Source organism: Shewanella sp. MEBiC00475 (assembly GCF_005234075.1).
Taxonomy (GTDB): Bacteria; Pseudomonadota; Gammaproteobacteria; order Enterobacterales; family Shewanellaceae; genus Shewanella; species Shewanella polaris.
Genome location: NZ_CP039928.1, coordinates 3,171,927 through 3,229,597, shown reverse-complemented (window position 1 = coordinate 3,229,597; position 57,671 = coordinate 3,171,927). Strand labels below are relative to the sequence as shown.

50 protein-coding genes, 1 pseudogene and 1 riboswitch (2 of these 52 cut by a window edge) are annotated in these 57,671 nt (G+C 40.5%); of the genes and pseudogenes, 23 read left to right on the top strand and 28 right to left on the bottom strand.

Going from position 1 to position 57,671, the window contains the following annotated elements; genetic code table 11:
• From FCN25_RS14460 to FCN25_RS14450, 3 genes are all read right to left on the bottom strand, one after another.
• On the bottom strand, positions 1-450 hold the 5' portion of the coding sequence (locus tag FCN25_RS14460) for an HDOD domain-containing protein (protein WP_137227419.1). 291 nt of this gene lie to the left of the window's left edge; only the first 450 of its 741 coding nucleotides appear in the window; the start codon lies at positions 448-450; the stop codon falls past the left edge of the window.
• A gap of 115 nt (positions 451-565) precedes the next feature.
• Entirely contained in the window at positions 566-2,545 is a 1,980-nt protein-coding gene (locus FCN25_RS14455; RefSeq protein ID WP_137225944.1) for a TonB-dependent receptor, read from the bottom strand.
• A 141-nt stretch (positions 2,546-2,686) separates the two neighbouring features.
• Positions 2,687-2,901: riboswitch (cobalamin riboswitch) on the bottom strand.
• A gap of 657 nt (positions 2,902-3,558) precedes the next feature.
• Positions 3,559-3,876, bottom strand: coding sequence for a DUF3622 domain-containing protein (locus FCN25_RS14450; protein ID WP_137225942.1), 318 nt, complete (start codon positions 3,874-3,876; stop codon positions 3,559-3,561).
• 41 nt (positions 3,877-3,917) lie between these two features.
• On the opposite strand from FCN25_RS14450, the gene FCN25_RS21280 reads away from it, so the two are divergent.
• Positions 3,918-4,052: a hypothetical protein gene (locus FCN25_RS21280; protein ID WP_276611783.1), complete on the top strand. Its 135-nt coding sequence runs from the start codon at positions 3,918-3,920 to the stop codon at positions 4,050-4,052.
• A gap of 18 nt (positions 4,053-4,070) precedes the next feature.
• Here FCN25_RS21280 and FCN25_RS14445 read toward each other — a convergent pair whose 3' ends face one another.
• Together FCN25_RS14445 and FCN25_RS14440 are read right to left on the bottom strand one after the other, a co-directional pair.
• Positions 4,071-5,984: a U32 family peptidase gene (locus tag FCN25_RS14445; protein WP_137225940.1), complete on the bottom strand. Its 1,914-nt coding sequence runs from the start codon at positions 5,982-5,984 to the stop codon at positions 4,071-4,073.
• A 173-nt stretch (positions 5,985-6,157) separates the two neighbouring features.
• Entirely contained in the window at positions 6,158-6,724 is a 567-nt protein-coding gene (locus tag FCN25_RS14440) for a phosphoribosyltransferase (RefSeq protein ID WP_137225938.1), read from the bottom strand.
• Positions 6,725-7,119: 395 nt separating this feature from the next.
• Here FCN25_RS14440 and FCN25_RS14435 point away from each other — a divergent pair, with 395 nt between their 5' ends.
• Together FCN25_RS14435 and FCN25_RS14430 are read left to right on the top strand one after the other, a co-directional pair.
• Positions 7,120-7,779 carry a DNA-J related domain-containing protein gene (locus tag FCN25_RS14435; protein WP_137225936.1) on the top strand — a complete coding sequence of 220 codons (660 nt, stop codon included), beginning with the start codon at positions 7,120-7,122 and terminating at the stop codon, positions 7,777-7,779.
• A 274-nt stretch (positions 7,780-8,053) separates the two neighbouring features.
• Positions 8,054-8,710: a thiol:disulfide interchange protein DsbA/DsbL gene (locus FCN25_RS14430; protein ID WP_137225934.1), complete on the top strand. Its 657-nt coding sequence runs from the start codon at positions 8,054-8,056 to the stop codon at positions 8,708-8,710.
• Positions 8,711-9,140: 430 nt separating this feature from the next.
• Here the strand turns inward: FCN25_RS14430 and FCN25_RS14425 are convergent, their stop codons facing one another.
• The 5 genes from FCN25_RS14425 to FCN25_RS14405 all read right to left on the bottom strand — a co-directional run bounded on the left by FCN25_RS14425 (position 9,141) and on the right by FCN25_RS14405 (position 14,724).
• Positions 9,141-9,650 carry a cytochrome b/b6 domain-containing protein gene (locus FCN25_RS14425; protein WP_137225932.1) on the bottom strand — a complete coding sequence of 170 codons (510 nt, stop codon included), beginning with the start codon at positions 9,648-9,650 and terminating at the stop codon, positions 9,141-9,143.
• A gap of 4 nt (positions 9,651-9,654) precedes the next feature.
• A complete protein-coding gene (gene hemG / locus FCN25_RS14420) occupies positions 9,655-10,176 on the bottom strand; it encodes a menaquinone-dependent protoporphyrinogen IX dehydrogenase (protein WP_137225930.1) in 522 nt (173 codons plus the stop codon).
• 171 nt (positions 10,177-10,347) lie between these two features.
• Positions 10,348-11,973: a di-heme oxidoredictase family protein gene (locus FCN25_RS14415; protein ID WP_137225928.1), complete on the bottom strand. Its 1,626-nt coding sequence runs from the start codon at positions 11,971-11,973 to the stop codon at positions 10,348-10,350.
• Between the two features lie 137 nt (positions 11,974-12,110).
• Entirely contained in the window at positions 12,111-13,274 is a 1,164-nt protein-coding gene (locus tag FCN25_RS14410) for an imelysin family protein (RefSeq protein WP_137225926.1), read from the bottom strand.
• Positions 13,275-13,314: 40 nt separating this feature from the next.
• Positions 13,315-14,724: a hypothetical protein gene (locus FCN25_RS14405; RefSeq protein WP_137227418.1), complete on the bottom strand. Its 1,410-nt coding sequence runs from the start codon at positions 14,722-14,724 to the stop codon at positions 13,315-13,317.
• A gap of 181 nt (positions 14,725-14,905) precedes the next feature.
• On the opposite strand from FCN25_RS14405, the gene FCN25_RS14400 reads away from it, so the two are divergent.
• Positions 14,906-16,120, top strand: a complete 1,215-nt coding sequence (locus FCN25_RS14400; protein WP_137225923.1) for an MFS transporter — start codon at positions 14,906-14,908, stop codon at positions 16,118-16,120.
• A 66-nt stretch (positions 16,121-16,186) separates the two neighbouring features.
• Entirely contained in the window at positions 16,187-17,020 is an 834-nt protein-coding gene (locus FCN25_RS14395; protein ID WP_137225921.1) for a TIGR03899 family protein, read from the top strand.
• Here FCN25_RS14395 and FCN25_RS14390 read toward each other — a convergent pair.
• The 4 genes from FCN25_RS14390 to FCN25_RS14375 all read right to left on the bottom strand — a co-directional run bounded on the left by FCN25_RS14390 (position 17,010) and on the right by FCN25_RS14375 (position 20,327).
• On the bottom strand, positions 17,010-17,609 hold the full coding sequence (locus FCN25_RS14390) for a hypothetical protein (protein ID WP_137225919.1): 600 nt from the start codon (positions 17,607-17,609) through the stop codon (positions 17,010-17,012). The two genes, FCN25_RS14395 and FCN25_RS14390, sit on opposite strands and share 11 nt — an antisense overlap.
• A 207-nt stretch (positions 17,610-17,816) precedes the next feature.
• Positions 17,817-18,431: a glutathione S-transferase family protein gene (locus FCN25_RS14385; RefSeq protein ID WP_137225917.1), complete on the bottom strand. Its 615-nt coding sequence runs from the start codon at positions 18,429-18,431 to the stop codon at positions 17,817-17,819.
• 147 nt (positions 18,432-18,578) lie between these two features.
• Positions 18,579-19,256 (bottom strand): type 1 glutamine amidotransferase domain-containing protein, encoded by a 678-nt coding sequence (locus tag FCN25_RS14380; protein WP_175405882.1) that lies wholly within the window; start codon positions 19,254-19,256, stop codon positions 18,579-18,581.
• Positions 19,257-19,298: 42 nt separating this feature from the next.
• On the bottom strand, positions 19,299-20,327 hold the full coding sequence (locus FCN25_RS14375) for an NADP-dependent oxidoreductase (RefSeq protein WP_137225913.1): 1,029 nt from the start codon (positions 20,325-20,327) through the stop codon (positions 19,299-19,301).
• Positions 20,328-20,549: 222 nt separating this feature from the next.
• Here FCN25_RS14375 and FCN25_RS14370 point away from each other — a divergent pair, with 222 nt between their 5' ends.
• A complete protein-coding gene (locus FCN25_RS14370; protein ID WP_137225911.1) occupies positions 20,550-20,996 on the top strand; it encodes a MarR family winged helix-turn-helix transcriptional regulator in 447 nt (148 codons plus the stop codon).
• A 202-nt stretch (positions 20,997-21,198) separates the two neighbouring features.
• Here the strand turns inward: FCN25_RS14370 and FCN25_RS14365 are convergent, their stop codons facing one another.
• Together FCN25_RS14365 and FCN25_RS14360 are read right to left on the bottom strand one after the other, a co-directional pair.
• Positions 21,199-22,164, bottom strand: coding sequence for a GGDEF domain-containing protein (locus FCN25_RS14365; RefSeq protein WP_167496040.1), 966 nt, complete (start codon positions 22,162-22,164; stop codon positions 21,199-21,201).
• A 389-nt stretch (positions 22,165-22,553) separates the two neighbouring features.
• Positions 22,554-23,867 carry an amidohydrolase family protein gene (locus FCN25_RS14360; RefSeq protein ID WP_137225907.1) on the bottom strand — a complete coding sequence of 438 codons (1,314 nt, stop codon included), beginning with the start codon at positions 23,865-23,867 and terminating at the stop codon, positions 22,554-22,556.
• A gap of 142 nt (positions 23,868-24,009) precedes the next feature.
• Between FCN25_RS14360 and FCN25_RS14355 the strand changes: the two genes are divergently transcribed.
• The 4 genes and pseudogenes from FCN25_RS14355 to FCN25_RS14340 all read left to right on the top strand — a co-directional run bounded on the left by FCN25_RS14355 (position 24,010) and on the right by FCN25_RS14340 (position 30,560).
• The gene (locus FCN25_RS14355) at positions 24,010-24,975 is read left to right on the top strand and encodes a 2-dehydropantoate 2-reductase (RefSeq protein WP_137225905.1); all 966 of its coding nucleotides are present in this window, start codon (positions 24,010-24,012) and stop codon (positions 24,973-24,975) included.
• 224 nt (positions 24,976-25,199) lie between these two features.
• Positions 25,200-28,508: pseudogene (locus FCN25_RS14350) on the top strand (winged helix-turn-helix domain-containing protein).
• A 20-nt stretch (positions 28,509-28,528) separates the two neighbouring features.
• Positions 28,529-28,906, top strand: a complete 378-nt coding sequence (locus tag FCN25_RS14345) for a DP-EP family protein (protein ID WP_175405881.1) — start codon at positions 28,529-28,531, stop codon at positions 28,904-28,906.
• A gap of 532 nt (positions 28,907-29,438) precedes the next feature.
• Complete coding sequence (locus tag FCN25_RS14340) at positions 29,439-30,560, top strand: sensor domain-containing diguanylate cyclase (protein ID WP_175405880.1); 1,122 nt, start codon at positions 29,439-29,441, stop codon at positions 30,558-30,560.
• Positions 30,561-30,589: 29 nt separating this feature from the next.
• Here the strand turns inward: FCN25_RS14340 and FCN25_RS14335 are convergent, their stop codons facing one another.
• Together FCN25_RS14335 and FCN25_RS14330 are read right to left on the bottom strand one after the other, a co-directional pair.
• A complete protein-coding gene (locus FCN25_RS14335) occupies positions 30,590-31,747 on the bottom strand; it encodes an alkane 1-monooxygenase (protein ID WP_175405879.1) in 1,158 nt (385 codons plus the stop codon).
• Between the two features lie 10 nt (positions 31,748-31,757).
• Positions 31,758-32,087 carry a 2Fe-2S iron-sulfur cluster-binding protein gene (locus FCN25_RS14330; protein ID WP_175405878.1) on the bottom strand — a complete coding sequence of 110 codons (330 nt, stop codon included), beginning with the start codon at positions 32,085-32,087 and terminating at the stop codon, positions 31,758-31,760.
• A 141-nt stretch (positions 32,088-32,228) separates the two neighbouring features.
• On the opposite strand from FCN25_RS14330, the gene FCN25_RS14325 reads away from it, so the two are divergent.
• Positions 32,229-33,233, top strand: coding sequence for an AraC family transcriptional regulator (locus FCN25_RS14325; RefSeq protein WP_137225897.1), 1,005 nt, complete (start codon positions 32,229-32,231; stop codon positions 33,231-33,233).
• 91 nt (positions 33,234-33,324) lie between these two features.
• Here FCN25_RS14325 and FCN25_RS14320 read toward each other — a convergent pair whose 3' ends face one another.
• Entirely contained in the window at positions 33,325-34,206 is an 882-nt protein-coding gene (locus FCN25_RS14320; protein WP_137225895.1) for a bile acid:sodium symporter family protein, read from the bottom strand.
• Positions 34,207-34,359: 153 nt separating this feature from the next.
• Positions 34,360-35,175, bottom strand: a complete 816-nt coding sequence (locus FCN25_RS14315; RefSeq protein ID WP_137225893.1) for a class II aldolase/adducin family protein — start codon at positions 35,173-35,175, stop codon at positions 34,360-34,362.
• A gap of 91 nt (positions 35,176-35,266) precedes the next feature.
• On the opposite strand from FCN25_RS14315, the gene FCN25_RS14310 reads away from it, so the two are divergent.
• The 3 genes from FCN25_RS14310 to fdhF all read left to right on the top strand — a co-directional run bounded on the left by FCN25_RS14310 (position 35,267) and on the right by fdhF (position 41,622).
• Positions 35,267-36,172, top strand: a complete 906-nt coding sequence (locus tag FCN25_RS14310; RefSeq protein WP_137225891.1) for a LysR family transcriptional regulator — start codon at positions 35,267-35,269, stop codon at positions 36,170-36,172.
• A gap of 157 nt (positions 36,173-36,329) precedes the next feature.
• The gene (locus tag FCN25_RS14305) at positions 36,330-37,046 is read left to right on the top strand and encodes an oxidative stress defense protein (RefSeq protein ID WP_137225889.1); all 717 of its coding nucleotides are present in this window, start codon (positions 36,330-36,332) and stop codon (positions 37,044-37,046) included.
• Positions 37,047-37,416: 370 nt separating this feature from the next.
• On the top strand, positions 37,417-41,622 hold the full coding sequence (gene fdhF, locus FCN25_RS14300; RefSeq protein ID WP_137225887.1) for a formate dehydrogenase subunit alpha: 4,206 nt from the start codon (positions 37,417-37,419) through the stop codon (positions 41,620-41,622).
• Between the two features lie 247 nt (positions 41,623-41,869).
• Here the strand turns inward: fdhF and FCN25_RS14295 are convergent, their stop codons facing one another.
• Together FCN25_RS14295 and FCN25_RS14290 are read right to left on the bottom strand one after the other, a co-directional pair.
• Entirely contained in the window at positions 41,870-42,268 is a 399-nt protein-coding gene (locus tag FCN25_RS14295; RefSeq protein WP_137225885.1) for a hypothetical protein, read from the bottom strand.
• 74 nt (positions 42,269-42,342) lie between these two features.
• Positions 42,343-42,564, bottom strand: coding sequence for a hypothetical protein (locus FCN25_RS14290; RefSeq protein WP_137225883.1), 222 nt, complete (start codon positions 42,562-42,564; stop codon positions 42,343-42,345).
• Between the two features lie 255 nt (positions 42,565-42,819).
• Between FCN25_RS14290 and FCN25_RS14285 the strand changes: the two genes are divergently transcribed.
• Complete coding sequence (locus FCN25_RS14285; protein ID WP_137225881.1) at positions 42,820-43,662, top strand: sulfotransferase domain-containing protein; 843 nt, start codon at positions 42,820-42,822, stop codon at positions 43,660-43,662.
• An 80-nt stretch (positions 43,663-43,742) separates the two neighbouring features.
• Here FCN25_RS14285 and lgt read toward each other — a convergent pair whose 3' ends face one another.
• Entirely contained in the window at positions 43,743-44,519 is a 777-nt protein-coding gene (gene lgt / locus FCN25_RS14280) for a prolipoprotein diacylglyceryl transferase (RefSeq protein ID WP_137225879.1), read from the bottom strand.
• Positions 44,520-44,699: 180 nt separating this feature from the next.
• Between lgt and FCN25_RS14275 the strand changes: the two genes are divergently transcribed.
• Positions 44,700-45,554 carry an RNA pseudouridine synthase gene (locus tag FCN25_RS14275; protein WP_137225877.1) on the top strand — a complete coding sequence of 285 codons (855 nt, stop codon included), beginning with the start codon at positions 44,700-44,702 and terminating at the stop codon, positions 45,552-45,554.
• Positions 45,555-45,568: 14 nt separating this feature from the next.
• The gene (locus FCN25_RS14270; protein WP_137225875.1) at positions 45,569-46,279 is read left to right on the top strand and encodes a DUF2057 domain-containing protein; all 711 of its coding nucleotides are present in this window, start codon (positions 45,569-45,571) and stop codon (positions 46,277-46,279) included.
• A 144-nt stretch (positions 46,280-46,423) separates the two neighbouring features.
• Here FCN25_RS14270 and ybaK read toward each other — a convergent pair whose 3' ends face one another.
• Positions 46,424-46,897 (bottom strand): Cys-tRNA(Pro) deacylase, encoded by a 474-nt coding sequence (gene ybaK, locus FCN25_RS14265; RefSeq protein ID WP_137225873.1) that lies wholly within the window; start codon positions 46,895-46,897, stop codon positions 46,424-46,426.
• A gap of 2 nt (positions 46,898-46,899) precedes the next feature.
• Positions 46,900-47,868: a TDT family transporter gene (locus tag FCN25_RS14260; protein WP_137225871.1), complete on the bottom strand. Its 969-nt coding sequence runs from the start codon at positions 47,866-47,868 to the stop codon at positions 46,900-46,902.
• A 147-nt stretch (positions 47,869-48,015) separates the two neighbouring features.
• On the opposite strand from FCN25_RS14260, the gene FCN25_RS14255 reads away from it, so the two are divergent.
• From FCN25_RS14255 to FCN25_RS14245, 3 genes are all read left to right on the top strand, one after another.
• The gene (locus tag FCN25_RS14255; protein ID WP_137225869.1) at positions 48,016-48,918 is read left to right on the top strand and encodes a LysR substrate-binding domain-containing protein; all 903 of its coding nucleotides are present in this window, start codon (positions 48,016-48,018) and stop codon (positions 48,916-48,918) included.
• A 508-nt stretch (positions 48,919-49,426) separates the two neighbouring features.
• Entirely contained in the window at positions 49,427-49,849 is a 423-nt protein-coding gene (locus FCN25_RS14250) for a hypothetical protein (RefSeq protein WP_137225867.1), read from the top strand.
• A 387-nt stretch (positions 49,850-50,236) separates the two neighbouring features.
• Complete coding sequence (locus FCN25_RS14245; protein WP_137225864.1) at positions 50,237-51,913, top strand: AMP-binding protein; 1,677 nt, start codon at positions 50,237-50,239, stop codon at positions 51,911-51,913.
• 72 nt (positions 51,914-51,985) lie between these two features.
• Here the strand turns inward: FCN25_RS14245 and FCN25_RS14240 are convergent, their stop codons facing one another.
• Entirely contained in the window at positions 51,986-52,177 is a 192-nt protein-coding gene (locus tag FCN25_RS14240; protein WP_137225862.1) for a hypothetical protein, read from the bottom strand.
• Between the two features lie 774 nt (positions 52,178-52,951).
• Between FCN25_RS14240 and FCN25_RS14230 the strand changes: the two genes are divergently transcribed.
• Both FCN25_RS14230 and FCN25_RS20960 read left to right on the top strand, forming a co-directional pair.
• Entirely contained in the window at positions 52,952-53,422 is a 471-nt protein-coding gene (locus tag FCN25_RS14230) for an energy transducer TonB (RefSeq protein WP_137225859.1), read from the top strand.
• A 197-nt stretch (positions 53,423-53,619) separates the two neighbouring features.
• Positions 53,620-53,778 (top strand): hypothetical protein, encoded by a 159-nt coding sequence (locus FCN25_RS20960; RefSeq protein WP_175405877.1) that lies wholly within the window; start codon positions 53,620-53,622, stop codon positions 53,776-53,778.
• Positions 53,779-54,306: 528 nt separating this feature from the next.
• Here FCN25_RS20960 and FCN25_RS14220 read toward each other — a convergent pair.
• Positions 54,307-55,524 carry a choice-of-anchor O protein gene (locus FCN25_RS14220; RefSeq protein WP_137225857.1) on the bottom strand — a complete coding sequence of 406 codons (1,218 nt, stop codon included), beginning with the start codon at positions 55,522-55,524 and terminating at the stop codon, positions 54,307-54,309.
• Positions 55,521-57,413: a choice-of-anchor O protein gene (locus tag FCN25_RS14215; RefSeq protein WP_137225855.1), complete on the bottom strand. Its 1,893-nt coding sequence runs from the start codon at positions 57,411-57,413 to the stop codon at positions 55,521-55,523. Before FCN25_RS14215 ends, FCN25_RS14220 begins: the two co-directional genes overlap by 4 nt.
• A gap of 247 nt (positions 57,414-57,660) precedes the next feature.
• Between FCN25_RS14215 and FCN25_RS14210 the strand changes: the two genes are divergently transcribed.
• Positions 57,661-57,671: the start of a sigma-54-dependent Fis family transcriptional regulator gene (locus FCN25_RS14210; RefSeq protein WP_217495314.1), read on the top strand. 1,285 nt of this gene lie beyond the right edge of the window; the window shows 11 of its 1,296 coding nt (coding positions 1-11); it begins with the start codon at positions 57,661-57,663; its stop codon lies off the right edge, out of view.

The following is a 57,671-nucleotide window of genomic DNA, read 5'->3' as shown; positions in this document are numbered from 1 at the left end:
CATTTCGTCTGCATCAATTTTACTACTCGTATTGGTTGCGCTTTCTTCACGTATTAATGCTATGCAATCCATCGCAATGTTTTCATTTAATTCCCAATAACCTTGAACAAGTTTTTTATAAGGCTCAGAAAGCTCATCAAGCCTTTCTTTAAGATAAAACGAAAATGCATAACGATAAATATTCACTTGGCCTAAACGGATTAAGGCATCTTTAACACTTCGGCTTTTTGTCAATACGATGCCTGCAGCATGCGCAGTATTACTGCGTAATAACAAATGGGCTGCTAAAGCAGGATCTGCAGATACCGTATCAATAACAACTCGAATATCAGCTTCATTAATAAGGGCTTTCTTTAACGGAATTAATATCCCCCGACGACCAATGACCTGTTCTTCATTGCCAATAATAGCGTGTACCTGAGTAAGAACTTGTTGCTCAAGCTTAGTCATGTTCATCGATTACCTTCTTTAAAATATACCGTTAAATTAATTTAACGGTAAATTAAAACGAAAGCCAGTAATAGTTTACTGGCTTTCGTAAGGTGAGATTGTTTACAGGGTAAAGTTAAAAACGATAACCAGCGGTCAGTCTAATTGAACGACCCGTACCAGAATAATATCCATTGCCATAAGCCGAGTAATAACCAGCACCGACATAATCTTCATCAAGTAAGTTATCAACACGTAAACTGCCGTTCCAACTGCCATGAGTATAGTTTAGTGCAAGGTTGGTTAGCACATAGCTGTCTAACTTATCATCCGTATTGCTGTTATCACCTTCCATGTAACGTTCGCCAGTGTAAACACCTTCAACAAAGGCTTGCCAATCTTCAGTAAAATCATAACTTACATAGGCTTTACCTGAATGCTTAGCCACCCAAGATAAGGCTTTACCATCGTTTTCGCCCTGAGTAAATTCAGCATCAATATAGTCGTATGAAGCACCTAGTAGCCAGTTACTAGCAAACTGCACATCATAAGCAGTGCTCACACCAAAACGGCGAGATTCATCTGCATTAACGTTAGCGCCACCACCATAGGGACCATCAGTGCGACCACCTTCGTAGACAATCTCATCTTCTAACTCAAGTTGGTAAGCATTAATTTTTAGTGTTTGAGTCGCTGTCGTGTAATCCCAACCAGCTTCATAAGAACGACCAGTTTGAGGATCTAAACCTATTGTCGTTAGCGGCGTATAAGCCTGTTCGTCGACTTTGGCAAAGCGGAAGTTATCATTTGCACGAACATAAAAGCGGTTTTTATTACTTGGGCGATAATTAAGTCCTAACTCAAATGCATGGGCGTCATTATCAATTTCAATACGGTTTGGATAAAGCAATTGATCATATAAATCGTCTGTCACTTCTGAATAACGACCACCAACAACGTAAGATAATGTTGGTGTTATCGGTACCGATGCTTGTACATAAGCACTTTTTTGTGTTTGTTTATTGTTACGTTGCATATAAGTAAAATCAAAATCTGCTTCACCTTTACTGACATCAATACCGGCAACAAAATTTAAATCACCTTGGTCTAAGTGGTAATTGGCCGTTGCTTTAGGTGAAAAACTCAATAAGTCACGCTCAATACGGCCTGCGCTACCAAATGATACACTGGTCGTTAATGTATCTGAATAGGTTAAATCTGCACCTAATGCCCAAATATTATTCAGCTGGTATTGATAACCACTGCGCAATGAGGTGGTCATTTCATGATTGAAATCGCCCGCAGAAAAAGACCCTGCTTGGCTAGGATCGGCTTCATACTGGGCTAACGATAATGCTCCTGGTGCTTGAAGATCATTATCAAAGTAATTTACTTCAACAAAAAAGTCTTCAATATCAGTTTGATACTGTAAACGCCCTAAAATAGAGTTGGTTTCATTGTCATTATTATCGCGGTAATTGTCGCTTTCGTTATAGCTGGCCGCTAAAAAGTATCGCCATGCATCGTTAATGGCACCTGAAACATCGCCTTTCACTTCATAGGTATCAAAACTGCCACCACTAACCTGTAAGCCACCACTGGTTTCTGTTGGCGCTTTAGTAATAATATTGATAACGCCGCCAACGGCTTGGTCACCATACAGTACCCCTGCACTACCCGATAAAATCTCAACCCGCTCAATTAAGTTAATTGGAATAGATTCAATGCTTGGCGCAGAAATATCAATATTATTGAGTCGGCGTCCATCGACCAAAATCAAGGTGTTATTAGCGGCTTGTGATGCAGAAAAACCACGCATAGAGAATACAGTACCCGAATTATTATCCGACACCTGAATCCCAGACTGTCCACGTAATAAATCGGTTAAATTGGTAGCGCCGCTCATTTGAATATCAGCTGCATCAATAACATTAACATTGGCTGCTATGTTTAATGGGTTAGCAACATTACGGCCAATGACCACAATGGTTTCATCCATACTGGCAGCCGAAGCCTCTGGGGATGTAGCAGTTGATTCAGCCGCAATTGCATTAACACTCGAAACACTGAAGACAGCACTTAATAGCAGTGCAATTTTTGTTGGTTTAGTACCCATTTACCTTTAACTCCTGAAAGGAAAAATGGGGCAATAACGCCGCAATATAGACCACCTATCTTGCCTGCAACTATAGAATAAACCCATAGCATAAACCGACAAGCGGTATCACATTACATTTCGAGATCTGCCCACCGAAATCATCGAAATCACCTTTATGGCCGGTCTCCGGACTAAGGTTGTGGTGTCATACCTATGATACAACACGCGCGAGCCTAGATGTTTAACGCAAGCTATTGCGCACCAGACTCTCACCAATCACCGTTGCGGGGGCAGTACCAGATTTACACTGGTTTCCCGATTATCCTGCTTAGATCTAACGATCCACGGCAAGCACCGTAAAGATTGACTATTCATTTAACGTGAGTTGAGATTCAACTCATCGTTGTTAATATAAATTTTGCTATATCGATGTCATGACAACAAAAATTTTCAGAATAATGAATATCTTGAAACTTCCAAGCTGATAATGACATCATAAAATGATAGCGCGATGATTATAACGGATCCACAGTTGAACTTGATACTAACAAAAGATTAACTCATAGATAATTCAACTTGCTGAGCCTCGTCACGACACTATGATAACCTCACGAAAACTCCGTCATGGCATGAATAAAGCACCATTGTAGCGTCATAAATTAACCATAATGCTCAACGGTCATTGGCGCTATTACTGTTAGAGATTGCCGCGTGAATAAGCTTATGGATTTACTAGACGTACCTATTATCACTGTAAATAGCATATCTCATTTTGCAGGCTGGTAATAAAAGCATAATGTATTATCAACGTTGCTCAATACCGGCTAATGATGGAGGAGTAGCAGATGCACCACTCGGGAATAACAATCGCCCGAGCAGCCAATAATTGCAGTATCTTGTACATCCAAATGAAACCTTATTTGGTCAAGACAGCGATAAGTTGATTAACAGTCATTCTAATCCAGTATGTTCTACCTTGAACATACGACAATTGACACTTATCGATAACATTTACATCAATAGGTAAAATGTTAGTTTAATTCTTCGTCATCTTCATCTTCTGCATCAAATAGCTCTTCTTCATCGACAGCAGATTCAGCAGCAATAGCAGCAGCTAAACTTTTAGCTTTAAGGTGCTTCTCGGTTTTACGTTTGTTACGATCAGCTTGCTTAGATAAAAAGCCTTGCAGTGCTTGTTCGCCCCACGCAGTTGCTTCAGCTTCTGATGCAAAACCATCTTGGCTTTTTGACACAACCGTTTTAGTCGCTGTCATACGACGAGTGATTTCAGTTTTCCAAGTATCTTCAACTTGAATTACACGTAAACCATATTTTTTGCTATCGCTCATAATCTATTCTTTCCTACTTAAGGTATCACAGGCTAAAACCCATGAAATTTCAGCCGCGCAGTGTACTCGAAATGCACAAGTTTGGGCAGCTATTTAATGGTTATTTTTGCAGCTTATTTGAAAAACTAACCCAGTGGCAAGCACAATGCTGCCACAGAGGGAAATATGAAGAATAAAATATCGCTGCTATTCGGTTATTGTTTCACTAATTGGTTAGAACCAACAATCATCATTTCGCATTTATGACAGTCAAACACCAATTTTAATTTATCTTTACCCACATCTAAAAACATTGGGTCAGCTTTAATGCCTTCCACTTCTTTAGGGCATAAGTTAAAACTGTAACGCAAACAATGTTTAGTCACCATTAATGGTGCATCATGCAAGACGGTATTTTTTTCATAGGTGTCTTCAATTTGAATCACCCCGTGTTGATGATAAAACGACTTGGCTTTTTCGTTGGCCACATTGGATAAAAAACTTAATCCTTTTTGCGGAAAACGAGCTTCTTTATCGTGTACCCAACGATCTGGTCGTTGATAACGAGCAACCCTTGCTGCCATTAGTGCACTAACAGCATCGCGACGTAGTTCATTCACCACTGAAGTAGGCAAAAACCACATTTGCTGAGTGAGTAAATTAATCTTATTCAACACAAAATCACTGTTGCCAAGTTTACTGAGTTGTTTTTTGAGTTGTTCAGCTGTCTTAGCTTGATCATTGGCCGGAGCTTTTTCACAAACAAGACTCACTGTGGAACTGATATTATGCACATCAGTCAGCGTTAAGCCCACGCCATCATCGGTATCAAAAAGCTGAATATCGACGCCAATTTTTCGCTTTGCAGAGTCTTTATTTAAGGTTGATTCAAATTTATGATCGAAGTTACGGAACATCATCACGCCAACGCTAAGATCTTTAGGTACCTCGGTTAAATACAAGGTATTTCCGTCTGCGCGGTTAATGCGAACACCGGAGAGCTTATCGTCAGACAACCGCTGTGTTTCATAATGTTCAACAAAGAAACATAAGCCATCACCATTATTAAAATGAATGTCTTTGCCACTTTCACTGGTATCTATTTTGATAAAATCTTTACCTACATGGGTAATACGGCCCACTTTTTCACCAATAAACTTAGGCGAACTAAAATGTTCAATTGCCTCAGTGCGTTCATTGACAAAATAATCTGTTTTACCGCGGTTAAAGCTTTTATCTGGATCGGGCGTGAAATTAAACTCGCAACGGCCATGAGAAATGGACTCAAGATCATCACGTTGAGCAATAATGGCATCTAATTGCAGACGATAATGTGCGGTAACATTTTTAAGGTAAGTAATGTCTTTTAAGCGTCCTTCAATTTTAAACGAGCTAATACCCGCATCAATTAAGGCTTCTAAATTATCGGTTTGGTTATTATCTTTAAGTGATAATAAATGCTGATTTTCGGCTAATACATCACCTTCGCGCGTGGTCAAATTGCACGGTAAACGACACATTTGTGAACATTCACCGCGATTAGCACTTCGATTAGAATACGCGTGGCTTAAATTGCATAAACCACTATAACTGACACATAGCGCACCATGAATGAAAAACTCTAACTTCATTTTTGTACTTGCAGCGATATCGCGAATTTGTGGAATATTCAACTCACGAGCTAACACCACTTGTGAAAAGCCGACTTGTTCTAAAAAAACGGTTTTTTCAGGGCTACGGTTATCAGTTTGGGTACTGACATGCAACGCGATAGGCGGTAAATCTAACTGTAAAATACCCATATCTTGAACAATCAAGGCATCAACACCGGCGTCATAAAGTTGCCAAATCAGCTTCAGTGCTTTATCCAGTTCGTCATCCATTAAAATGGTATTGAGCGCCACAAATACTTGGGCATGATAACGATGGGCAAATTCAGTCAAGCGGGCAATGTCTTCAACGCTATTACCAGCATTATGACGCGCACCAAAGGCAGGACCGCCAATATAAACAGCATCAGCACCATGACGAATCGCTTCAATGCCATAATCAGCGTTTTTAGCCGGCGCTAACAGTTCAAGTTGGCGCTTTACAGGCACCACTGGGGTGAACAATTCTACAGAAACCATAATGTTAATTACATTTCGCATTGATTCGGATAAAAAAGTGCGCCAACATACTGATATTGTCACATTGACATTAATATGTTGACGCACTCACATAGCGTTATACTTTAGCAAACTTTGAATAAAGTTCTAGCAAATTCGTATTAATAACCAGCTAAATAAAGACCAAGCAGAGCTTATAAAAACAGTTCTTGGATGTTTTTAAAGTCAGTTTTACCTTCTGCTATTTCTTGTGGATTGAGTCCAGACACTTCATGTGGGAATACTAACCAATCTTCAGATGCATGAATAAAATAATCTGGTTTCAGGTCGACTTTAGTATTTTTAGGTTTGTAGTAAGGGCAAGCAATACGGATATCGGTAGGCATGTTCAAACGCATAAACTTACCTAATTTAGCAATAAGCGCATCCACACTTCGTCCTGAATCAAATACATCATCAACAATCAATAAGCCATCATCAGCATTGGCATTTTCGATAATGTAGTGCAAACCGTGCACTTTAATATTTTTATCTTGTTTGTCAGTGCCGATACCGTAGTAAGACGAGGTTCTAACCGCGATATGATCTGTTTCAACCTTCTTAAAATCAAAATACTCTTGGACAGCAATACCGATAGGAGCTCCACCGCGCCAAATACCCACTATAAACTGTGGTCGAAAGCCACTGTCATAGACTTGTGCAGCGAGTCTAAATGAATCTTCCAGTAATTGTTGCGCACTAACATAGAGTTTATCTGTCATTGGTTAAGCCCTTGGTTATTTTATTGCGGCGAATTTTATACCAAATAACGTTTTCTTGCCTGTAAGAATAAGAATTAATTGATCAACCCCCCATAAAAAAATGAAAACGACTATTTAAATCACAACCTTATTCAAGGCCAATTATCGTATATATCAAACAACCCAAACCCAGTGTTGAGTTATCTGATAACCTTGATGTAAATCCGCACCGTCTACATGCAAACTCAGGCATATCATCAACTTTACGATTAGGTTTGTCCAAGTAAAACCACAAACTGAAACGCAATTTTGGCCTACCAGCAGTGATAAATCTACTTGTCATTGAAAACGACTATGGCATAGTGGGCTTTAATGATAAGTAGATTTTCTCGCCAATTCAGGATGAATACGCCACTATGCTGCTCAATAAAATCTCACACAATGCCTATGGTGCTGAACTGGAAAATACCAAAGACAGTAACGAACTCAATGTGCCTAAAGGTGACAACCCACTCATATGGCCAGTCCTGAGCTTATTACAATCAACAAACCAAAGTTGGAAAGTGCACCATTTGGCGAGTGAGCTACAAGCCAAAGGGTTAATGCATAACCTAGATCCCTTACCAGAAAAAGATTTGTTCAAACGTAACTTTTTACTGATGAATGCCTTATATGAATTACAAGATATATTAATGCCCAAGCAGTGGTTGCAAGTTCAGGCGATGGAAATCCAAATATTTAGAATAATTCCAGCCAGTGCTGATATACAACATACTCGCGATGGTGCATTACGCGATTACTATCTCGATTGGGTTAATTATGATGCCAGCGTAAACGTAGTTCGTGAAATGCTTGAGTCATTCTGGTCAAGTTATCAAGAATATATTGGCGTTAATGTACAATTAATGAATAAAGGTCATGCCTTAAAAGTGTTTGAACTTGATCAAACCGCCACCGACAGAGACATTCGCAAACAATGGCGCAAACTGGCGTTAAAATGGCATCCCGATCGAGATCAAGGTAATGCAGAGCGTTTTCGCGAAGTGTGTGAAGCATGGCAAACCCTAAGAGAGTAATCATTAATAACCATCAATTACTTAGCCGTCATATTGAACTCACTACAATGAACAACTCACTGTCACTAAATCATAATACTCCCCGGTTACCGTGGAACTCACTTCGATATATGTTTCTATTCAAGTATTAACCTCATAAAGCACGCACAGGTCACGTAATTAAGCGCTTTTTAATGGATGAATTAAGCCATAATTCAGTTTAGAAACTTACCCTAGTTAGCACACGCAGATTAAATTCAAAATTATATTTAATTAACATTGATTTGAGGTTTACATGATTAAAAAATTCGCCGTTGCACTGACGCTCATCACAGCCTCATTTAGCACACTTGCCACGCCATTTGTTGCAGGCAAGCATTACACTCAAATTTCCAATAATATGATTACCAGCACACCTAAAGTTACTGAGTTTTTCTCATTTTATTGCCATAACTGCTTCAACATGGAAACTCAATACCTTACTGAAATTAAAGCCGGATTAGATAAAGATATCAGCTTCGACACTAAGCATGTCGACTTTATGAACAGTGATTTAGGCACTGAAGTCATGCGCTCACTGGCAGTTATCCATGAAGTTGGCAAAGAAGAAAAACTTAACCACGCAATGTTTGCGGCGATTCAAGGCGATAATGGTGCAAATGGACATGATCACAATGCTGAAGGCGATCAGCATCAATCACAAATAAACAGCCGTGCTGATATTAAAAAGGTATTCAGTCAATTTGGTATTGATGCTGCAACCTATGACACATTAGCCGACAGCAGTGATACCAATAACAAACTGGCTTTGTGGCGCCAGCAACAAGACCTATATAGCGTCAGTAGCGTACCCACATTTATCGTAAATGATAAATATGCTATCAACATGAATGAAATGCATAGCTTAAATGAACTAATTGAATTAATGAATTATTTAGCTACTACAAAATAAAGACTTCAATAGGTTTATTGGGAACAATAAACCTCTGTGTTAAAAAAATGGCTATCAGTTGATAGCCATTTTTTTTAATTACAACATTGCAATAAGTGACTTTTTTACACCGTGGTAGACATATATTGAAAACGTAAGTACTAATGAGATGATGTATTATTTTAGGGTAACAACACCTTGTTGACACCGGTTGGGAAAAGGCAATATTACAAGCGGTATTGATCAACAGAACTAAGAGTACATCCGCAAATAATAAAGTAGTCCGCAAGCATAACCAGCTTGCTCAATTTATCCATAATATATGTCACCCAATATGCAAAATTAAGCCATTACTGAGTCAATTTACTCAAGTAAACCTCTATCGAGAATAATACCTTAATAGTAATTTAGTGGATAAATAGCTATTTGAAATATCGCAGAGGTAAATTAGTTAAAAAAGGTCTCTGATATGCACAATCGCCAATATAAAATGAATAACGATAAAGCCAATAAACACTTGGGCAAAGAGTATATGGTAACTACGCCACATTAAGGCATTACTTGGGTCTGCCACATACCAAATTGCGCCGCTCAAGGCCACCAGCAATAACACTATAACCCCAAGCCCTTCAATGACACTGATTAACCCATTACTACCAGAATGCGGTAATTTTCCACGCGTTAAGCCGCGGAGATCATTCAGTAATGGTTTAACATCAAGAGTAAGCCAAGGGAAAAACTGCCGCCATTGCCCTGCTGAACATATATGAAAAGTAAACAGGAGAGCTAACACCCCAGTAAACAACCCGCCATACACATGAAATACATCCCAAAAGCCAGCACGCGGACTTAATTGACGGCCGATAAAAATCCATGGGCTAGTGCAAATTAATAGCAGAGACATCAATATCACTAACTGATGCAATCTAACTTCAATACACTGCCATAACTGCTTTACCATGACATTATGCCTCTATGATCTGCTGTGCAAACTGATCAACTTTATGCCAATCAGTGTACTCAACTTGAGTATTTGGGTCGGTAGGGCCTTTAGTTAGCCACATAATAAAACGAATAATATTTCGGTCCATTGCACCATAACCTTGATAATCTAAATTACCACCAAACACTTGTAATAATTTAGGTTTCCATGTGCTTTGACTTAAAAACTGTTGCATATAAGTATTGGTTTGCGGTGTGTTTTTATGTGGTTTGCGCGCCACTAAACTCACTGAGAAAAAACCACTAGGCTTACTTTCCAGCTCAGCGCGATGTGCTTCAATAAATTGATATAACGCAGGGCGGTGTTTGCCGTGACGAATACTCGCGCCAATAAATACTTTATCAAACGGAGCCAAGTCTGGCACATCAGATAAAGATGTCACCGTGACATGCTGATCTTGTTCAGTTAATTGATTTTGTAAATATTCGCAAATTTTTTGAGTGTAACCATGGACACTTGAATGGATCAGTAATATCTGACTCATGCTGACCTCTAATGGAAATCATGTAATGTAATACAGCATCTTAGCCCAGTGAAAGCAAAATTTACATGAAACAGATCACGTCTCATGATCGGTAATTAATGCTATGTGAAGTCACACGCAAAAAAAAAGCCCTAGAAAAGAATCTAGGGCATTTTTATTTTGACAAAAAATTTATAGCGACTGTAAAAATGCGATAACTTGAACTCGCTCAGCTTGGGTTAATGCCATAAAGTCTTGCTTAGATGTTTTGGCTTCACCGTCATGCCATAAAATAGCTTCTTCCAAGGTTGCCGCACGTCCATCATGTAAAAAACCAGCTTGTGGGTTAACGGTTTGCGTAAGCCCTATTCCCCATAACGGTCGTGTGCGCCACTCATTGCCATCGGCTAAAAAGTCTGGACGACCGTCAGCTAAGCCCTCACCCATATCGTGTAATAACATGTCACTAAATGGATAAATAGTCTGGCCTTTTAAACTGTTGCTCATCGGAATTCCGCCAATATCACCCGACGTTTTGGTCACAAATGATGGGGTATGACAACCACTACAATTGAGCTGCTCAAATAATCGAGCGCCTTCACGAACATCGCTATCGTCTACATTACGTCTACCGGGTACAGCTAACGTTTCAGCATAAAAGACCACAGAGTCACTGAATTCTGCGCTAGCCTCTGGCGCACCATCAACATCTTCACCAGTATCGACAAATCCTGTGCGGGTTAAATATGAATCATGTAAACTCGTGCCGACAATGCTTTCATCGGGAAATAACGGGGTAGTAATACCAATATCGCCACGCAAAGCGCCTAACGATTGTACTCGGACACTTGGCGTGTTGGCTTTCCAACCAAAGCGACCTAAAGAAATAGGTGTACTATCGCCATTTTGTGCTTTTACGGCATCAAATACCCAGTTAGCTCGACCAGAAATCTCATCGCTATTACTGTCATCGGCATCAACGTTGGCCAAAATGCTTGCTTCAGGTATGGCTTCTAATAAACCTAAACCGAACACAGGCATGCCATTACGCCAACCCATCAACACATCATCTTGAAGTAAATTAGACGTCACATTCGCACTTTGCTTGGTTTCACCTGGCGCGTCATAAGGATTCTCCACTTCAAAAATAGGCTTTTTCAGGCTAACCGTTTCACCGTCCGAATAGACTTCATCATGACGTTCATAAGACAAATACACGTCCGCTTGACCAACAAACGAATTGTCTTGCCAATCTGCACGTGCTTTTAATACCCCGCGATGAAACAGTTGATCACCAAAATCAGGCACTTTAATTGGCGCACAATAATTATTATCTGCCGTACCTTCGGTACAAGGTTCTGCTGAAGCTTTGCTAATGCGCAAGAAAATACCATCAGCAGAGCCTAATTTAATGCGCGTTTCAGTTGCCGCGACAAATGGTGTTGAATTTCGGCCATCTCGTTGATGACAAGAATTACAGTCTGCGTTATTGAATACTGGGCCTAAACCATCCAATTCAGGATGTTGATCATTCGGTGCGGTAGTAAATGATACTTCAAAATTGGCATCACCTTCTAAATGTAACTCGAGTTCATCGTCAGTTAAATTGACTGATGGCGTCGAAAAACCATGGCCAGAACTATTGGCATCAAGCGTAGTGGTATCACCGCCTAAAGCAATAACAGAGGTGTAGCTAGGATAAGTTGTAACGGGTTCAACTGGCTTCGATGTGACTTCATCACCGCTGCCACCACAAGCACTTAAGCTCAGACCGAGTAATGCCACAAACCAGTATGGCTGTCGTAATAATTTATTCATCGTTTTCTCACACATTTTTAATAGAAATCAGGTTATTTAGCGGTAATGCACCCTGGTTATTATTATATTGTTATAGGGTTGCATTTCCCCTCCCAAAAAGGTCGATCCATGATCTTATGGGAGAGGCAATAACTAAATTAAGAGTTCCAATCTGATAATAATGGCAGCACGTCTGACTCCAGTGAAGTTTGCAATGTTGTAAGTGCATCTATTGCACTTTGCACTAGAACACGGCCATCTTCGTCTAAAATTGCTTGGCGGAAAGGCATATCAGTGCTGCCTGAAATGGCTTGAATTTTTAAAATAGCATCATCAATTTCACTGGTAATACGAGTTGATAACGTCGCATCAGCAGCGGCAACAAAGTCTACTAAACCAGTATTATCTGACGCACCAGTAAACTCACCTTGATATACATTGCGAACACCAATGATGTTATTAGCAAAGTCAGTGAGTGAGTTCCATGAATACTGTGACTCCACCTTTGAGGTATCAGCAGTACTGATTGATTCACCAAATGGATCTGCAATTTTACCGTTACCCACTTCATCGACAATACCAATCATGCCGTTGATTAATTCTTCAATAACCGCCAATTGTGATGAGTAAATAGTGTTAGTGGCATCACCAGGGGTTTTAAGTAAATCGGCATAAGGTATAGCAGTGGCACCTTCAGCGTTATAGCTCACTTGCCACGCATCATCTAACAGTGTTGTGTAATCTCTGAACACTTCAGCTAATGCAATTAAATATTCACGCTCACTGGTAGTAAGGTCAGCAATCAACTTGGTATTGCTGTCAACGCCATTGCCAAATAACAAATATTCCATGGTGTGAAAACCTTGAACATCATCGTTCCAAGCTTTAATCGTTTCGGCATCAAAACCGCTGTTATTATCTAACTGAGTCTGTAAATCGGTAGTGTTTAATGGCCAGCTGTCTAAATGCGGATCAATACTTAATGAATCTACTGGGCCAAAAATATGCGACTCACCTTGTTCCCAAGGTTCACGGGCTGATTTCCACGCATTCTGTGCTGTGACTAAATCGGCTTGAGTAGCAGAAGCACTTAGCAATGCTTGTGTTGCCAATAATAATGCATCACCTTTAGCTGCTAAATTTGCATAGCCAGCCACAATGACATCATCGGTTAAATTGGTGATCATTTCAGTAGCGACAAAACTAAAGCCCGTTGTTGGTACATCTGGGATCTCGGTGCTTGTATCGTCAGAACCTGAACCGCCACATGCTGATAGTGCAGTGATTAAAGCCAGTGTAATTGCAGTGTGTTTAACGCGCATAATAAAACTCCATGTAAAAAATGAATCAAAATAATTAAACTTATAGTGAGAATTGATATCCCACACCCAAAGCAAAAAAGTTAGTGTCAGGAATGCTGGCAACCGCTACCTGGTGAAGACCGCCTTCGGCTTTAATCACAATCTCAGGTATAGGGGAATAGTTAATGCCCACACTGCTCCAAGTGTTTTCATAACGCTGGGTTGCTGTGCCAGTTTCAACAGCCATTAATGGATTTGAATAATCAACATTGGCAAACACAGTCATAGGAAGGTCAAACCATTCATCGAGTTTTACACCCGCTTCAACAAAGAATGATTGTGACTCTGAACCCAGTTGTGCAAAGTTACCCGGTTGTAAACCTGGAGTGGTTTTGTTAGCTAGGGTGATAGCATCGGCATTGTCTAACGTGCCATATAAATATTGACCGCGAAGTATCCAAGGTCCTTCAACAAACGCACCTGCGACAGACACAATGCTTAATGCACCATCAACGTCTAACTTGTTACTTTTATGACGATTACCACTGGTATTACCGAAGTAATAAGCCACACCAACAGCACTGCCAGTTTTAAAGTTGCCGTAATCAAGACGACCTGCAAACGCTAGGTCATCTGTATTGACTTCCTCAAAGCGTTTTTGATGGCCAGATGCCACCCAATCATAGGTGCGAAAATACTCAGAATTTAAACCACTAACGACTTGAGCTTGATAATGAAAGTCTGAAATTTCGCCGTAAACACCAATACCGTTTTCGTTCCAAACGGTAGGCATCATTGCAGCCTCACTCTTATGGCGCTGCACGGTCAAATATTGACTAGGTTTATGTAAAATACTTGATAAACCAATTGGCAAATGAATATTACCGAACTTCACCCCAAACGCTTTGCTAGGGCGGTAGCGAATTTCCGCTTTTTCAACGACCACTTCACCACCGGCTTCAACTTCAGATTCGAACTCACCAAATTCATCAAAACCGTCATATTCTAATGCGGAGCCAGTGCCGCCATGTTCATATTCAATTTCAACTTCCATGCTCCAATCATCAGTAAACTGATAACCAAACTCGGTCACTATCCGCTCTAAATCAGTACGATTACGTCGCTCTGCAGAAGTATCTTGGACGTTATCGAAATATTCATCACTGGTGTAAACCGCGCTGCCATATGAGTTAAAACTGAAACGGCTAAATCGATCTTGTGCTTCAGCAGTTTGCTGTACCACGGTGTCAACTTGAGTCGCCACCTGCTTGCTTTGTTGCTGTTGTTGCTTTTGCTTTTGCTCAGAAGCCAATGTAGCAAGCTGTTGTTTTAGTAGTGCAATTTCAGCTTCTTGTTTAGCAATGGCTTTAGCTAATGTTTCGGTATTTGTTGCGGCGTGTGCATTCGACATAGCACTTAAGCCCAATACACTTGCGACAGATACTGCCAACAAAGTTAACTTGTTATTCATCATTTTCTCCGACATATCAGGTTAATGCTCCCTCAAAACGGGACAAGCATATAACAAGTGATAATCATTCGCATTATAATTTACACTATTATTGGTGATTTTATTTACAATAAATTACATTCACCTAACAAATGGTTTTATGTCACTATGGTTTGATAAGCTTAAAATAAGAGTTTCAACCATGTCAGACACTTCCCTTACAAGTGGTAATTCCATTGCTCGCCAACAAACAAATCCACAACAGTTACTGCTGTGGATGACCTTTGTGATGTCAATGGTATTTGCTGTTTGGCAAGCATTATTAAATAACTTTGTCATTGAACGCGCTGCGTTTACCGGAGCCGAAATAGGCTTATTACAAAGCCTTAGAGAAATCCCTGGATTTTTAGCCTTTACCGCAGTGTTTGTGTTGTTGATGATCAAAGAGCAAACCTTTGCATTATTATCGTTGGCGTTATTGTGTATTGGGGTGGGCATTACTGGTTGGTTTCCCGATGTCATTGGCTTGTATTTAACAACGGTTCTGATGTCGATAGGTTTTCATTATTTTGAAACTATAAATCAATCACTTACATTGCAATGGGTTGATAAAGCTGATGCCCCTGGCTTTTTGGGTAAAGCATTGGCTTGGCGTTCGGCTGCAGCGCTATTGGGCTATGGATCGATTTGGCTAATAATGAGCTGGCTTAACCTCGATTACATTTGGATGTACAGCATTATTGGGGGATGTGGATTATTGATGGTATTTGTGATGACGGTATATTTCCCTCGCTTTACCATTGGTTCTATTCAACACAAGCATTTAATAATGAGAAAACGCTACTGGCTGTATTATTTACTGACCTTTTTCTCTGGAGCGCGCCGGCAAATTTTTATGGTTTTCGCAGGCTTTATGATGGTTGAAAAGTTTGGTTATTCGGTGTCTGAAATTACCGGATTATTTCTAATTAATTATGTCGTTAACTTGATCTTTGCACCAAAAATTGGCCGCTTTATTGGTCGAATAGGTGAACGCAATGCCTTGATTATTGAATACAGCGGCTTAGTGATTATTTTCAGTTGTTACGCCTATGTCACCAACGCCAATATTGCTGCAGGATTGTATGTCATTGATCATCTTCTTTTTGCAATGGCGATTGCGACCAAGACCTATTTTCAAAAAATTGCAGATAAACAAGATATTGCTTCAACCATGTCGGTCAGCTTTACAATTAATCATATAGCAGCGGTTATTATTCCGGCGTTATTAGGTGTTTTGTGGTTAAGCTCGCCTAAGTCGGTATTTTTTATTGGTACTGGATTTGCCGTATGCTCACTGGCGCTAGCATTCAATGTGCCGCGTCATCCGCGACCAGATAAAGAAACACTATGGTCACCATCAAGAACAAAACACTAAACGATTAAATATAGATGTCGTATCATACAGGCATGTTGCAAGCATAAAACAGAAAGAGATCTCACGATGGCTGATGTTGATGTAACCGAAATACCTCAAGACAATACCCAAGGGTCCGCTCGACAAAAAACCTTATTGCTTGGACGGATTATCGGTTTGGCAAGCGAAGAAGATTATCGCCCCTCAAGTGCTTCCATTACCGATAGAGCCGATCATCGGCAACGAAAACAGCTCAGCCAGTACCAAGCAAACCTTGAAAGTATTTTTGCTCTTGCACTGAGTTACACCCCTTCAGATGTGACTGGCGTGGAATTAGATCCTGATTGGCGCTACCAATTTTTTCAAATGGCAGAACAAATTCATAACCGTAAAATGCAAGATTTGTGGGCCAGAATTTTAGCCAGTGAAGTCGTCAATCCAGGTAATTTTAGCCTTCGAACCTTAGCGGTATTACTGCAACTGACGTTTCGAGAAGCACAGATTTTTGAAAAAGCCTTAGGCATGTCGGTTAAAATCAACAACGAAATCAGATTTAAATTACTCAGTAGTTATCGAATTAATGGCGGGGTAAAACAATATTTTCGTAAGCACACTCAAACCAACTTCGGCCTGTCACAATTTGGCTTACCTTATTCCAGTATTTTAACCTTAGTCGATGCGGGAATTTTACATAAAAGCGAGTTTGAAACCGGACTATTAAGCAGTAATGAACGTATTCAGTTAACTCTGTGTAATGCCACTTTGACCCTAAAACCCAAAAATCAGCACTTATTATTTACTTATTATCGGTTTACTACTGTCGGTGATGAGTTATGCCAATTAATTCAGGCAAAAAGTGATAATGAATTTATCACAGCAGTTAAGACTATATTAGCCAAAGACTTTATGGTTAATAGTTAATATTTTTATAAAGGTGCGCATATTTAGCTTTATGCTCGCTAAATAGGAATTGACGTAGTATTGCTCGCGACTCACCTTCAGCGCGAATTTTTGCTGCCATTATCCCATTTTCGGTCCTAACAGGCTCAAATGTTATATTAATATGAGTGCCATTTGGTAAAATAAGCTGGCTTGAATGCGGCATTTTGGTATCAAACTCTTGTGGCACTTTAATGGTCATGCCCGAGCTAGACAAAGATAATACCTCGACATCTATTGCAGTATCATTATCAATAACAGTGACATTTTTGACCTGATTAATCCGCCAACTCCGCTCACCGCCACGCATGTCTATCACTTCAGGAATACCTAACTCAGGCAAAAATTGCCCAAGCTCATCTTGCTTTAAGGTTAACGGGAACCACAAGCGGTAATTACTAATTTCAGCCAGTAAGGTTAACTTGGCATTTCCCAAAATATGAGCAAGCACTTGCGGTACTTCTGTCGCAACACTTAATGAATGTCTCGATAAAGAATTATCGGTACAGTCATCTTCCGGCGAGAACACATTGCTAAAATAAGCGAGCTCTTCATTAGATAAAGTAGACATAGTGAGACCTTATTCCAAATATTGACACTTAAGTCATACTAACACTTTAGTACGATACTGAACAAACCTTAACCAAGTGCTTTACGCGATTTTACTGTGTAATCAAATTGTATGCTTTTTGTACAAAAATAAAAAGCGAACAAAGTTCGCCTTGTTGTCCAAAAACCTAAACCCAAAGCAAAAACTTAAGCTTTAAGCTTGTAGCAATTAATGTTCTGCTTCAATTTTCAATGCTTTTTGAAATGACTCATGAGTCAATAATTGCTGATAATATTTGCCAATATTAGGATACTTTTCAAACTCACCGTTTTGGCCAACAAGCTCTGCAATAAACGACATCATAATATCTGCACCGCTAAGACGGTTACCGACTAGATATGACTTACCCTCTAAACGGTCGTTAACATAACCAATCACTTTGGCCGTTTCTGCATCAGCATACCCACCAATAAACCGTGTTTCAGCACCTTCCATATTAACAAAAATCTTCAACAATAATGGCAATGCCGCAGAACTTTCGGCAAAATGCATCCATTGCAAATAATCAATGTAGTCCGCAGTGCCTTTGGCAGGCATAAGCTTGTCAGCTGCATAGGTTTGAATTAAGTATTCAGTAATAGCACCCGACTCAGCTATGGTAAAGTCATTGGCTTCGAGTACGGGTGACTTACCTAACGGATGAACTTTTTTAAGTGATTCTGGCGCTAAAAAAGTGCTCGCATCACGCTGATAAGCAACCAGTTCATAATCGACACCCAGTTCTTCTAATAACCAAATAATACGTTTTGAACGAGATTTATTTAAGTGATGTAGTTTAATCATTAAGCCATCCGAATATTGTTGAACGATAACAATAAGCCCAATGATTATTCATTGGGCTTATTTATAATTCCACCAGAGCTCTTATTTCGAGCCGATGATAAATAAATCATAAGCTAAGTCTAAACAACCCGCTTACTAATTAGCGGGTTAGCTTAATAAAGCTAACATTTTTTCTGCCACTAACTCAGACGATGCAGGATTTTGACCAGTAATTAATTTACCATCAGCTACCGCATATGGATGCCAATCGTCGCCCTTAGAATAAGTCGCGCCATTTTGTTGTAGCATATCTTCTACCAAAAACGGCACTACATTAGTGAGTTGCACTGCCTCTTCTTCGCCATTAGTAAAACCTGTGACATTTTTACCGGCAACGAGTGGGGTTCCGTCAGGTTTTTTAGGGTACTTAAGTGCAGCTGGCGCGTGACATACCAAACCTAAAAGTTTATCTGTTTTATAGCACTGCTCAATTAATGCAATAGAGTCTTTATCATTGGTTAAGTCCCATAATGGACCATGACCGCCAGGATAAAACACCGCGTCATAATCTGCTACGTCAATTGACGCCAATGTCAGCGTATTGGCGAGTAATGCTTGCGCTGTAGCATCGGCAGTAAAACGACGCGTTGAGTCCGTTTGAAAATCAGCTAGATCACTTGTTGGGTCCAATGGCGGTAAACCACCTTTAGGAGAGGTCAGTACTACCTCAACACCTTTATCGACAAATGCGTAGTATGGCGCCGCCAACTCTTCTAACCAAAAACCAGTTTTTTTACCTGTATCGCCTAATTTATCGTGCGAAGTTAATACCATTAATACTTTCATTGTTATTCCTTACATACTGTTTGTTTAGCGTAATCACGTAGATTACAGAGGATCATTTATTTTAATTACAACCTTGCCGAAGTTTTCGCCCTTTAACAGCCCAATAAAGGCTGTGGTCATATTTTCAAGACCATCGACAATTTGTTCACGATATTGAATTTTACCTTCACCAAGCCATTGCCCCATATCTTTGGCAAACTCTGGATAGCGATCACCGTAATCATCAAAAATAATAAAGCCTTGCATCTTAATGCGCTTAACCAGCAAAGTACCCATCAGTAATGACAAACGATCAGGACCGTCTGGTAACGAAGTCGCGTTGTATTGCGAAATTAAGCCACATAATGGCACTCGAGCACCGGTATTTAATAACGGTAAAACGGCATCAAACACCTTGCCACCAACGTTTTCAAAATACACATCAATACCATTACCACAGTGGGTTGCCAATTGCTGTGCAAAATCAGCCGCTTTATGATCAATACATTCATCAAAGCCTAATACTTCTTTTGCGAAGCGACATTTCTCTTCGCCACCAGCGATGCCGACGACTCGACAGCCTTTCAATTTACCAATTTGGCCAACCGTGGCGCCAACAGGCCCAGTAGCCGCGGCAACCACAATAGTTTCGCCAGCTTTAGGTGCACCAATGTCTAATAATCCCATATAGGCAGTAAAACCTGGCATGCCCATAATACCCAAGGCATAAGAAGGATGACTTGGGTTATCGCCCAATTTCATCAGCTCTTCTCCATTGGATACCAAATAATCTTGCCAACCACCAAACGCTAACACCCACTCACCCACTTTATAATCAGGATGATTAGAGGCTTCCACTTGTGATACCGTCGCACCCACCATCACATCGTCAATCGCAACAGGATCTGCATATGATTTTGCATCATTCATACGGCCACGCATGTAGGGATCAAGTGATAAATACACTGCGCGTAACAACACCTCACCTTCTGCGGGTACAGGTTTGTTGACGGTTTCTAAGCGAAAATTATTAGCAACAGGCTCACCTTGAGGGCGGCTGGCGAGTACTATACGACGATTTTGGGTGTTCATCTTGTGTCCTTTAAATGATATCAGCACCTTAAAATGGTACTGAAGAAGACAATATGACCTAAGTCGTTTAAAAATGTTAATGTCGTTAACATTGCTAACATTCGTAATACAGATATCATGTAAACATTGATATCATAGTCAACCAAGGTCTATTAATACGTTCTTTTACTTAAATTGATCAGTCAAAACATGATCAATCACTTTATGAGCTAAGCTTTTGATATGAAAAACGATAAACCCATGCTACTTGAGAATCAGTTATGTTTTGCTGTTTATTCAACGTCATTAGCGATGACCCAACTGTACAAACCTTTACTAGACTCTATCGGGCTAACTTACACTCAATATTTAGTGATGTTAGTCCTTTGGGAGCAAGATGGTTTAAGTTTAAAAACCTTAGCCAGCAAACTCGGACAACAGTCAGGCGCATTAACACCAGTCATAAAACGTCTTGAAACTGATGGTCTACTAAAGCGTATTCGTAAGCCTTTAGATGAACGGACCTTGTGTATGCAATTAACCGAAAAAGGTCATCAACTTCAACTCCAAGCAGAACAAATCCATCGATGTATTCTTGAGCAATGCGGTATCGACATATCTGAACTATCAGCATTAAAACAACAACTGGACCAATTTAGGCTTAAATTACCTACCCACATCGAGTGTTAGTTCACAAAATCACTCACACTTTAGCTTAAATCTGCTTTTGCATAGCCATATGATAATCACGATAACTAATTGCGCGCAACTTAAATTAACAATATTTAAGGTCTATAACCGATTACGTGATGCCGCCGCATTGTTTGAAGGGACTAAAATGCTATTAAATCCACTTTGCCATCATACTAAAATGATTATTGAGCACTTGCTCTTACGAGACATTAACACTATTGCGACCGACATGTTTTGATGAATACAACGCCTTATCAGCTCGATTAAATATCTCAGAAAATGCTTTGTCTTGAGAACGTAAGGTTGCAATACCAATACTAATGGTTATCGAAGGAGCTTGTGGTTTATCATACTGTTGCTGAGCTTCTCTTAACCGTTCAGCCAAGACATAAGCAGAGTTCATATCAGTATCGGGTAATAAAATCGCAAATTCTTCACCGCCAATTCTAGCCAATACATCAGCCTCCCTAACATGTTCATTACATATATTAGCAACGCGCTTAATCACCTCATCGCCCACTAAATGACCATAGGTATCATTAACTACTTTAAATAAATCAATATCGATGATCATTAACGAAAAAGGTTGAAAATAACGAGTAGCACGAAAAAATTCATGTTCGCAAAAAGACGTAAATGATCGACGATTAAACAAACCCGTTAATGAATCCGTATTAGCAAGTTGCTCTAGTTTTGAACGTAAGTGATAGGCCGCGGTAATATCGGTAGAAACACCAATAAGGCCAATTAATAAGCCTTTATGGTTGTATAAGGGTTGCTTAACTTCGTGATAAACAACTAAAGAGGTTTGAGTATCAACAATAACATCGTCAGATATTTTACTTTGTGAATTAAGCACTTTAGTGTCATTTACATGCAATACATCTACAACATTCTCGGGAAAGTAATCGCTATCGGAAGTGCCCTTTAGCTTTTCAAGCGTTACGCCAAAGTAGTCAAGCGTCAATTGATTCGCATAAATATATTTGCATTGAGTGTCTTTTAAATAAATGTAGGCATCAACTTGATCAAGAATAAGATCATAAGTATCTAACATCATTTTTTTAGTTTGCTGCTGACGATATCGGCTCAAGTTAAAAAAAAGCAACAAAGCGATAACTAACAATAAGACGAAAACCAATAATTCAACGAGTTCAAGCGACATGAGCATTCCTTAGCTAGCATCTATATATCCATATGCGTCATTGATGATGTTAATGACGTAGATCCAGCAATATACTCTTATTAATTACGGTTAACCATACCGTATCTTAAACGCGGTCAAGAATGAGAAGATTTATTGATGAAAATCAAATAATGAATGTCCGGATTTAATTCCTAAGTGCGACACAAAGCCTATTATTGACATACTACAAATAGACAATGATTATCGGGCTGGGATCAACAATATTGGAGCTAAAATCAATTTAACCTTAGCTCCAGATAATAAACTGTCTGCTGTTTTGCTAATTATCTTCAACTCAATTAACCCAACTCATTTAATCGTTGAGGTTAGTTATTGTCGATACAACTGGCCTACAATAATAAATAATATTAACGCTTATAAATAACGCCGTTCTTCATCACAAATGACACATCTAATAACGCTTCAATTTGCTCAAGCGGACTGTTATGTGTCGCGATGATGTCGGCAAATTTTCCAATCTGCAGCGTGCCAAGTTTATCTGACATATCAATCAGTTTTGCAGAGTTAATAGTTGTACTGATTAAAATATCCTCATTACTCATGCCAGCCTTGCTCATCAATACTGCTTCTTGGGCATTGTCACCATGATGTGACACCCCACTGTCGGTACCATAAGCAATGTTAACCCCAGCTTTATAAGCCGCACTAAAGTTTTTCATCATGTCGCCACCAACACGAATCGCTTTGGCTTTAATCGCAGGAGACATAAAGTTGCCCCCTGCCGCATTGGCCATTTTCACTACTGTGTCACCGGCCAACAATGTTGGCACTAAAAACGCGCCACTTTTTTTCATTAATTTTATACTTTCTTTATCGGCGTAACTGCCATGCTCAATACTGTCGACGCCAGCACGCAACGCCGCATTAATCCCTTGGGCTGCATGGGCATGACTAGCTACTTTGCGACCTAATGCATGCGCAGTATCAATAACCTCTTTAAGTTCATCATCATCCATTTGTTGGCCAGTACCAGTATTAGTGTCAGATAACACACCGCCAGTAGAAGTAATCTTAATCACATCGGCACCAAACTTAATCGCGCGACGAGTTGCACGGCGACAATCATAAGGCCCATCACAAATCGTTTTAGAGGTAAACTTGTCAAGCAAATCTGGGCTCATACCATCAACATCGCCATGGCCTCCGGTTACCGACACGCCGCCAGATGCAATTATTCTGGGGCCATCAACCCAACCTTTATTAATCCCATCGCGTAGCGCATATATTTGTTCTGGTTTAGCCCCTAAATCCCGAACGGTAGTAAAACCTGCTAACAAGGTCTTTTTAGCAAAATAAGCACTGCGCATTGCCACATCAGCATCCGACATTCGCAAAGCCTCGCTATCATTATTCGGCCCTAGCTCTCCTTGTAAGTGCACATGCATGTCCATCATTCCAGGCATAACAAAGTTGTTTTTTAAATCAATAATTTCAACATTGTCATTCTCGTTCGCCACTGGCGCTGACTGATAGCCTGAAGTGATAGAAGTAATTACCCCATCCGTTATCACCACAGTTTGCTGAGTTAAAGGAGATTCGCCTGGCGTGGTTAGTAATGTGCCAGCATAAATAACATTAATGTCCGCCGCTTCAGCGACGGCCGATGCCATAGTTAGCCCAAACACTACCAAGGCTAGAGTGCTAATAGCATTTTTATTCATAGAAACTCTCTTTTTTTTAATTTTAATTGGTTAAGTTTTCTACACTGCCAAAAATACTGTTATGTTACAAGCAAGTAAAATATCGTGTTACATAACGATTAGAAAATCGATTCGTCATAAACAAACAGTGAATGAATATAAAATGGATATTGCAATTTTTGGCGCGGGTTCAACAGGCTGTTATTTAGCAGGTCAGTTATGTCTCTCAGGGTTACAGGTCAGTTTAATTTGTCGTCAAGCGATTAAGCTGAAAATTATCGCTAATAACGGCATTACCATGACCGATTATAACGGCTTTAAACAAACCATTATGCCGCAAGCGTTGATCACTGATATCAACAAAGAGTCGTCAATCAATGGCAAATTTGATCTGGTATTTGTCACCTTAAAATGTCATCAAGTCAGCACTATTGCCAATCAGTTAATGGCGATTACTCATGACAACAGCAGCATAGTATTTATGCAAAATGGCTTAGGCAGTTTTGACAGCATTAAAGACTCACTCGATCATTACAGCTTACTCCAAGGGATCACGCCGTTTAATGTGCTACAACTGCCCAATGCTGTGTTTCACAAAGGCACAGAGGGTGTGTTTACCTTACAAGCAAACCCTCATACCATCGCAATTCAATCTGCACTCGTTAGCCACGGATTTGGTTGCGACATTGAAGCAGACTTTACCCCCATGATTTACGGTAAATTATTATTAAATCTCAATAACGCCTTAAATGCTGTCACCGACTTACCAATTAAACAGCAATTAAGTCATTACAAAAATCGCCGAATGTTGGCCAAAGCAATGAAAGAATGGTTAGCGGTGTGCGAGGCGGCCGACATCCAATTACACCAATACACTAAGGTCAAACCCACTTGGTTACCCACCATTTTATCGCTGCCAAATGTACTATTTAATGTGTTAGCTAAACAGATGCTCGACATCGATCCCAAAGCACGATCGTCGATGTGGGAAGACATTCAAACAAAACGAAAAACAGAAGTCGATTACATCAATGGTGCGGTGGTCAGCATCGGTAAAAAATACGGAATAAAAACGCCGGTCAATCAGTCGATAGTAGAGCAAATAAAACAATTAGAACAACAACATTAACCAGATGCTGTACGCGATATAGTAGTCGAGACAAATGTAATTATACGGTACAATTTTATAACAAAAATACAACTGACGTAATCGCACCCAATAATAAAAGGTGCTAAAAAGACGATGACCTATGATAACCCCACCAGAAGTTAGCTTAGATCTGGATAAAATCATCAAAGTGTCATCTATATTTAGCCAAACTTAACGCGATTAACGCATGGACATGAATCAAGATGAACGATAGCACTTTCTTTTTTGGCGATTGGCAAATTAACCCGCAAAGCAATAGCGTTCAGTCTGGCGATGTTATTCGCAGTCTTGAACCCAAAGCCATGGATGTATTATGTTTACTATGCCAACACCAAGGGGAAGTGCTAGCAGCAGACGATATTATTAACCACTGCTGGAATAGCATCGCCATTGGTGATAATCCGCTGCATAAAGTGATTACCCAACTGCGTAAAGCATTAGGCGATCAAGCATCTAATCCTCAATACATAGAAACCATCCGCAAACGCGGTTATCGCACCATCGCCAGTGTTGAATACCCTGTTGGTCATCATGCTAAAGTCACTACCCAACAATGGCAAGGCGCCTCACCGTTTCCAGGTTTACGCGCATTTAACACCAACGACTCCAACGTATTTTTTGGCCGAAGTGAGCAAGTTAACACCTTATTAAATCGCATTACTAAACAAGTTGATTTTGGCCGAGCCTTTTGCTTAATTCTCGGCCCCAGCGGTACAGGTAAATCATCGTTAATTAATGCTGGTATCATGCCTAATTTGATGTCAAAAAATGGCTTTAACGGGGTTGGTGTTATTGATAATGCCAACCTAGATTTAGCCGATGTCACTAAAAGCAGGTTAATTATCGATATCGCCAGTGCGATGCTCGACTGGGAAATCAATGACCAAGCAGTGTTTACCGACTGCAGTGCCGATATGTTGGCAAACAAACTGCAAAACGACATCAATGCCGTTATTGAATATTGTCAGCTAGCTTTAGCCAAATACTCATCAATCAATGATGACAATGCCCCAAAATACAGTCGGCCCCATTTTTCATTGTTTATCGACCGTTTAGAAATCTTATTAGCGTCGCCATTATTTACCGAATCCGAACGCAACAATGTATTAGATATCCTCGAAACGCTTGCGGTTTCAGGGGTAGTATTAATTATTAGTGCTTGCCGCAATGACTTTTATCCTCAGGTTGTTAGCCACCCAAGCTTAATGGCAGGCAAAGCCAATGGCTCACATTTCGATTTATCCGCGCCAACCCGATCAGAGCTGATGCAAATGATCCGCTTGCCAGCCAATGCAGCTAACCTCACATGGACACTCGATCCCGATACGGCAATGCCGTTGGACGAAATACTTTGCAGTGAAGCCGCCTCAAATCCCGATGCTCTGCCCATGTTGCAATACACCTTGCAATCACTGTATTTAAACAAAGATGACAACAACCAATTATTGGTGTCGGTATACCATTCACTTGGGGGGATAGAAGGCGCCATCGGTAAAAATGCCGAAGAAGTGCTCAACCAATTAAACAACAGCGAACGCGCCGCACTACCTAAAATACTGTCGATGTTAGTCACCCTAACCGAAGATGAAAAATCGATCACTAGCAGCACTGCCCGCTGGAGCGATCTCAGTAGTGATGCCGAAATAAACCTCGTCAAAGCCATGGTTGATAACCGTTTGTTTGTTTCGCATCTGCAACAAGATCAAGCCTGCTTTAGTATTGCCCACGAAGCGCTATTAAGGCGCTGGCCCCGCGCGACCCAATGGATAACCGAGCACAAGGACAGTTTAGCGATTAAAAGCCGTTTACAGCATCAATCCAACCGCTGGCTAGCGGAGTCAAAAAGTAGTGCTTATTTACTGGCAGAAGGTAAACCATTGGCAGAAGCAAGCACATTGCTCAATAACCAATTGTTTAACCTAGAGCCTCAAGAGATCGCCCTCATTCAAGCGTCTAGCAAACAAGCCAACATCGGACGCTGGCGCCGCCGCGCAGTCATGCTAGCCCTTGTGGCACTGACATTGATTTCTGTCGCCATGAGTGTTCGCAGTATTGAGGCCGAAAACCAAGCACAACAAAAACGCCTAGCGGCAGAAAACTTACTCGGTTTTATGGTCGGTGAATTCGCCGACAAAATGCGCGGTATTGGCCGCATGGACTTGCTCGATGGTATCAGTAATAAAGCATTAGAATATTTCAGTGACGTTTCCGCCGACGATGCCAGCTATTTAAGCTTTGAAGCCCGTTTCCAACACAGCCAAACCTTAGAGGCCATGGGCGAAGTGGCCTATTCGCGCGGCAATACCGACGAAGCCCACAGCGCCTTAATCGCCGCACGCGATCGCATGCTGCCGTTACTCGAAATACAACCGAAAAACCTCAGTTTACTTAAAACCCTAGGAGCCAATGCTTTTTGGCTTGGCCAGCTTAAATACGATAAAAGTGATTGGGCTGCAACATAGCCTTGGTTGGAGCGTTATCTTGAATACAGCCAAGCCATGTATCAATACGCGCCAAACGATAACGATGCCCTTATGGAGTTGTCCTATGCCCACAACTCCCTAGGCTCGATATACATGAAGCAGCAAGACTTTACCGCTGCCCGTGAGGCATTTGAGCAATCATTACAGTTAAAACAAAAAGCACTAGTTCAAGACCCAAGTAATAGCAAAATGATTGCTGATGTGGCCAATGCACAATCATGGATTGCTAGCGCCGCCACCGCTCAAGGTGACATTAAAACGGCAATAAAAATACACCAACAAATTCAACAACAGTTGACCAATAAAACACTCGCAAAACAAGCTTATTTACTTGAACGACTGTCCAGTAGCTACCAACAGATGGCCATTTTATTAAGTTATCAAAGTGAAGTTCCACACGCCTTTAATAAAGCCCAACTTGGTCTCATTGCTATAACTAATGCCCTTAAACAAGATCCTGAAAATGAAGTTTGGAAAACCCATCAATACTATGATTACCTGAAGATGTTAGCTTTTAGTCTTGAACCTATTGAACACAAAGCGAGCTACAGTATTGACTCATTAGCATCCATGTTTACTGAAGATGCAAACTTACAAACCTCCAACAAAAAAAATGAGTTATGGGCAACTTACCAACTGGCTGCAGCAAATTATTTAGCCTCACAAGGACGGCTTTCAGAAAGCCTTGTTTATGTAAAACAAGCAATGGCCTTTTTTAGCAAAAAAAACACTGAGTTTAATCAAAACACAGTTTATTCTGCAGGTTTAGCCCAAAGCAATATGCTAGCCGCGTCATTACTGACATCCTTAGGCCAGCCACTGCAAATAGCCCCTCTGTGTCAGCAAACAAAAAGTCAAATGGCAGCGATTGTTGAAAAAAATAATAATCCTCAATTTACCATTCCTTATGCCAGAGCCCTCGATTGCCTTGGCTAACTCGACCAACACCCAGATTTAGTTCAACTGCTAGAAAGTTCCGCCATAACCGATTTTAGGTTTAACCCTAAAGCGAAAAACCCTAACCTCTAACCCACAAAATGGAAAATATAATGTCAAATACTCAAAACACGACAACATTTTTTATTCTCACCGTCACCCTAGAAAACGGCGAGCCCTTTTTCAGCTACACCAATCAAGACGGCACTCCTAAAAGCGGCAATGTCACTATTAGCCAACATTGCACCATCACCTATCAATTAAATGACCAAACTGGTAAAGGGCTTAAATTTGTCGGCGCCGCCTTTACCACGCCTTTTGATAACATTATTGATGCCGTTAGCATCTGCAACAATGGCAGCTTGATACACTTAACCGATTTAGATGAAGTAGCAGGCAATACCAGTTTTCAGTTTGTGTTGTCAAACAGCGCCAATACCTTGCAGGTGCTCAGCCCAGATCCTGAATTTGTCAATCACCCAGAAAATTAAAAAAATAAAAATGATAAAAGCTCAGGCTTGCCCTGAGCTTTTATGCTGAACCACAGAGCAACATTAATCAATAACATAACCATTGCTAAAACGGCTGGTGTTATCCAGTAACATAACCCGAGGTTGGACTTACCTTTTACCCGTTAACCGAACTCAAAAACCAATTATTTTTCAATAGACCAACGAGTAAATACCTGCCAAATAACGGTATCGCTACCTCCCAGTAACGGCTTACTATCTGTCAAAGATGCAATCAAATATAGCCGCAAAAAAGGCTATTTAAACTAAGAACACTATCGATTTTAGTGAGACAAATCCTAAAACCCAGCAACAAAATCAGCTTGTCTCCAAGGTACATGCAATAGATCCAACTCAATAACAACAAATTCACACAATAAACGTAAAATTTAAATAGAATTAAATCAATAGGTTAAAACCAGAAGATTACCGAAAGGTAAATAAGCCTTATTCCTAATAGAGTGTTTGACATCAACAAAGGGTTACCAATACCAAACGCTTAAGGGAATGAACCATGTTTACCAATGATAAATTAACTGAACTCAATGCCACGATTTCTCGTGTGACTAAATTAACAGACTCATTTGCTAAATATCCCCGTGCGATAAAAATACCATTGCGTCTTGATGATGAAATCCTATCCGACTCATCATTTACGGATGTCGCTTTTGATGCCACTTCAGCAAGCCACAACGGCAAAATAGCAGTAGCAGATAACTTACAAATTAGCACCTTACTCAATGTGATCACGGCTATTTCAGAAGCGATTTTTGTGATTAACTCCGCTGGCGTTATTGAGATGATTAATCCGTTAGGCGCTAAATTATTCGGTGCCCCTGCCGAAATGCTAATCGGTCAAACCTGGACCGATTATCTACAAAGTCCTTTTAAAGATGAGTATCAATCTTTATTTACCTTGTGGAACAGTGCCAGCGATGAAGCCAGTAAAGTGACTCAGTTTAATCATGGTCCTAAAGAAATTATCATTAACCGCGCCGACAGCACCTTGCTCGAAGCAGATTTATCATTGTCATGTTTACCGTCAATACAGATAGGGTCGGAGCCATTATTTATTGGCATTATGCATAACCTGACTTCGCATAAAGCTGAATACAACAAACTGCGCCATTTAGCTCATACCGATAAATTAACCGGCCTTGCCAACCGTCACGCTTTTGATGATGCCCTGCAAACCAATTGGAACGACAGCATTAACCACGACCAACCGTTGTGTTTAATCATTATCGATGTCGATTACTTTAAAATATTTAACGATCAGTTTGGTCATGTTAACGGTGATAAATGTTTGCAAAAAATTGCTCAAGTACTGGCAGAGGTGCTCCCCTCTAACAATGCGATGGCAGCCCGTTATGGTGGCGAAGAGTTTGTGATTATTTTACCTAACAGCAACCCGTTAACAGCTGATTATATTGCTAAAAATATTCAACGTCGTATTAATCAATTAACCTTTACCGACATAGGTTTACCTGCGCAAACAAAAATTAGTGTTAGCCAAGGCATAGCCTGTGAACGCAGTGGCCAATACCGCACGCCCACCGCACTGGTTTGCGCCGCAGACACCGCACTTTACCGCGCCAAATCAACAGGCCGTAACCGCATCAATATGAGTAGCTAATAGCGAATAAACAGTCACCAGACAAAGAATTAAGCACACGCTTGGTAAGCTGCTATACCACTTTTTCGATTAGCCTGCTGGGCCATATGATACTCAGCTGGCGTGGCAAAATGTGCATCCCAATGTTGTAATTTGGGCAACATAAGTCTATGCCACAAAGGCGGAATGAGGGTTAATACAAAGGTGCTAAGGTATCCTCCAATCATTTGCGGTGCATCGGGATAAGGTGATAATTGATGATATGGCAACTGTCCTTGGGCATGGTGATGTGAATGTCGAGTTAAGTTAAACATTGCCCACGAGCTTACTCGCTTATTGGTATTCCAAGAGTGATGTGGTTTTACTGGCGAGTTAAGTTCACGAACCAAGCCATAATGTTCCATGTAATTGACTATCTCTAAAGTCGCTTTAGCCCATAACGCCATTAATACAAAAAAGCTTAACCCCTGCCAACCCGCAAGCCAAAATACCCACACCATAATCGCGACACTCATAGCGTAACCTCGTAACGCTTTATTGTGCCAACTCCACACTGCTAACTGTTTACGCATAAGTCTTTGCTGCTCAATGTGCCACGCACTAATATTGCCCTTAATGGTCGAAATAATAATGTGTGCATAAACACCACGACCACGGGGAGCGGTAGCTGGGTCGTTTAGGGTACTGACGTATTTATGGTGACCATACACATGTTCAATGGCAAAGTTAGCATCAAAACTAAAGGCCAATAACCAACGTCCAATCAATAATGACACCGGTTCCCAAGTACGATGCGTTAGCTCATGGCCTGTAATCGTCGCCATAACGCCAACCACTAAGCCCAAATAAATCACCATCACGCCATATTGAATAACGCTAGTGTTTTGCCTCGCAGACAGAGCATCATACCCCGTTAAACTACTGACCCATGCGCCATATTGGCCAATATCTTGGCTGGCAAATTGCCAGCAACACACAAATATCAATATCACGGTCAATGGCAGTGCCAACCATAATTGCCACGTAAGCAATGCCGGATAGCGATATTGTGGCGTCTCTGTATCATTACCAAACACGATGTCACCGCCCAAATACACCGTAACCCAAATAGCAAAGCCAATACTGATATAGGTTCCACCCAAAGTGATACTGGTAATAGCGATCACAGCCATAAGATGAAACGACATAAATTTAAGGTATTTAAACATGACCATGTCCTTATTCTTGCGGTTCGTCAGCTAAAGGACGTTGGTGTAAATTCAACTGAATGTTGATATCTGTTTTTGGCAGACTCTGACAGGCCAAAATCATTCCTTGAGCGATGGCATCAGCCGATAAAACATATGCACTGTCGGTTAATTGCTTAACTTCGCCCGCAACCAACTTGCATCGACAAGCACCGCAACTGCCTACTCGGCAATGATGCGGAAAGGCAATATTGGCTGCCAACGCGGCGGTTAAAATAGAGTGTTTAACGCTGGTTTGCGCTATCACTATTTCATCATTAATGGTTAAGCTAACCGGTTTGGCAGTAAACATAGACAGCATACGCATTCCTTTGTGATTAAAGGTTTACTGTACGCCAACAAGAAATATAACAAAGAGGGAAGAATTGACATAAAGGGGTCATTAATAGACAAGCACAGCAAAATACGTTAAAACTAAATCAAAGCCATTAATAAGATTGCCATGCAGCAACTACCTATATTTTACTTAAACCAAGTGTATCAACAACTGCACCAGTGGGAATGTAATGTCGATATATGGTTAGCCGATAACGGCCTTAAACTTGAACAACTTCAAGACCCGCACTTTCAAGTGAGTTTTGATGACTATCAACGACTGATAACGTCTGCAATTCATCTATCGGCACGGCCAGACTTAGGTTTGCATGTCGGTAGCCGAATAGGTATTAATACCCATGGCATGATGGGGTTTGCTATCCTTAATAGTAGTACCCTAAAGCAAGCCATTGATACATTGAAGCAATTTATCAATACACGCACACCATTGGTTAATGTTAATACCCACGAAACCGCCAGCAGTATGGTTATCACACTGCAAGCGATACAACCATTGGGCGAGATTCAACAGCCGTTTATGGATGCTTTGCTAGTCACCATTGCCAACTTGTTGCAACAAATTACCCCGTTGTCGTCTGCAATATGCCAGGTTAATTTGGGGTTTGCAGCACCAGCCTATTGGCAACAATACTCTGCATTACTCAAAGTACCAGTGCATTTTAATCAAGCCAGCACCCAGCTAATATTAACTCAAACATCATTAAATCAACGCTTGGATATGGCCGATCCCAGCTCGTTTATTCAAGCCAAACAATGGTGTATTAACGAACTTAAAAAACTTGATTTACAGCAAAGCCTTAGCGATAAGTTGTATCAGTATTTACTACAAAGTCCGATGCCACTACCAAGCTTAAGCGATACAGCAACGCATTTTAATATGACCCCACGGACTCTTCATCGCCATTTAACCCAACAACAAACAAGCTATAAGAACATTGTCGCGTCGGTGAATCACCATATTGCGAAGCAATACTTATCGCAATCTAGTGGCAGTATTAAGCTGTTGGCATATCAATTAGGTTATGTTGATGTGGCTAACTTTCGGCGGGCTTTTAAACGCTGGCAAGGCACCACACCCAGTGAATACCGTCAGCAAAAAAGAGTAAAATGACATTCGATTTAGGAACACGAGTGCGTAAGTGACTGAGTTTCTAAGTTATTAATTAACGGGCAATATCCGTTAATTAATAACATGAATGCGATTAGCTAGATTGAACTCTATGTTTTGGGTTTCGAGCATAACGTGCATACGCGATTAACAATCCAGCACCTAAATACATGGTTAAACTGTATACTCCAGCCACCACAGCATAACTGGGCATATGCAGTAAGCTGATGCAAATCAACATCGCCATAGTGGAGTTTTGTAAACCGATTTCAATGGCTAATGTCAGCGCATCTTTATGGCTTAATGTTAATACTTTGGCGGTAATAACCCCCAACATCATGGCAATCAAATTTAACAACATGCACGCAATAAAGACCTCGTTAAAAGCATCGCTGATAATGTCACGTTCTTGAATCACCACCCCAGTAATCATCAACAATAAAAACACTAATGCAAAGCGCCTAAAATACACCTCAACCTTCACAGCCCAATCGCGATAATAACGCCGTACAATCATGCCAAACAGAATAGGTAGCAAGGTAATCACCAATAACCCCAATGAAATGCTGCTTAACGACACTTCAATATCATAGCTATCACTAAAATGGCTAACCGCAAATTGAATGATAAAGGGCGCGGTGAAAACACACACAATACTACTCAATGCAGTCAAACTCACCGACAAAGCCAAATTAGCCTTAGCAAGATGACTTACAACATTAGAAGTAGTGCCACCGGGGCAGGCAGCCAAAATCATTAACCCTATCGACATGGCTGGCGATAAGTCCATCAACAAACAAAGGGTAAAAGCCAGCAAGGGCAACACGATAATTTGGCCAATAAAGCCGCCAATAATCGGCATTGGAGTTTGCCATAAACGTAAAAAATCAAATTGGGTTAAACTTAATCCCATACCAAACATAATAAACGCCAGCGCAAGTGGCAGCAGTATTTCGGTAATAATCGAACCAGTCATAGGGTAGCATCCTTGCTCGCTAAACAGGTTTAGCGAGTATCGTTAACCTCCGCTGGGATAATAAATGCCTATTGGTATATGTATCCTTTCTCCCAGCGACAATTAGTTCAAGTCAGTTAATTCAGGCTCAAGCCTTGTGGCTTGCAATTAAGTTTAATCTAAAAAGCTATTGTCTTGCGCCAACATGACCTGATACAAGGGCTGAAAATTACCCCATGTAACTAAATCTGAGCCATTAATTTGGCGAGTTTTAGTCGCAATTTCATGGCCAATCAATTTAAGTTCACCCGCAGCCTGCGCTAATAACTGACTGTGGCAGCAACTGTCTAACATCACAAAATTAGCCGTAGCCGCATCAACAGACTTACCCACTGTTAGTAAACCATGATTTTGCAATATCACCGCTGCATGACCTTGTAACGCCTCAGCAATCATGTCGCCTTCAGATAAGTCAGCAACCACGCCGGTAAAAGTGTCAAACACGCTGTGGTTTTCATAAAACATGCATGCATCTTGAGAAATAGGTTTAAGTAACTCTCCTAATGATGAAAATGCACGGCCATAAGTAGTATGGGCATGAGCCACTGCGTTGACATCTGGGCGAGCATGGTGAATACGCGAATGGATAGCAAATGCCGCATTATTGATTGGGTGCTTACCCTCCAAAATATTGCCTTTATGGTCAACACGTACCAAATCAGAAGCCCTAATTTTAGAAAAATGCACCGCTAGTGGATTAACCCAAAACGATTCAGGATCAATACAATCACGTAAGGTAATGTGCCCCGCTAACCCTTCATCAAATCGATAATGGGCAAATACCCTAAATGCAGCAGCTAAGCGCTGTTTTTCATATTGTTGCTGCTGCTGTTTATTATCAAACTTTGGCGGTAAAGGCATAGGATATTTATCTGTGCCAATGGTCATTTTTTGAATTTGCTGAGTTTGAGTATCATTTATGGTGGTCATGTTGAGTCTACTTTTATTGGTTTAGTTTGACTTTAATTTAACCAAGCCTAAAATAAATTCAAATGATACTAAATCATAGATAACTATTAATATGCTGCATAGTAAAATTGATTTGAATTTATTCCTCATTATGAGCACTGTATATCAGCAAGGCAGTATTACTGCCGCGGCGAGTAAGCTACACCTTACACAACCCGCTGTGAGCCATGCTATTGCTCGATTACGCAACAAATTCAACGACCCATTATTTGTCCGTCATGGTCGTAAAATGGTGCCAACCGCCTTATGTCAAAAAATGATTCCCGACGTGCAACAAGCGCTGCTGTTACTCAATAATACTGTCAGCCAGCCCGCTACATTTGACATACAGCAACACAAACGTGAGATAAAACTAGGATTAAGAGACATATTAGAGTCAATGTTCTTTCCTATCCTTATGCCCGACTTACTCAGTAACACCCCCAATATCACCCTAAACAGTCGTCAAATTAAACGCACAGAACTTGAGTCAGCACTCGCGCAGCAAAGTTTAGATATCGTTATCGATGTACTAATGCCAACCCATAAAGATATTTGCAACACTTTGATATGCAGCGAACGATTTTCATTAGTGTGCCGCCAAAACCATCCAATTATACAGCAGCTCACCCTCGCCAATTATGCCGCTGCATCTCATGCATTAGTCAGCTTAAAAGACTTCAACATCGACACAGTAGACATGGCACTCGCCCATCAAGGCGTTAGCCGCAATATTGCATTACGCTGCGAGCATTACTTTGCCGCCATCAGCGTGATCTGCCAATCAGATTTAATCATGACCATGCCAAACACCTACGCCATGTTGCTACAAAAAACCATGCCAATTGTAGTGTCGCCACTCCCCTTTGATGTGCCAGAACTGGCGGTGCACATGTATTGGCACCAACAAGCCCAAGACGATCCGGTAAACCAATGGATCAGAAACAAATTGCTTAATATCTCTGCGCAGTTGTTTTAACTTCTTTTAAGTAGCTAATAGACAACAAAAAATAAATAAACCGTAAGAAATAATCAAAAATAAAAACCCTTTTTTATTTTTGCACCGTTTACACTCATAACAGACCCACTTTATCTGTGTGAAAACAGTATTTAGTTAACCATTCGCGGAGTTATCAATGAATAAAATATTACTCACAAGCATCATTTCTGCCTCATTATTTACCTTAACCGCCACCAGCAGTTTATCGACAGTGCAAGCGGCCGAGCTCAGTTTTTCTCATATTGAAACTGTGGGCACCAGCACCATTGAAGCCGCAGCAGACATGGCTATCATCAATGTTCAAGTATCCGTAAAGGCCGATAGCGCCAAAGCGGCAAAAGATAAAGCCGACGAAGCCGTCAGCCAATTTATGCAACGTTTACTCAAGGCTGGAGTCGACAAAAAACACATTCAAAGTGCTAATTTACAACTCAACCCACAATATACATATGTGCAAAATGAACCACGAAAACTCACGGGTTATAGCGCAAGTCGTCAAATGACCATTACCGTAATCGATCTAAATCGGTTAAATGAGCTACTCGACAGCGCTTTGGTTGAAGGGATTAATAACGTTAATAATATTGAACTAAAATCGAGCCAAGAAGCTAAAATCATTGCTCAAGCTCGCCAAGCCGCGATTGATGACGCCAAGCAAAAAGCCCAATCTTTAGCCAAAGGTTTTGGTGAACAAATTGCAGGCGTATGGGAGGTGAGATACTTTCCGCAGCAAGCAAATCAGCCAGAAATGTATCGCGCCAGCATGAAAATGAATGTCGATGTGGCACAAACCTATCAACAAGGCCAAGTCGCGATTAGCGACAGAGTTGAAGTGGTTTTTAGATTAAAATAGCAGTAAAAATAATGCCAGCTGAACATGAGTTGTTTAGTCGGTTTGCTCTAAAAAACATCATATCCCGTGACACAACTCACATATCCAAACCAACAATAACCTTATAAAAATTATGGTCTTAGTGCGTAAATTTCATTTATTCACAACAAAAATGATCTAGGTCACATATGAATTTCGCCACGCCAACTAAACTTAAAAAATAGAGCGTGGTTGTTGATTTTACACCAAGGTTATCAATATTAATCTGCATTGCTGACATAACACCACGATAAAATTCTCCGTTTTCGCTGTTGCACTTATCAAGTCATTCGCGTTCCATTCTTCAACATATGAAGACTTAGCCAGTAGATCAAAAATATAAGGCCTTGCAATGTTCGACATCACTATCGACGGTAAAACACTATCGCTTCCTTTGGCTGACAACTTATTAAAAGCTGCCACTGATGCCGGTATTAATATTCCCAACTTGTGTGACTTTTCCCACAGTAAGGCTAAGCAGCACTGTAATTTATGCCAAGTGCAAATAAAAAACCATGATGGCAGCTTGCGCTGTGTTCGTGCTTGCGAGACAGCGCTAGAAACTGGCTTAGAAGTGATTACCCAATCAAGCTATTTAAGTAAAATTCGTCAAGAGGCACTTGAGAATATTCTCAGCGATCACTTTGCCGATTGCGAAGCGCCCTGCCAAACCGCCTGCCCAGCTGGCGTTGATGTGCAAACGTATCTTTATCATATTGGCAAAGGCGATTATAAAGAAGCGGTAAAGGTCATCAAAAAAACCTTACCCTTACCCTTGTCTATTGGCCGTGTTTGCCCAGCATTTTGTGAAGCTGAGTGTCGCCGTGGACTGGTAGATGAACCCGTGGCGATTCGTCAACTCAAACGTCATGCTGCAGACTTAGATTTAGCGGATTTAGAATCTTACGTTCCGCCAAAAGCCCCTGCTACCAATAAACGTATTGCGATTATCGGTAGCGGCCCTGCTGGGCTAACGACTGGTTATTACCTCTCTAATAATGGCCACGATGTGACGATTATGGAATCGGCCCCTAAAGCTGGCGGCTGGTTACGTTACGGTATTCCAGAGTATCGATTACCTAAAGATATTCTTGATAAAGAGATTGAACTACTCACCCGCAATGGACTTAAGATCAAAACCGGATGTGCACTGGGTCGTGACACCAATTTAACCGAATTAGTGGCCAATTATGATGCGGTTTGCCTCGCAATTGGGGCGCAAAAAGCCGTACCCATGAATTACCCTGGCAGTGATTTAACAGGCTGCTATTTAGGTGTGGACTATTTACGCGATTACTGCACCGATAAAAAATTCATTACCGGTAAAAAAGTGGCTGTCATTGGTGGTGGTAATACTGCGATTGATTGCGCTCGAACCGCTGTGCGCGATGGTGCTGATGTCACCTTAATTTATCGCCGTAGCCGCGATGAAATGCCAGCAGAACCCTATGAAATACATGAAGCAGAAGAGGAAGGGGTTAAGTTTTACTTTCTTACCAATCCAATTGAAAACCACAGTGATAGCCAAGGCAGAGTTAAATCCGTCACGTTTGCTAAAATGACGCTGGGTGAACCCGATGCATCAGGTCGCCGCTCTCCCAAAGCGACAGGCGAAACCTTTGAAGAAGCGTTTGATACTGTTATTCCTGCGGTGTCTCAACAAGTCGATTTGGACTTTTTAGACCAGCCAGAAAACCAAATAGACACAGGCCATCTTGCCCTCTCTCGCTGGCACACTTTCCTTGGCTGCGAACAAACCATGTCTGCTGGTGTAGAAAAGCTGTTTGTTATTGGTGATTCACGCACGGGCCCTGGTACTGCAGTCGGTGCAGTGGCAGATGGTCGAAAAGCCGCAGAAGCCATTGAAGGATTATTAACTGAAGGATTAACCTGCCATTTAGAACAAGGGCTATTTAACTCACGAAAAGCCAACAAAACAGCCTCGTTGTCTGCAGAGCTATACCCTAAGATAGCTAAACGTCCTCGACTAAAAATGCCTGAATTAAGCCAGTTAAATCGAACCCTTAATTTTGCCGAAGTTGAGCTAGGGTTTGTGCCTAATGAAGCAATGAAAGAAGCCATGCGCTGTTTAGAATGTGCTTGTCAAGCCAATACAGATTGTAAGTTGCGTGACTATGCCACCGAATATAAAGTTGACGGTAAAACACTGAATCAAACTCAGGCGCGTAAATTTAAAGTCGATAATAGTGCGCCTTTTATTACTTTTGATGCCAATCGTTGCATCAGCTGTGGGGCTTGCGTTGAAGCCTGCCATCAACAAAGTGGCCATAATGTTATCTGCTTTGAACCCAATAGCTATCAAGCGTTACCCGATGCGAAAACAGCAGGCATTATCCGCAATGCTCCTCGTGTTGGCTTCACAGCGTCGATGAATGACAGTGATTGTGTACAATGTGGCAACTGTGTTCAAGTCTGCCCTACTGGCGCCTTGGTTGATGCCCGAGATAAAACCCAAGGCACCGACAGAGAGTTAACCAAAACCTCAACCGTGTGCACATATTGTGGTGTCGGTTGTCGTGTTGAACTGCATGTCGACCAGCAAACCAATCACGTTATGCGAGTTACTGGTGATACTCACTCATTAGTCAATGAAGGCATGCTGTGTGTGAAAGGGCGCTCTGGTTTTGACTTTTTGAATAGTCCTAAACGCCTTACAACGCCATTAATTCGTAAAAATGGTCAGCTACAACCAGCCAGTTGGAACGAGGCCATTAGCTATATTAGCGAGCAACTTCAACCGATTAAAGATGCCGCTGGGCCGAGCAAATTTGCTGCATTATCTTCTGCTAAATGCACCAATGAAGAAAACTATTTAATGCAAAAATTCACCCGTAGCATTATGGGTACCAATAGCATAGATCACTGCGCAAGATTGTGTCATTCATCAACGGTAGCAGGCTTATCCGATACCATTGGCGGCGGCGCAATGACTAACGATATTCCCAGCATTAAAGACTCAGATGTGATTTTTATCATCGGCTCCGACACCACCAGCGCCCACCCTATTATTGCTTCGCATATCAAACGCGCAGTGAGCCAACACGGCGCACGCTTAATTGTCGCGGACCCAAAGAAAACCACTATCGCAGACAGCGCTAACCTTTATATCTCTCATCGACCGGGCACAGATGTCATGTTACTTAATGCCATCATGCAGCAAATAATTATCAATGATTGGCAAGATATCGACTACATCAATAATCGTGTTGAAGACTATGAGTTGCTCAAGCAAGAAGTCATGAAACCCGATTACAGCTTAGCCAATGCAGCCCTAATAACTGGCGTGAGTGCCGAAGATATTGCCACTATGGCAAAAATGATTGGCACCTCCAGCAAAACCGCATTGTATTACGCCATGGGGATAACCCAACATACCTCGGGTTATGACAATGTAGTGTCCACCTCTAACTTACAGTTACTGTGTGGCAACATAGGCGTAAATGGCGGCGGACTGAATCCACTTCGCGGCCAAAGCAATGTTCAAGGTGCTTGCGATATGGGCGCGTTACCCAATTATTATCCCGGTTACCAAAAAATCAATCCGAGTAATAATGCTAAATTTGCCAAAGCTTGGGGCAACACATCGCTAAATTCAGAGATAGGATTAGCAGCAACTGAAATCATGCAGGCGATTGTTAAAGGCAAACTCGATGCCTTGTATATATTGGGAGAAAATCCGGTGTTAAGCGATCCGGATCAAGCCCATGTAGTCGCCGCGCTGTCCAAAATAAAATTTATGGTCGTGCAAGATATCTTTTTAACCGAAACCGCGCAGATGGCCCATGTGGTATTACCCGCGACCGCCTTTGCTGAAAAAGATGGTCATTTCACTAACACCGAACGTCGAGTGCAACAATTACGTGTAGCATTAACACCACCGGGTGAAGCGATTGTAGACTGGAAAATCATTCAAATGATTGCCAACACCCTAGGCGAAAATTGGAATTACCACAGCACCAAAGACATTTGGGATGAAATTAATCACGTCACCCCGCAATATCAAGGTCTGACTTGGCAACGCCTTGAACACAAAGTAGATGGTTTACAATGGCCATGCTTTGATGAAAACCATCCTGGCACCCCGATTTTACATACCGAGACATTTTTGCGCGGCAAAGGCAAAATGATTCCAGTGAGTTATCGTCTACCCGCTGAAATGCCAGATAGTGAGTACCCATTAACATTGTCTACTGGTCGTTTATTAGAGCAGTTCCATACTGGCACCATGACCCGCAAAACCCCAGAGCTTGATATTAAAGGCTCACCTAGAGTGATGATTTCGGTTTACGATGCAGAAAAGTTAGGTGTGAGTAATGGCGATATGTTAATCCTCAGCACCCGCAGAGGAACCATTGAAATAGCCGCCTTTGTGACTAAACGTGCTCAGGTAGGCGTACTATTTTTACCGTTCCACTTTGCCGAAGCCGCAGCCAATAAACTGACCATTAATGCATTGGATCCTATTGCAAAAATTCCAGAATATAAGGTGTGTGCCGTTAAAGCAGAAAAGTTACACCCGGTATGTTTAGTGGTTTAATCGCAAAATGACAACGTCGGCCCGTTAAGATGATTTAGCGGGCGGAATACACTAGGGAAAATGAAGACCAAGCGCTTTAGCAAGTACAATTAGCCAGTATGCTGAGATAAGAGTAATCGGCGAGCAATTAGCCGTTATGTATAACACTATTGAATAAATAAAAATGGCCAGCAAGTATTGTGGCTTCATCGAGGCTCTTTGCAAAATTAACTAAAGCACTTAATTATATAAACTTAAAATATGACACCTAACCATAGATAGGTCGAAACATAAAAGTATTTCCATTAACATTTATTGTTTCAACCTGGGGTTTCCCAAACTCAGTTCTTAGGCTCTGAATACAGCCAACCGAAAAACGACTGAACGGGTATAAAAGCACCACAAAAACAACAGCATTTACCAATATCCGAACTACATCGAATGAACCAATAAACAGATGATAATCCATTTCAAATTTATTCAATATTAATCCCGTAGCAGCAGAAGCAAACACAGTAGAAATATTAATGGCAAAACGATTAGTTTTATGAGGTTTTTGCATTAATGAAACCTTGTATAAAAAGCTAATATCCCATTGAATTTCATCACAGTACGATAAATCACTAGCATCTGTTTTTTTGTGATTAATGTGTTGTAATTTTGCCAAAAATGTCACTAGTAGAAACATAGATGTACATATCATTGCGAGTTATCTTCAAGTGTATTATGTAAAAAACCACTTTAATGACTAATTGGCTCTGAAGCAGAAATGATATCTTTTTTAAACATTAATACCGCCAAATAAATCAAACCCAATATTGGGATAATTGATAAAGCAAAGCCTATAACCCCCGCTAAAATAGGCGACTGTGTTTTACGACGACCTAAGTAATAACAAATACCGCCCATAATTAAAGCAAAAACAAAAATCAATTGGCCGAACACAGTTGCATTAAAATCCATTTACATTCTCCTGATTAACAAACCTAATTAACAATACCATGTAACACTTTAGCGTTCAGCATCTCAACGCATTTAACAACAATGTTACATCTGTACGTTATCCACTGTAAAGCAAGTGTATTAACTTTTGCTAAAATAGCGATGTTATCTGCAACGCTCCTTCTCACCAGTCACGTACTAAACTTGCCATTTTGCTGAATTATCGGTAGTTTTAACCTTATTGAAAGACATAAAAATAACAACAAAGGATTACAGATGGGAAACATACTTTGGGTGGCCTCTTACCCTAAATCGGGTAATACCTGGGTACGCGCTTTTTTAGAAAACTACATTCAGAATCAAGATCAACCTATCGATATTAATACGATGCACACCATTTCGACGGCAGAATCAGCTGCGCATCGTTATCTAGCTTATTTACCTAAAGACAAAACCGCCACCACCGAACTGACCCTAGAAGAAATCAGTGTTTTACGCCCACAGGTGCAGGCCGATATTGCTCATCAAGCTAATGGCACTACCTTTGTAAAAACCCACAACTACTTAGGTGAATATAACGGCCAACCATTGCATAATTCCTCAGTCACATCCGGTGCAATTTATGTGGTGCGTAACCCACTCGATGTGGTGATTTCTATGGCTAATTACTTTGATTACACCATTGATGAAGCCATTGCCTACATGGCAGAAGAAATGACTGGTACGCCAAATGAAGCACCACATGTGCCACAAATTATTACCTCTTGGTCAATGCATGTTTCTAGCTGGACAGCCGATGACACCTCAAAGTTGATTTTGCGCTATGAAGACATGTTAGATGACCCCAAAAAAGTCTTCCGTAAAGTCGAGTCATTTTTGGGCCTGAAAAAAGATCCCGTTCGGCTAAAAAATGCCATTAAACATTCGTCTTTTGCACAATTAAAAGCCCAAGAAACAAAACGCGGCTTTGTGGAAAAACACGAAAATGCCAATGCCTTCTTTAGAAATGGCGGCAAGCACCAGTGGAAATCGAAACTCACTCCTGAACAAGTGCAAAAAATTGTCGATACCCATTATGAACAAATGAAGCGCTTTAAGTATTTGCCTGCTGGTATGTAGCGCCAAATCGTTCATAAAAAAACGTCCTATCGCATTAGCCATGGGACGTTTTTTGTGTACAAGTTTTTATCAGAAAACAATTAACTGCGTTTACGGTAAGCCATAATGAGCAACACAATACCCGTGAATAAAAACGGTAAACTTAACCACTGGCCAGCACTGAGAATCGACTCATGGTAAGCCGCTTGACTCACTTTTACCGTTTCGATACCAATACGAGCACTAAATACCAAAATTAAAAACAAACCAAAAATGGCGCCGTGCTTTTGCTTCATATTGGTGTATTTATAAATGGCGTATAAGCCAATAAATATTAATAGATACGCAAACGACTCATACAACTGTGCTGGGTGGCGTGGAAGCATATCAATCCGCTTGAAAATAATGCCCCATGGAAGCGTTGTTGGTTCGCCTAAAATCTCAGAGTTAGCAAAGTTGGCTAAACGAACAAAAAAGCCAAAAATCGCAGTGGCGATTGCTAAACGATCAAGCAGAAACAAAAACGGTAACTTCACTTTACGCTGGTAATAATACAAGGCCAATATGGCACCTAAGCCCCCACCATGGCTGGCTAATCCGCCTTCCCAAATCGCAAAAATCTTCATTGGATGAGAGAAGTAATACCCTGGATCATAAAAAATACAATGGGCTAAACGAGCACCAACAATAATGCCGACAACGCAATAAATTAATAGATTATCCAGCGACTCAACATCTAAGCCTTCTTTTGTATAAATACGTTTCATCACCTGAAAACCCGTCGCTATGGCTAACGCAAACAAGGCTCCATACCAATGTACTTTTAATCCCATAAACGAAATCAACACAGGATCAAGATCCCAAACGATATGTTCCAATTTACCTACTCCAATTGATACGGTGCTTTATCGCATTATGCTAAAACAACTTTACGACAGATGATACATAGATAGCCAACAGAAGAGAAAGTTTCATTAACTAATCAACATTCAACCGATAAATAAGGTACCATTTGGCGTTATTTACTGCTTACAGACTGCGTTGCTAGAGTTAACTAAATGATGGCTGATAAAACCGAATACCATATTGATATTACTGAGCACAGTACTGATGCCATAGGCTTATTGGCGCAAGCCAGTGGTTTAGGGAAACAAGTATTAAAAGATGCCATGCAAAAAGGTGCTATTTGGCACAGCCACGGTAAACAAACCAACCGCATTCGTCGCGCCAAAAAGCCCTTACAATCTGGCGATAAGCTGCATCTATATTTCAACCAGTACATTTTAGATGAACAAGTTGCATCGGCAGAGCTGTTATTTGATCAAGGTGAATACAGTATTTGGTACAAACCCTATGGTATGCGCTGCCAAGGTTCAAAGTGGAGTGATCACACCACTATTAATCGCTACGCAGAGTTGCATATACAACCGCAACGCAATGCCTTTATTATCCATCGGCTTGATCGTGCAGCGACTGGCTTATTGATACTGGGCCACAGTAAAAAAACCACCGCGGCCATTGCCAAACTATTTGAAACCAGTGAATTTGAAAAACATTATCAGGTGATTGTTGAAGGCGAGTTTTCTAGCCAACCCATTAGCATTGACAGTCCTGTCGATAATAAACCCGCACTGTCGCATGCCACTCGGCTTGCTTATAATTCAGCGCTGAATCAATCAAAAGTGCAGGTAAAAATAGACACTGGCCGTAAGCATCAAATTCGGATTCATATGGCGAGTCTTGGTTATCCTGTAGTGGGCGATCGTTTACATGGCAATGGTAACGATCACTCACCCGATCTCGCACTGACATCATGCGTTTTTCGTTTTACTTGCCCGTTAAGTAACTGCGTAAAAACCTTTGAATTGCCAGAGCATTACCGTCCAGCATTCGCTGCCACCAAATCAATTTAAAGGGATGTCATACCATGCGTAACATCATCATTGGGTTGCTTTTTTTGATTGTTAGTTTTAGCCAAGCTTGTATGGCGGCCAGTTTGCAACTTCCTAATAACACAGAAACTGTATTAGTGAATGGTAAAGCCTCACAACAATCTAGCGTAAAGCTCGACTTAACGACACCTGATGCTATCCAGCAAATTGCCTTTCGCTATCAAGCCCGTTATCGCGATAATGGTAGCCAGAATCACTTTACTTCTGACGTTATAATCTTGCGCTTTACCGCCAGCGAGCAAACCTACACTGTAGCCCTGCCGATCATTAACTCAACCTCACGCGCCAATCAATTTAATGCTCATCCTGCAATAACCTTAACCAATCAGGCTGGCGATAAAGTTGCGTTTACACAAGATAAATTGATGAAAGCTGGCTTACAAATTGGTCGCGATTTTGAACAAGAAATGACGCAATACAATACCTCTGGAGCCATAGCAGCGATGGTCACTAACACCAAACTAAGTACAGTTTCAAACACCGAACCGGGCGCGGTTGTAATGACCCCATCAATGATGCCTGCTGCAACCGTTAAAGGTGAGCAAGCCGTTAATAATACCGCAGCAAAACCACTTAAAAAAACCGACGATATAACACAAGCAGAAGTGAGCCGGATGTTAGATTACTGGTATCAAAAAGCCAATCAGCAAACCCAAGCTGAATTTAAAGCCAAAATAAATAACTAAAGATGGATTGTTACTCTTAAACTTAGATGGTGAACTTATTTGCTGGGCTTATTTGATGGGCTTAGATGGCTAATTCGGCGGTTAACCTAGTTTGGTTAGCTTATTTTGATTAGCTTAGCGATGCTATTGGGTTATCAACAACACTTAACTTTGGGCGCAAATATCTGCAAATTTAGCATTAAGTATGCTTTGTAAATCCATAGGATTGAGGGAAATGTCTACGCCTCTTTTGCCGGCGCTAACGTAAATCCGTTGATACTGTTGTGCCGAGGCATCAATAACCGTGAGCAAACGCTTTTTTTGCCCTAACGGACTAACACCACCAAGCACATAACCACTTGAACGCTCTACCGCTAATGCATCTGCCATGTGCGCTTTTTTAGCCCCTGCGGCTTTGGCAATTGACTTCATGCTGAGCATAGACGACACAGGCACAATGCCAACCACTAGCGAATGATTATCTACACTCACCACTAAGGTTTTAAACACTTGCTGTGCAGGTAATCCAAGTTTTTGTGCAGCCTCTAACCCATAAGACTCACAATGAGCATCATGATGATATTCATGTACTTCAAAATCTATTTTATGTTTTTTGGCTATTTCAATTGCTGGGGTCATATTTAAATATCCATGATCGATGCTTTATTCGGTTGATAAAAAGACACATATCGTAGACAAACATATGTCACCACCACTGTCGCAATAAGCAATTCTAGTTCGGCTAGCAAATGAATTTGCTGAATATACTCAGGTTCAACGCCAATACCTTCCATCCATACTGTCATTTTAAATAATGCTGTTGCTCCTATTACCATAGGAAAGGTAAATGCAGCATAGCCGGGGCTAAAAGGTAAGCGTAATAACTTAAAAAACGACAGGTAAATAATCGCAGTCATCAACACCCCAATACCAAATAAAAGTCCAACAATAACCGGTGACGGATGTTGGGTAATGGTTAGGTAACCCGCCAATGATAAGCTGGCTGGCGCCGCTAAAACCGCTAAGGTCGGTTTTGCCGCATCGGGAATAGCTTCGGCAAAAATAAGCCGATAAATCATTATGGGTAACATCACCGCATAACTTAACATACCAAACATAAGCGCCGCATAAGCAACCCACATAAGATGAGCATTACCTGAAAATGACACATCGGCCACTACAATACCAATAGGCGGAATAAACCAACTCGGCACCATATGATGCAAGGAAAACTGTTTGCTACGATGATAAATAAAGCCAACCAAAAAACTGATGTGCAGCAACACCGCAAATGACCACATTAAGTCTCCAGCTAATGCTGAAGCATAACCGAGGGAATTAGACACCACCATTAACGCCATGGCAAACGTGGGTACCACACTGCCAACCACTGGATGCGCAACATCTTGACGCAATAAATGGGTATGAAATAAAAATTTAACCGCTAATAACAACAATAATACACTGGCAACGGCTGCACTTACCCACTGACCATAATGGTGGAAATCGACCAGATATTCCCAACTCCAACCTAAACTGGCAATCCCTAACGCAAGGCCTGCCATTGGTGTCGGCGCTATCATTACTGTTTGTTTTACTGCTCGAATCATTACATCCTCAAACCAATCGACAAGCGAATAAAGTGATTTTACGCTTGCTGTTTGTTTATAAATATCCAATTATATGAAACAGCCGTTCAGAAAAACTGAACATTACAACGACAATACATCTCTCATCAACAGAGTCCGCTAAATAAGATGAATATTTCACTTAAACAACTCAATGTGTTTATGAGTATTACTCAACACAACACCTTAACGGCTGCAGCTCAAGCTATCTACTTGTCTAAAGCGGCGGTGAGTATGGCATTAGCAGAATTAGAAAAACAACTCGGCCATCCGTTGTTTGATCGAGTCAATAATCGTTTAGTGCTTAATCAAGAAGGACACAAGCTATTACCACTTGCTGATGAGCTGCTAAGTAGAGCAAATAATATCAATCAATTATTTGATGCAGAGCAAGCTTTTGCAGGACAATTAAAAATTGGCGCCAGTGACACTATAGGTAATCATGTTGTACCCGGGTTATTGAGTCAGTTTCGCCACCAGCATCAACATTTTTCTCAAAGTGTGTTTATTTCAAATTCGCGGCTAATCTGCCAAAAGCTGCGTGATTACGAGTTAGACATTGGCTTAATTGAGGGGAACACGCCTCACCCGGATCTCATCGCAACACCATTCAGCCATGACAACATGTGCATTATTGCCGCCCCAGAACATCCTTTGTGTCATATTAAAAAACCGCACATTACTGATTTATCATCGAGTGACTGGGTACTGCGAGAAGCAGGTTCTGGATCGCGAGAGTTCTTTTTGCGCACCCTTGCAACCCATATTGAGACTTGGCATGAAGTGTTTGAACTTAATACTACTGAAGCGTTAATTAATAGTGTGGCTGCGGGAATTGGTTTAGGGTGTTTATCGACGCTAGCGGCTCAATATGCTGTAAGCGATGGACGTGTCACTCAGCTCGATTCTCATATCAAGGGTGATAACATCAAAATGCAGCGACCGTTTTGGTTAGTGGTTCACAAAGACAAATATCACAGCCCGCTGCTGAAAAATTTTATTGAGTTTTGTCATCAATGGGATAATACATAAAGTGGTTGTTTTATGGCCTGCAGCCACTAACGCTTGAGATCGCAAGGTTCCAGCCTGCAACGGGCCAAAAGGGGATTACGGTTCTTAGTAGAGCAGCACTTAGTTACAGGTGTAGCTTATCCGACCATTACTAATAACTTCAATAAATCCAGCTTCATAGATGTATCCCCCGAACATTAATAGTGCTGTATATCCCTACTTTGATACTAATGAAAATTCTTAAAGAATTATTATCACGTAAAAATAAAATCAATTTTTATTGATAGATTAACGGATGAAAATATAACTGATATATTTAAATCTCTTAGTTTTTTATGAGGAGTAACAATTGATTCGATAAATTTTATTGATCAATTGCGAGGTGTAATATAAATTTATAGCGACTGAAATTATTATATTAGTATTTTAATCAATTGGTTATATAGATATTTCGAGTGTAAATTAATTATAAGCAGGGATATGTCCGAGAGGCTGGATAATAAGCTGTTACCTGTAAAAGGAGGTCGTTATGCAGTATAAAAACACTCAGCTTGGAATCGCGATGCTTTCAGTTATGGGAATTGTAACATTAGTGCTTATCTTTGCTTCGGTAACTCAACCTACCGAATCGATTGGATTTGCTTATTTAATTGTAGTTGTGGTTTCAATTCTTTTTTCAACATTAACAATCAAAGTTGAAGATGGAAATATAAAATGGTTTTTTGGTCCAAAATTTTGGAATAAATCAATAAAGATATCTGAAATTGAGTCCGTACAAGAGATAAGAACAAAATGGTACTATGGGCTTGGAATTCGGTTAATCTCAACTGGATGGTTATATAACGTTTCTGGTCTAATGGCTGTTGAATTAAAACTTAAAGATGGCACAACAGTTTGTCTGGGGACAAACGATCCAGAAAATTTAATAAATGCTATTAAGCAAAGTAGTTGACTTGTGCTCGTTCCTTGCAAGTTTTAGCCAACTATTTCCCGCCTTTTACAGTGCTCATTATTAACGCGTTTATGTCAATAAATAGTTTAGCTTTGCTTGAAAATGTCTAAATTCAACTCTGAACTTGAGGCCTTAGCAACAAACCCTGAAACAAACATGTGCCAAAGCAGAAACTGTCATGATAGTGCAGTAGCTGAATGCTTTTTTCATTGTTGAAGAAAGATAGAGTGAACCGGAAAAGCGATAAAAGCAGGGACGTGTCACACTCCGAGATATTAGCTACTACTAACTACCTAAAACAGTAGTTAATTCATTGGATTAAGCCTATTATTTTTATACTAATTAGGTAAATTAATTTACAATAGTGATGTTTAAACAACAACATTAATGATGGCTATAATGACAAATAATAAACCGTGGTTAAAACAATATCCTGAGGATGTGCCCACAACAATAGACTCAAGTATGTATAATAATATCAATGATTTATTTAAAGAGTCTTTTAGTGCGCATGCTAAAAAAGCAGCATATATTAATATGGGACATAGCTTATCCTACCAAGATCTCGAAAGTAAAAGTAACGCTTTTGCTGCTTATCTACAATCTGAACTAAAAATGAAAAAAGGCGAACGAATCGCCTTGATGATGCCTAATTTATTGCAATATCCCATCACTATTTTAGGTGCATTAAAAGCAGGACTCATTATTGTCAATGTTAACCCACTTTATACCCCTCGAGAGCTAAAACATCAATTACGAGATTCAGGGTCCAGTGCTATTGTTGCCGTAACAAATTTTGGTAATAACCTTCAGCAAATACTACATGAGACTAACATTAAGCATGTTATGTTAACCAAAATCGGCGATGAGTTAGCGATTCATAAGCGTACATTGGTTAACTTTCTTATCAAACATGTCAAAAAAATAGTGCCTAAATATCATATTCCCGACGCTATTTCATTGCGTAGAGCGTTAACCGAAGGCAAGAAACTTCCCTTTATTGATCCCCAAATAACAGTAGATGATTTAGCATACCTCCAATATACAGGTGGAACGACGGGTCCTTCGAAAGGGGCAATGCTTACTCATAGTAATATTATTTCTAACGTTCTACAGGTTCATGCTCATTTTAGCCCAAGAACCTTATATGATAAGGAATATGCAGTAACCCCACTTCCGCTTTATCATATTTTTGCCAACTCAGTGAGTATGATGTTTATGCTCTTTCTCGGTGCAACGAATTTACTTATTACCAACCCAAGAGATATAGATGGTTTCGTAGCAGATTTAAGTAAATATCCATTCACAATGGTTTTTGGTTTAAATACACTTTTTAATGGTCTAAACAATCATGCTGGTTTTCAAGAATTAGATTTTAGTCACGCTCGTTTTACTATTGCAGGTGGAATGCCGACGCAGAAACATATTGCTGACCGTTGGCAAGAGCTCACTGGAATGCCAGTCATAGAAGGTTATGGCTTAACTGAATGTTCCCCTGTGGTCGCTGCAGGTACTCATCAACAACAATCATTTATTTCTTCAATTGGTGTCCCTTTACCCAGCACTGAACTCCGTATCGTTAATGATAAAAATGAACCTTTAGGTCCCAATCAAATTGGTGAAATTCAAATTAGAGGGCCCCAAGTGATGAAAGGCTATTGGCAACAAGAAGCCGAAACCAATACTGTAATGCATGCCGGAGGTTGGTTAAGCTCTGGCGATATAGGAAGAATGGATGACGATGGGATTTTTTATATTGAAGACCGTAAAAAAGATATGATTCTCGTTTCGGGATTTAATGTTTTTCCAACTGAAATTGAAGAAGTTGCAACGCTTCACCCTCACATCATCGAAGCTGCGGCCATTGGCATTCCTGATGACGCTACAGGAGAAAAAGTTAAATTATTTATTGTACGCAAAGGTAATGTGACCGTTGATGAAATAAAAAAACATTGTAGAAAATATCTAACCGGATATAAAAACCCAAGGATAATTGAATTTAGAGATGAATTGCCAAAATCAAATGTAGGAAAGATCTTACGTCGAGAATTGCGAGATTCATAAGAGCTATTACTGAGGTCCTAAGGAAAACTATTATATTTGGCATAGATATGAGGCGCAGCCGAGCAAATCTGACTAAACCTCATTCACATGTTGACAGAGGATCCCATCAACGACCATTTCAGCAATTTGGTGCAACTCGTCTTTAGTTTCTTTAGTTGCTCCCTCTGCAGCATGTAACGATATCCCTTTAAATAACGTCATAATCAGTCGTGCCAGCGCTTCAGGTTGGCAACTGTCATTGAGTTCACCGCTGCTTTTAGCCAATTCAAATCTATTAATTATCGTGGTTTGAATTTTTTCTTTCCGATTATCGATAGCGGTTTTTATTGATTAGCTTGCTTCATTGCATGTCAAAGTACTATTAATTAATCCGCAACTTTGTGGATGACTGGTGTCAGTAAATTGGGCCGCTGCACAGAGCAATAATGATCGAATAACATCGGCAATAAACGCCAACAGACGCTTATCCTGTACCTTGATCCTCAACTGAGTCATTAATAGATCATGATTAACTCAATCAAAGAGCTTAGACAGATCAACATCAACGGCAAATTTGCGTTTCTGTTTAATGATATCCCTTACTTGCAGTACCGCTTGTTTGGCATTTCTGTTCGGTCTAAAGCTGTATGAGCGATTAAATGAGGAAAACTCTCTTAAAATATGATCTATATAAGGGATGGTTACAAACTCACCTCTAGCCTATGCCACATATGATGTTCTTATTCATCAGCTCGCACTCTTTACAATATAAGGCTAGCGGCTTCCTCTAGACCGACCCTCGCGGATAAGTCCTTGCCATTCGCTAGTAGTTAACGTTTAATAACAGTACGTTATTGAACGGTGACTTTCCTACAGCGGACTGTTCCTCATTAGTTAATGCCCATACTGGGCGTACACAAGCGCTTTAAACGTAACAAAAAAAACAGTTGGTTAGGTTTCGCTTCGTTCCACATTATAACCAACAATTTTTGTCCGCTTAAACGGACGCTAGGTGCACACGCAAAAAGACTAAAACGTTAGAGCTATAAGGAGTTAGCAATGAGAAAAGTAGTTTCATTAACATTATTAAGTATGTTTTTAGGGGCATGTGCCTCGAATGATGTGCCAGAAGACGTCAAAATAGAGCCTATCAATTATATTGATTTGTCCTTAGACGATCAGAGAGAGCTAGCTAAAGAGTATTGGGTAGTACAAAAGAGAAAAGAACCTAAGTACCCAATCTCTGCTGTTAGAGAAGGATTATCTGGTTGTGTAGACCTGATTGTTGGTATTAACAAAGAAGGTAAACTAAACGGGTATAAAATTAAAAGCTCATACCCTCAAGGTGTATTTGATAATTATGCTGCAGCTGCATTAAATAAATGGCAGTGGGCCGCGACAGATAAAAATAAGAATAAAGCCCCTGTCTTAACAAGTATCCAATTCGATTTTATGGTCAGTGGATCTAAAAACAAGACTGAGCCGAGAAACAGTGTGGATTCTCTCACATGTAATAGCTCTAACAAATAAGGACGGGCCGCGCGAAACCGCGTTCAATAAGTTGCTTAAACCAACAAAAACAGCTTGCTATGCTCGTTTCTCGCTATTATAGCCAGCCATTTTTAACCGCTTATCAAAGCGTCTATATGCCGAATATTATAGTCTTATTGTATAATACTTTTAATTGATGATACTCAATAAAAACAACCAAACTAGGAATGTTACTAATGGATAATTCAGGGAAAGAAATAGTAAAGTATGGAATTACATTTGGAACAGCACTATCTATTGCTATTTCATGGAGCGTGAACAAATCAATCGTATGGGCAATTATTCACGGTTTCTTGTCTTGGGCTTATGTATTTTGGTATGTGTTTACACGATAATAATTTATTGAGTGCTTTAAGTTCTACTTAATTATCATTTGTTTAAAATAACTTAATTTGATGCCGTTGGCTTATAGCAAGAGACTATGGTTGAACCCAACATTTCTTAATCAAAATCCTACTAGATATAGATAATATTTCAAATTTAACTCACTTTTTTCAAAAAACGTTTTAAAATAGACTCAAATCACATAGCCTGTAACTGATAACCCAATATAATTTTTGAATAAAATGTGCTCAAATCTTACCGAGTAACGGCTATGGCCTAAAACAAATTCAACCATTGTTTACCTAATCGATATAACCACCTATGCACCGGATAAAGCATAAAAAAAACAGGCCATTTAGGCCTGTTTAGATTAATCACCCACCAAATATCACTTAGTAAGCAACGCTAATACGTTGATTAACATGCTTAGCATTTTCGGCTTCATCAAGCATGGTTTTGGCAAAATCTAGCAGGTTGACTATTGCAAAAAAAAGCCCCGATCAATTAGACGGGGCTTTATTAACGTTGTAAAAATAGTACTATTTTCTAGTTACTCTAACTCTTTTGCGGGCTAATACCCCAAGACCAAAGAAACCAAACAACAATTCAATTAGTCCTAAACTACCGCCACTGCTACTTGTTGAAACTGGCGTTGGTTCTACAGTTGCAACAGGAACACCAACAGTAACAGGATCGATGATTGCGCCATCCTTAGCACCATCTTCATCAAGGTATCCGCCATCAGTGATACTGACTTGCACTAAATTATCGCCGATTAGCTCCCAATCAGCAGACTCAACCTCAACCGTACTACCGTCAGCGTTTACTTTAAGTAAAACAGCATCTTCTGGTAAAGTGCCACCAAAATTAATCGTAACGGATATAGTGCTACCAACCTCTAAGCCAGTTACGTTGTAGCTAAATTGCTGCATAGGATAAGTATACTCAGTACCCGTTGCTGTTGTTGTTGAAACAACAATACCTGACACACTGCCTTGATCGACTGTAATAGGTCGAGTTAAATTATAAATAGCAGTGCCATCGGCAAGTATAGTGGTTGGTGCTCCTGCGTCATCGAGATCTGCTTCTGCACGATAGCGAACCACAGTATCTTCATTGCCTGCAGCATCAGTTGATGTTTCCATCCATACTGTATATAAATTGTCACCGTTAGGCTTCATGGTGAGTTGTGATTCAAAATCAGGCTCACCCTCAGGATCTAAAGGAACATCAACATTAGCGGATACTAATTTTAGTGGCTCATAGGTTCTACCACCATCTTTGGTTTTAGTGACAAAAACATCAAGTTCTGCACCAGCTTCGATATGAGCATAGGTGTTTTTGACAGAACCCCACGCTAATATAAAGGCATTAGGATCTTGACAATTTACACCTTCAGGCGCATTGACAGGATCACAGGCAGACGTACTGCTTGGTGCGCCCACAATACGAGGCTCTTTAATATCGACTGCAGCTTCAGGTAGATAATTAGTCAGGTTTTGGGTACCCGTCCAAGTATGTCCACCGTCATAACTACGACGTGTAAAGAAGTTATAGTTATTTTCAGTGGTGTACTTCGCTAATGCCCAATCTGCAGTGTAACTGTAACCAAACAAGATGGTATCACCACGGATAGCACCACGATGTGCTCGTGCATCTTCGAGATTATTATTCTCGGTAGTTATCGTTAAAGCTGCAATAGTCTTAGTCGTATCGTCACTTTTGACCTCACCTATAGAATTAGTACTTAGGTTCATCGCTCCTGAATTGTTAATACGGTCAGATAGTTTGATTGGGGGATGTGGTCTCGATCATCATCAGTTAAATAATAATTACAGCCACCCGCTTCCTCATAGGTTACATCTAATACTGCATCCCCTTCTGCAACAACGACGGTATTACCTAAACCATCTACATAGCCACCGAGCCCATCGGGATAAACCACTGAACCTGTAGATGTCAGCACATAACGTGTAAACGTAGTAAAATTGGTATCTACAGCGGGTATTAAATCAACTGGAGTCAAGCCTGTATTGGCAACATCCGTACCGATTTTACCAATACGACCTACGATGTCAGAAGGACCACCTTTATCGTATGCACCCTCTTTCCAGAAAAACATAAACTTGGTACCACTTTTGTTAATACTTTCATCCATACCCGCGACTTGATTACCAAAGAAACGCACCCGTCGAGCATTTTCTGCTGGGTTACTAATCACACAACCAATACGTGCGGGGTCTGCCCAATCCGGTGACTGGTAAACATCACTAACAACGCCCTCTGTGTCTGGATATTCACTTTGTGGATCTGAACTGGTATTAATAGTGTCACTTTCAGTGTAATTTCCTTTAGCACCTGGCTGATTCTGATTTTTAGAATTACCAGTTGAACTGCCACCTTTTTGCAAACCGGAACTAAAAGCGACATTAATATAACTTGCTGGCGGATTATCGAAAGTAAAACGGTGATAACGTACAACTTTACCAAAATCGACACCTTCACCACCGCCTTTGGTTTCTTCATAAGCGATGACCGTGACAGGTTTCTGCCCAGGCACTTGTACCATACCTAAGTTTGCGCGTGATGCGCCTTCTTTACCTGTTTCTACCAATAATGGCTTAGTGTCTGAACACTCAGGTGTGGCCGCACAAATCGGATCAAGATAACCCGTTAATTCTACAACGACATCATCACCTTCACGTTTTTTGAATTTTTTGAAGTTATTGGTAACACGAGAAACATTGGCAGCAAACGAAATATCTGCAAGTGCGGGAGCCTTCATATCTTCAATATAGGTATACCAAATATCTGTACCTTTATTGACATTAGCACCACTAGCCCCATCTCCCGGACCATCAGCAGTACCTGTTTTTAAACCTTCAGGGTCTTCCTGCCAAACAACATTCCACGCGACTTTTGTACCGTTACTATAGCTAGTTGCACGGGGTACATTTTGTTTGGCATCACGTTCACCAAAGCTTAATTGTTCACGCTTCCACGTACCTCCAGTGGGATTATTATCAGCATCTACTGCACTAGGATTTTTAGTATAGGCGATGTAAGTACAACTAAAAGGCAGTTGCCTTCCTTCACGATCAAGATAGGTAGCAGCACCCTGATGGTAGTTATAATCAGGGGTGTCATCATTCAGGTTAGTCACATCAACATCGACTGCAGGACAGTATTTATCTGCCCATGAAACACCCACATAACCACCTGCCGCAAAGATATTTGGTTTTCCGGAGTCACCATAAAAATCGCCAAGAGAAATATCGCCATTAACATCGGTTTCCCAGTAGCTTTGCTTCGATGTTTTACGAGCCGTATCAGAAATATTGACAGGCTCACTCCACGTCGCACCATCATCTTTCGATACCCGAATAAAAATATCTTGAGCAGGACGTTCTCTTTGCGCTTTCAGGTCATAAACCGTTTTATTATCACTATTACCATAAGCATATGCACTGACTAAATCACCATTAGGCAGTCTTTTTATTTTACCTTTTGCAGCTAAGTCTTCAGTTACAACGCCACCTTCATCATGCGGCGATAAAGCTTGTGCATCACTGGCTAAAGCAATTGAAAATCCAGTAGTTGATAGATAAGCAGCGGCCATACAATATAGTAGTTTTTTAAATTTCATAATAAAATTTCCTTATTGTCATTATTCAATGAAAAATCTTATTCTTAAATTTTGATCACCATCACACCAAATGAATTGGATATTTTATATACAGCAATGACCGCGCCACAATGATATTGATACTTTCAAAATGTTGATTAATACTGATTAATATCAACTTTATATGTTTGATTGATTTTATATTTTTGTATTTTTGTTAATATAATTGCCATATATGTCAAATGTATTGACAAAAATGGAGTCAGTTATGCAGATTAA

Bases quoted from the DNA above. Each gene is read 5' to 3' on its own strand.
- FCN25_RS14455 (WP_137225944.1), bottom strand. From the start codon at position 2,545: ATGGGTACTAAACCAACAAAAATTGCACTGCTATTAAGTGCTGTCTTC.
- FCN25_RS14450 (WP_137225942.1), bottom strand. From the start codon at position 3,876: ATGAGCGATAGCAAAAAATATGGTTTACGTGTAATTCAAGTTGAAGAT.
- FCN25_RS21280 (WP_276611783.1), top strand. From the start codon at position 3,918: ATGAAATTTCAGCCGCGCAGTGTACTCGAAATGCACAAGTTTGGGCAG.
- FCN25_RS14445 (WP_137225940.1), bottom strand. From the start codon at position 5,984: ATGGTTTCTGTAGAATTGTTCACCCCAGTGGTGCCTGTAAAGCGCCAA.
- FCN25_RS14440 (WP_137225938.1), bottom strand. From the start codon at position 6,724: ATGACAGATAAACTCTATGTTAGTGCGCAACAATTACTGGAAGATTCA.
- FCN25_RS14435 (WP_137225936.1), top strand. From the start codon at position 7,120: ATGCTGCTCAATAAAATCTCACACAATGCCTATGGTGCTGAACTGGAA.
- FCN25_RS14430 (WP_137225934.1), top strand. From the start codon at position 8,054: ATGATTAAAAAATTCGCCGTTGCACTGACGCTCATCACAGCCTCATTT.
- FCN25_RS14425 (WP_137225932.1), bottom strand. From the start codon at position 9,650: ATGGTAAAGCAGTTATGGCAGTGTATTGAAGTTAGATTGCATCAGTTA.
- hemG (WP_137225930.1), bottom strand. From the start codon at position 10,176: ATGAGTCAGATATTACTGATCCATTCAAGTGTCCATGGTTACACTCAA.
- FCN25_RS14415 (WP_137225928.1), bottom strand. From the start codon at position 11,973: ATGAATAAATTATTACGACAGCCATACTGGTTTGTGGCATTACTCGGT.
- FCN25_RS14410 (WP_137225926.1), bottom strand. From the start codon at position 13,274: ATGCGCGTTAAACACACTGCAATTACACTGGCTTTAATCACTGCACTA.
- FCN25_RS14405 (WP_137227418.1), bottom strand. From the start codon at position 14,724: ATGAATAACAAGTTAACTTTGTTGGCAGTATCTGTCGCAAGTGTATTG.
- FCN25_RS14400 (WP_137225923.1), top strand. From the start codon at position 14,906: ATGTCAGACACTTCCCTTACAAGTGGTAATTCCATTGCTCGCCAACAA.
- FCN25_RS14395 (WP_137225921.1), top strand. From the start codon at position 16,187: ATGGCTGATGTTGATGTAACCGAAATACCTCAAGACAATACCCAAGGG.
- FCN25_RS14390 (WP_137225919.1), bottom strand. From the start codon at position 17,609: ATGTCTACTTTATCTAATGAAGAGCTCGCTTATTTTAGCAATGTGTTC.
- FCN25_RS14385 (WP_137225917.1), bottom strand. From the start codon at position 18,431: ATGATTAAACTACATCACTTAAATAAATCTCGTTCAAAACGTATTATT.
- FCN25_RS14380 (WP_175405882.1), bottom strand. From the start codon at position 19,256: ATGAAAGTATTAATGGTATTAACTTCGCACGATAAATTAGGCGATACA.
- FCN25_RS14375 (WP_137225913.1), bottom strand. From the start codon at position 20,327: ATGAACACCCAAAATCGTCGTATAGTACTCGCCAGCCGCCCTCAAGGT.
- FCN25_RS14370 (WP_137225911.1), top strand. From the start codon at position 20,550: ATGAAAAACGATAAACCCATGCTACTTGAGAATCAGTTATGTTTTGCT.
- FCN25_RS14365 (WP_167496040.1), bottom strand. From the start codon at position 22,164: ATGTCGCTTGAACTCGTTGAATTATTGGTTTTCGTCTTATTGTTAGTT.
- FCN25_RS14360 (WP_137225907.1), bottom strand. From the start codon at position 23,867: ATGAATAAAAATGCTATTAGCACTCTAGCCTTGGTAGTGTTTGGGCTA.
- FCN25_RS14355 (WP_137225905.1), top strand. From the start codon at position 24,010: ATGGATATTGCAATTTTTGGCGCGGGTTCAACAGGCTGTTATTTAGCA.
- FCN25_RS14345 (WP_175405881.1), top strand. From the start codon at position 28,529: ATGTCAAATACTCAAAACACGACAACATTTTTTATTCTCACCGTCACC.
- FCN25_RS14340 (WP_175405880.1), top strand. From the start codon at position 29,439: ATGTTTACCAATGATAAATTAACTGAACTCAATGCCACGATTTCTCGT.
- FCN25_RS14335 (WP_175405879.1), bottom strand. From the start codon at position 31,747: ATGTTTAAATACCTTAAATTTATGTCGTTTCATCTTATGGCTGTGATC.
- FCN25_RS14330 (WP_175405878.1), bottom strand. From the start codon at position 32,087: ATGCTGTCTATGTTTACTGCCAAACCGGTTAGCTTAACCATTAATGAT.
- FCN25_RS14325 (WP_137225897.1), top strand. From the start codon at position 32,229: ATGCAGCAACTACCTATATTTTACTTAAACCAAGTGTATCAACAACTG.
- FCN25_RS14320 (WP_137225895.1), bottom strand. From the start codon at position 34,206: ATGACTGGTTCGATTATTACCGAAATACTGCTGCCACTTGCGCTGGCG.
- FCN25_RS14315 (WP_137225893.1), bottom strand. From the start codon at position 35,175: ATGACCACCATAAATGATACTCAAACTCAGCAAATTCAAAAAATGACC.
- FCN25_RS14310 (WP_137225891.1), top strand. From the start codon at position 35,267: ATGCTGCATAGTAAAATTGATTTGAATTTATTCCTCATTATGAGCACT.
- FCN25_RS14305 (WP_137225889.1), top strand. From the start codon at position 36,330: ATGAATAAAATATTACTCACAAGCATCATTTCTGCCTCATTATTTACC.
- fdhF (WP_137225887.1), top strand. From the start codon at position 37,417: ATGTTCGACATCACTATCGACGGTAAAACACTATCGCTTCCTTTGGCT.
- FCN25_RS14290 (WP_137225883.1), bottom strand. From the start codon at position 42,564: ATGGATTTTAATGCAACTGTGTTCGGCCAATTGATTTTTGTTTTTGCT.
- FCN25_RS14285 (WP_137225881.1), top strand. From the start codon at position 42,820: ATGGGAAACATACTTTGGGTGGCCTCTTACCCTAAATCGGGTAATACC.
- FCN25_RS14275 (WP_137225877.1), top strand. From the start codon at position 44,700: ATGATGGCTGATAAAACCGAATACCATATTGATATTACTGAGCACAGT.
- FCN25_RS14270 (WP_137225875.1), top strand. From the start codon at position 45,569: ATGCGTAACATCATCATTGGGTTGCTTTTTTTGATTGTTAGTTTTAGC.
- ybaK (WP_137225873.1), bottom strand. From the start codon at position 46,897: ATGACCCCAGCAATTGAAATAGCCAAAAAACATAAAATAGATTTTGAA.
- FCN25_RS14260 (WP_137225871.1), bottom strand. From the start codon at position 47,868: ATGATTCGAGCAGTAAAACAAACAGTAATGATAGCGCCGACACCAATG.
- FCN25_RS14255 (WP_137225869.1), top strand. From the start codon at position 48,016: ATGAATATTTCACTTAAACAACTCAATGTGTTTATGAGTATTACTCAA.
- FCN25_RS14250 (WP_137225867.1), top strand. From the start codon at position 49,427: ATGCAGTATAAAAACACTCAGCTTGGAATCGCGATGCTTTCAGTTATG.
- FCN25_RS14245 (WP_137225864.1), top strand. From the start codon at position 50,237: ATGATGGCTATAATGACAAATAATAAACCGTGGTTAAAACAATATCCT.
- FCN25_RS14230 (WP_137225859.1), top strand. From the start codon at position 52,952: ATGAGAAAAGTAGTTTCATTAACATTATTAAGTATGTTTTTAGGGGCA.
- FCN25_RS20960 (WP_175405877.1), top strand. From the start codon at position 53,620: ATGGATAATTCAGGGAAAGAAATAGTAAAGTATGGAATTACATTTGGA.
- FCN25_RS14220 (WP_137225857.1), bottom strand. From the start codon at position 55,524: ATGAACCTAAGTACTAATTCTATAGGTGAGGTCAAAAGTGACGATACG.
- FCN25_RS14215 (WP_137225855.1), bottom strand. From the start codon at position 57,413: ATGAAATTTAAAAAACTACTATATTGTATGGCCGCTGCTTATCTATCA.